58 protein-coding genes and 1 tRNA gene (1 of these 59 running past the window's edge) are annotated in these 55,090 nt (G+C 65.2%); 48 read left to right on the top strand and 11 right to left on the bottom strand.

Annotation, left to right across the window (positions count from 1 at the left end; genetic code table 11):
* The first annotated feature begins 4 nt into the window (after nt 1-4).
* Genes ABIA73_RS05440 through mmsB form a run of 5 tightly spaced genes read left to right on the top strand, consistent with a single transcriptional unit; the run spans nt 5 to nt 5,545 of the window.
* Nucleotides 5-1,510, top strand: a complete 1,506-nt coding sequence (locus tag ABIA73_RS05440) for a CoA-acylating methylmalonate-semialdehyde dehydrogenase (RefSeq protein WP_025875748.1) — start codon at nt 5-7, stop codon at nt 1,508-1,510.
* Nucleotides 1,511-1,525: 15 nt separating this feature from the next.
* Complete coding sequence (locus ABIA73_RS05435; protein ID WP_025875746.1) at nt 1,526-2,692, top strand: acyl-CoA dehydrogenase family protein; 1,167 nt, start codon at nt 1,526-1,528, stop codon at nt 2,690-2,692.
* Complete coding sequence (locus ABIA73_RS05430; protein WP_263929826.1) at nt 2,689-3,486, top strand: enoyl-CoA hydratase; 798 nt, start codon at nt 2,689-2,691, stop codon at nt 3,484-3,486. Before ABIA73_RS05435 ends, ABIA73_RS05430 begins: the two co-directional genes overlap by 4 nt.
* Nucleotides 3,483-4,658, top strand: a complete 1,176-nt coding sequence (locus ABIA73_RS05425) for an enoyl-CoA hydratase/isomerase family protein (protein WP_025875742.1) — start codon at nt 3,483-3,485, stop codon at nt 4,656-4,658. The genes ABIA73_RS05430 and ABIA73_RS05425 overlap by 4 nt, the downstream gene beginning before the upstream one ends.
* Nucleotides 4,655-5,545: a 3-hydroxyisobutyrate dehydrogenase gene (gene mmsB, locus ABIA73_RS05420; protein WP_279208007.1), complete on the top strand. Its 891-nt coding sequence runs from the start codon at nt 4,655-4,657 to the stop codon at nt 5,543-5,545. The genes ABIA73_RS05425 and mmsB overlap by 4 nt, the downstream gene beginning before the upstream one ends.
* Nucleotides 5,546-5,693: 148 nt before the next feature.
* On the opposite strand, the gene ABIA73_RS05415 is transcribed toward mmsB, so the two are convergent.
* Complete coding sequence (locus tag ABIA73_RS05415) at nt 5,694-6,119, bottom strand: organic hydroperoxide resistance protein (protein WP_004153735.1); 426 nt, start codon at nt 6,117-6,119, stop codon at nt 5,694-5,696.
* Between the two features lie 111 nt (nt 6,120-6,230).
* Nucleotides 6,231-7,187 carry a cation diffusion facilitator family transporter gene (locus ABIA73_RS05410; RefSeq protein ID WP_025875736.1) on the bottom strand — a complete coding sequence of 319 codons (957 nt, stop codon included), beginning with the start codon at nt 7,185-7,187 and terminating at the stop codon, nt 6,231-6,233.
* A gap of 382 nt (nt 7,188-7,569) precedes the next feature.
* Between ABIA73_RS05410 and ABIA73_RS05405 the strand changes: the two genes are divergently transcribed.
* The 23 genes from ABIA73_RS05405 (at nt 7,570) to ABIA73_RS05295 (ending at nt 29,741) form a co-directional block, all read left to right on the top strand.
* The gene (locus ABIA73_RS05405; RefSeq protein WP_354275523.1) at nt 7,570-8,082 is read left to right on the top strand and encodes a head-tail connector protein; all 513 of its coding nucleotides are present in this window, start codon (nt 7,570-7,572) and stop codon (nt 8,080-8,082) included.
* Nucleotides 8,079-8,429 carry a head-tail adaptor protein gene (locus tag ABIA73_RS05400; protein ID WP_080150362.1) on the top strand — a complete coding sequence of 117 codons (351 nt, stop codon included), beginning with the start codon at nt 8,079-8,081 and terminating at the stop codon, nt 8,427-8,429. The genes ABIA73_RS05405 and ABIA73_RS05400 overlap by 4 nt, the downstream gene beginning before the upstream one ends.
* A 14-nt stretch (nt 8,430-8,443) precedes the next feature.
* Nucleotides 8,444-8,800: a tail completion protein gp17 gene (gp17, locus tag ABIA73_RS05395; RefSeq protein WP_080150364.1), complete on the top strand. Its 357-nt coding sequence runs from the start codon at nt 8,444-8,446 to the stop codon at nt 8,798-8,800.
* A gap of 78 nt (nt 8,801-8,878) precedes the next feature.
* Nucleotides 8,879-9,538, top strand: coding sequence for a phage tail protein (locus ABIA73_RS05390; protein ID WP_025875728.1), 660 nt, complete (start codon nt 8,879-8,881; stop codon nt 9,536-9,538).
* Entirely contained in the window at nt 9,538-9,846 is a 309-nt protein-coding gene (locus tag ABIA73_RS05385; protein ID WP_025875726.1) for a phage tail assembly chaperone, read from the top strand. The genes ABIA73_RS05390 and ABIA73_RS05385 overlap by 1 nt, the downstream gene beginning before the upstream one ends.
* Nucleotides 9,847-9,893: 47 nt before the next feature.
* Nucleotides 9,894-10,151, top strand: coding sequence for a DUF1799 domain-containing protein (locus ABIA73_RS05380; RefSeq protein WP_309909331.1), 258 nt, complete (start codon nt 9,894-9,896; stop codon nt 10,149-10,151).
* A gap of 83 nt (nt 10,152-10,234) precedes the next feature.
* Complete coding sequence (locus ABIA73_RS05375; protein ID WP_354275522.1) at nt 10,235-11,383, top strand: phage tail tape measure protein; 1,149 nt, start codon at nt 10,235-10,237, stop codon at nt 11,381-11,383.
* Nucleotides 11,380-11,709, top strand: a complete 330-nt coding sequence (locus ABIA73_RS05370; RefSeq protein ID WP_025875719.1) for a phage tail protein — start codon at nt 11,380-11,382, stop codon at nt 11,707-11,709. Before ABIA73_RS05375 ends, ABIA73_RS05370 begins: the two co-directional genes overlap by 4 nt.
* Nucleotides 11,710-11,717: 8 nt before the next feature.
* Entirely contained in the window at nt 11,718-12,884 is a 1,167-nt protein-coding gene (locus tag ABIA73_RS05365; RefSeq protein ID WP_313283326.1) for a hypothetical protein, read from the top strand.
* 54 nt (nt 12,885-12,938) lie between these two features.
* Nucleotides 12,939-14,090: a hypothetical protein gene (locus ABIA73_RS05360; protein WP_313283328.1), complete on the top strand. Its 1,152-nt coding sequence runs from the start codon at nt 12,939-12,941 to the stop codon at nt 14,088-14,090.
* A 38-nt stretch (nt 14,091-14,128) separates the two neighbouring features.
* The gene (locus tag ABIA73_RS05355) at nt 14,129-15,283 is read left to right on the top strand and encodes a hypothetical protein (protein ID WP_313283329.1); all 1,155 of its coding nucleotides are present in this window, start codon (nt 14,129-14,131) and stop codon (nt 15,281-15,283) included.
* 98 nt (nt 15,284-15,381) lie between these two features.
* Nucleotides 15,382-16,518: a hypothetical protein gene (locus ABIA73_RS05350; RefSeq protein ID WP_354275521.1), complete on the top strand. Its 1,137-nt coding sequence runs from the start codon at nt 15,382-15,384 to the stop codon at nt 16,516-16,518.
* Between the two features lie 149 nt (nt 16,519-16,667).
* Nucleotides 16,668-17,363 (top strand): phage minor tail protein L, encoded by a 696-nt coding sequence (locus ABIA73_RS05345; protein WP_025875707.1) that lies wholly within the window; start codon nt 16,668-16,670, stop codon nt 17,361-17,363.
* Between the two features lie 61 nt (nt 17,364-17,424).
* Nucleotides 17,425-18,165 carry a C40 family peptidase gene (locus ABIA73_RS05340; RefSeq protein WP_354275520.1) on the top strand — a complete coding sequence of 247 codons (741 nt, stop codon included), beginning with the start codon at nt 17,425-17,427 and terminating at the stop codon, nt 18,163-18,165.
* The gene (locus ABIA73_RS05335; RefSeq protein ID WP_218788422.1) at nt 18,158-18,751 is read left to right on the top strand and encodes a tail assembly protein; all 594 of its coding nucleotides are present in this window, start codon (nt 18,158-18,160) and stop codon (nt 18,749-18,751) included. Before ABIA73_RS05340 ends, ABIA73_RS05335 begins: the two co-directional genes overlap by 8 nt.
* Complete coding sequence (locus ABIA73_RS05330) at nt 18,748-22,236, top strand: TipJ family phage tail tip protein (RefSeq protein ID WP_354275519.1); 3,489 nt, start codon at nt 18,748-18,750, stop codon at nt 22,234-22,236. The genes ABIA73_RS05335 and ABIA73_RS05330 overlap by 4 nt, the downstream gene beginning before the upstream one ends.
* Nucleotides 22,237-22,247: 11 nt before the next feature.
* Nucleotides 22,248-22,562, top strand: coding sequence for a hypothetical protein (locus tag ABIA73_RS05325; protein WP_354275518.1), 315 nt, complete (start codon nt 22,248-22,250; stop codon nt 22,560-22,562).
* Complete coding sequence (locus ABIA73_RS05320; RefSeq protein ID WP_139784987.1) at nt 22,562-23,272, top strand: hypothetical protein; 711 nt, start codon at nt 22,562-22,564, stop codon at nt 23,270-23,272. Before ABIA73_RS05325 ends, ABIA73_RS05320 begins: the two co-directional genes overlap by 1 nt.
* 208 nt (nt 23,273-23,480) lie before the next feature.
* Nucleotides 23,481-24,941 carry a SulP family inorganic anion transporter gene (locus ABIA73_RS05315; RefSeq protein WP_354275517.1) on the top strand — a complete coding sequence of 487 codons (1,461 nt, stop codon included), beginning with the start codon at nt 23,481-23,483 and terminating at the stop codon, nt 24,939-24,941.
* A 7-nt stretch (nt 24,942-24,948) separates the two neighbouring features.
* Nucleotides 24,949-25,500: a hypothetical protein gene (locus ABIA73_RS05310; RefSeq protein ID WP_354275516.1), complete on the top strand. Its 552-nt coding sequence runs from the start codon at nt 24,949-24,951 to the stop codon at nt 25,498-25,500.
* Nucleotides 25,501-25,710: 210 nt separating this feature from the next.
* Nucleotides 25,711-26,577: a lysozyme inhibitor LprI family protein gene (locus ABIA73_RS05305; protein WP_354275515.1), complete on the top strand. Its 867-nt coding sequence runs from the start codon at nt 25,711-25,713 to the stop codon at nt 26,575-26,577.
* Between the two features lie 129 nt (nt 26,578-26,706).
* The gene (locus tag ABIA73_RS05300; RefSeq protein ID WP_099844663.1) at nt 26,707-27,297 is read left to right on the top strand and encodes a lysozyme inhibitor LprI family protein; all 591 of its coding nucleotides are present in this window, start codon (nt 26,707-26,709) and stop codon (nt 27,295-27,297) included.
* Between the two features lie 41 nt (nt 27,298-27,338).
* Nucleotides 27,339-29,741: a VgrG-related protein gene (locus tag ABIA73_RS05295; RefSeq protein ID WP_354275514.1), complete on the top strand. Its 2,403-nt coding sequence runs from the start codon at nt 27,339-27,341 to the stop codon at nt 29,739-29,741.
* A 57-nt stretch (nt 29,742-29,798) separates the two neighbouring features.
* Here ABIA73_RS05295 and ABIA73_RS05290 read toward each other — a convergent pair whose 3' ends face one another.
* On the bottom strand, nt 29,799-30,377 hold the full coding sequence (locus ABIA73_RS05290) for a hypothetical protein (RefSeq protein WP_099786226.1): 579 nt from the start codon (nt 30,375-30,377) through the stop codon (nt 29,799-29,801).
* Between the two features lie 146 nt (nt 30,378-30,523).
* Here ABIA73_RS05290 and dusA point away from each other — a divergent pair, with 146 nt between their 5' ends.
* From dusA to ABIA73_RS05270, 4 genes are all read left to right on the top strand, one after another.
* On the top strand, nt 30,524-31,555 hold the full coding sequence (dusA, locus tag ABIA73_RS05285) for a tRNA dihydrouridine(20/20a) synthase DusA (RefSeq protein WP_218788430.1): 1,032 nt from the start codon (nt 30,524-30,526) through the stop codon (nt 31,553-31,555).
* A 212-nt stretch (nt 31,556-31,767) separates the two neighbouring features.
* Complete coding sequence (locus ABIA73_RS05280) at nt 31,768-32,136, top strand: hypothetical protein (protein WP_025878314.1); 369 nt, start codon at nt 31,768-31,770, stop codon at nt 32,134-32,136.
* A 72-nt stretch (nt 32,137-32,208) separates the two neighbouring features.
* Nucleotides 32,209-32,892, top strand: coding sequence for a response regulator transcription factor (locus ABIA73_RS05275; protein WP_004136763.1), 684 nt, complete (start codon nt 32,209-32,211; stop codon nt 32,890-32,892).
* 22 nt (nt 32,893-32,914) lie between these two features.
* Nucleotides 32,915-34,339: an ATP-binding protein gene (locus ABIA73_RS05270; RefSeq protein ID WP_032978238.1), complete on the top strand. Its 1,425-nt coding sequence runs from the start codon at nt 32,915-32,917 to the stop codon at nt 34,337-34,339.
* Between the two features lie 73 nt (nt 34,340-34,412).
* Here the strand turns inward: ABIA73_RS05270 and ABIA73_RS05265 are convergent, their stop codons facing one another.
* A complete protein-coding gene (locus ABIA73_RS05265; protein WP_312400873.1) occupies nt 34,413-35,201 on the bottom strand; it encodes a M90 family metallopeptidase in 789 nt (262 codons plus the stop codon).
* Nucleotides 35,168-35,443 carry a hypothetical protein gene (locus ABIA73_RS05260; RefSeq protein ID WP_093820751.1) on the bottom strand — a complete coding sequence of 92 codons (276 nt, stop codon included), beginning with the start codon at nt 35,441-35,443 and terminating at the stop codon, nt 35,168-35,170. The genes ABIA73_RS05265 and ABIA73_RS05260 overlap by 34 nt, the downstream gene beginning before the upstream one ends.
* Before the next feature lie 143 nt (nt 35,444-35,586).
* Between ABIA73_RS05260 and birA the strand changes: the two genes are divergently transcribed.
* The 6 genes from birA to ABIA73_RS05230 all read left to right on the top strand — a co-directional run bounded on the left by birA (nt 35,587) and on the right by ABIA73_RS05230 (nt 39,040).
* Nucleotides 35,587-36,552 carry a bifunctional biotin--[acetyl-CoA-carboxylase] ligase/biotin operon repressor BirA gene (birA, locus tag ABIA73_RS05255; RefSeq protein WP_093820899.1) on the top strand — a complete coding sequence of 322 codons (966 nt, stop codon included), beginning with the start codon at nt 35,587-35,589 and terminating at the stop codon, nt 36,550-36,552.
* Nucleotides 36,549-37,280, top strand: coding sequence for a type III pantothenate kinase (locus ABIA73_RS05250; RefSeq protein WP_025878323.1), 732 nt, complete (start codon nt 36,549-36,551; stop codon nt 37,278-37,280). The genes birA and ABIA73_RS05250 overlap by 4 nt, the downstream gene beginning before the upstream one ends.
* Nucleotides 37,281-37,289: 9 nt before the next feature.
* Nucleotides 37,290-38,123, top strand: coding sequence for an SPOR domain-containing protein (locus ABIA73_RS05245; RefSeq protein WP_140227891.1), 834 nt, complete (start codon nt 37,290-37,292; stop codon nt 38,121-38,123).
* A 41-nt stretch (nt 38,124-38,164) separates the two neighbouring features.
* A tRNA-Thr gene (locus ABIA73_RS05240) sits at nt 38,165-38,240 on the top strand.
* 55 nt (nt 38,241-38,295) lie between these two features.
* Nucleotides 38,296-38,616, top strand: a complete 321-nt coding sequence (locus ABIA73_RS05235; protein ID WP_059064042.1) for a type II toxin-antitoxin system RelE/ParE family toxin — start codon at nt 38,296-38,298, stop codon at nt 38,614-38,616.
* A 46-nt stretch (nt 38,617-38,662) separates the two neighbouring features.
* Complete coding sequence (locus ABIA73_RS05230; RefSeq protein ID WP_301864384.1) at nt 38,663-39,040, top strand: addiction module antidote protein; 378 nt, start codon at nt 38,663-38,665, stop codon at nt 39,038-39,040.
* A gap of 21 nt (nt 39,041-39,061) precedes the next feature.
* Here ABIA73_RS05230 and ABIA73_RS05225 read toward each other — a convergent pair whose 3' ends face one another.
* Nucleotides 39,062-39,997, bottom strand: coding sequence for a hypothetical protein (locus tag ABIA73_RS05225; RefSeq protein WP_312400879.1), 936 nt, complete (start codon nt 39,995-39,997; stop codon nt 39,062-39,064).
* A 161-nt stretch (nt 39,998-40,158) separates the two neighbouring features.
* Here ABIA73_RS05225 and ABIA73_RS05220 point away from each other — a divergent pair, with 161 nt between their 5' ends.
* On the top strand, nt 40,159-40,935 hold the full coding sequence (locus ABIA73_RS05220; RefSeq protein ID WP_354275513.1) for a DUF3011 domain-containing protein: 777 nt from the start codon (nt 40,159-40,161) through the stop codon (nt 40,933-40,935).
* A 59-nt stretch (nt 40,936-40,994) separates the two neighbouring features.
* Here ABIA73_RS05220 and ABIA73_RS05215 read toward each other — a convergent pair whose 3' ends face one another.
* Entirely contained in the window at nt 40,995-41,444 is a 450-nt protein-coding gene (locus tag ABIA73_RS05215; RefSeq protein ID WP_025878329.1) for a hypothetical protein, read from the bottom strand.
* A gap of 286 nt (nt 41,445-41,730) precedes the next feature.
* On the opposite strand from ABIA73_RS05215, the gene rocF reads away from it, so the two are divergent.
* The 3 genes from rocF to ABIA73_RS05200 all read left to right on the top strand — a co-directional run bounded on the left by rocF (nt 41,731) and on the right by ABIA73_RS05200 (nt 43,389).
* The gene (rocF, locus tag ABIA73_RS05210) at nt 41,731-42,651 is read left to right on the top strand and encodes an arginase (protein WP_354275512.1); all 921 of its coding nucleotides are present in this window, start codon (nt 41,731-41,733) and stop codon (nt 42,649-42,651) included.
* Nucleotides 42,652-42,818: 167 nt separating this feature from the next.
* Nucleotides 42,819-42,956, top strand: coding sequence for an entericidin A/B family lipoprotein (locus ABIA73_RS05205; protein WP_019661832.1), 138 nt, complete (start codon nt 42,819-42,821; stop codon nt 42,954-42,956).
* Between the two features lie 211 nt (nt 42,957-43,167).
* Complete coding sequence (locus ABIA73_RS05200; protein WP_025878332.1) at nt 43,168-43,389, top strand: CsbD family protein; 222 nt, start codon at nt 43,168-43,170, stop codon at nt 43,387-43,389.
* Between the two features lie 78 nt (nt 43,390-43,467).
* On the opposite strand, the gene ABIA73_RS05195 is transcribed toward ABIA73_RS05200, so the two are convergent.
* Complete coding sequence (locus ABIA73_RS05195) at nt 43,468-44,274, bottom strand: hypothetical protein (RefSeq protein WP_025878333.1); 807 nt, start codon at nt 44,272-44,274, stop codon at nt 43,468-43,470.
* Between the two features lie 108 nt (nt 44,275-44,382).
* Between ABIA73_RS05195 and ABIA73_RS05190 the strand changes: the two genes are divergently transcribed.
* From ABIA73_RS05190 to ABIA73_RS05175, 4 genes are all read left to right on the top strand, one after another.
* On the top strand, nt 44,383-45,675 hold the full coding sequence (locus ABIA73_RS05190; RefSeq protein WP_025878334.1) for a tryptophan--tRNA ligase: 1,293 nt from the start codon (nt 44,383-44,385) through the stop codon (nt 45,673-45,675).
* A gap of 126 nt (nt 45,676-45,801) precedes the next feature.
* Nucleotides 45,802-46,104, top strand: coding sequence for a hypothetical protein (locus ABIA73_RS05185; protein ID WP_313283859.1), 303 nt, complete (start codon nt 45,802-45,804; stop codon nt 46,102-46,104).
* Between the two features lie 156 nt (nt 46,105-46,260).
* The gene (locus tag ABIA73_RS05180; RefSeq protein WP_354275511.1) at nt 46,261-47,193 is read left to right on the top strand and encodes an MBL fold metallo-hydrolase; all 933 of its coding nucleotides are present in this window, start codon (nt 46,261-46,263) and stop codon (nt 47,191-47,193) included.
* Between the two features lie 149 nt (nt 47,194-47,342).
* Entirely contained in the window at nt 47,343-48,995 is a 1,653-nt protein-coding gene (locus tag ABIA73_RS05175; protein WP_140227955.1) for a M28 family metallopeptidase, read from the top strand.
* A 167-nt stretch (nt 48,996-49,162) separates the two neighbouring features.
* Here ABIA73_RS05175 and ABIA73_RS05170 read toward each other — a convergent pair whose 3' ends face one another.
* The gene (locus tag ABIA73_RS05170; RefSeq protein WP_080150462.1) at nt 49,163-49,498 is read right to left on the bottom strand and encodes a hypothetical protein; all 336 of its coding nucleotides are present in this window, start codon (nt 49,496-49,498) and stop codon (nt 49,163-49,165) included.
* Nucleotides 49,499-49,529: 31 nt separating this feature from the next.
* A complete protein-coding gene (locus ABIA73_RS05165) occupies nt 49,530-50,864 on the bottom strand; it encodes an MFS transporter (RefSeq protein WP_032978271.1) in 1,335 nt (444 codons plus the stop codon).
* Between the two features lie 221 nt (nt 50,865-51,085).
* Here ABIA73_RS05165 and yedA point away from each other — a divergent pair, with 221 nt between their 5' ends.
* Complete coding sequence (yedA, locus tag ABIA73_RS05160; protein ID WP_025878341.1) at nt 51,086-51,991, top strand: drug/metabolite exporter YedA; 906 nt, start codon at nt 51,086-51,088, stop codon at nt 51,989-51,991.
* On the top strand, nt 51,988-52,887 hold the full coding sequence (gene rarD, locus ABIA73_RS05155) for an EamA family transporter RarD (RefSeq protein WP_025878342.1): 900 nt from the start codon (nt 51,988-51,990) through the stop codon (nt 52,885-52,887). Before yedA ends, rarD begins: the two co-directional genes overlap by 4 nt.
* A gap of 135 nt (nt 52,888-53,022) precedes the next feature.
* Here rarD and ABIA73_RS05150 read toward each other — a convergent pair whose 3' ends face one another.
* Nucleotides 53,023-55,090, bottom strand: partial view of a TonB-dependent receptor plug domain-containing protein gene (locus ABIA73_RS05150; RefSeq protein WP_354275510.1) — the 3' portion only. Its footprint extends 791 nt past the window's final position; only the last 2,068 of its 2,859 coding nucleotides appear in the window; its start codon lies beyond the right edge, outside the window; the stop codon is at nt 53,023-53,025.

The following is a 55,090-nucleotide window of genomic DNA, read 5'->3' as shown; positions in this document are numbered from 1 at the left end:
CGTCATGACTGTTGCAGCGCCCCGTATCCGCATGCTGATCGATGGCCAGTTCGTTGAATCGGCCACCTCCCACTGGCAGGACGTGATCAACCCGGCCACCCAGGACGTGCTGGCCCAGGTGCCGTTCGCCACCACGGGTGAAGTCGATGCCGCCGTGGCTGCCGCCAAGGAAGCCTTCAAGACCTGGCGCAAGACCCCGATCGGTACCCGCGCGCGCATCTTCCTGAAGTACCAGCAGCTGATCCGCGAAAACATGAGCGAGCTGGCGCACATCCTCACCGCCGAACAGGGCAAGACCCTGCCGGATGCCGAAGGCGATGTGTTCCGCGGCCTGGAAGTGGTCGAGCACGCGGCCGCCATCGGCAACCTGCAGCTGGGCGAACTGGCCAACAACGTGGCCAACGGCGTGGACACCTACTCGATCATGCAGCCGCTGGGCGTGTGCGCAGGCATCACCCCGTTCAACTTCCCGGCGATGATTCCGCTGTGGATGTTCCCGATGGCCATTGCCACCGGCAACACCTTCATCCTCAAGCCGTCCGAGCAGGACCCGATGGTCACCATGCGCCTGGTCGAACTGGCGCTGGAAGCGGGCATTCCCAAGGGCGTGCTGAACGTGGTCCACGGTGGCGAGGAAGTGGTCAACGCCATCTGCGACCACCCGGACATCAAGGCGGTATCGTTCGTCGGTTCCACCCGCGTCGGTACCCACGTGTACAACCGCGCCTCGCTGGCCGGCAAGCGCGTGCAGTGCATGATGGGCGCAAAGAACCACGCCGTGGTGCTGCCGGACGCCAACAAGGAGCAGACCCTCAATGCGATGGTCGGCGCGGCCTTCGGTGCGGCGGGCCAGCGCTGCATGGCCGCCTCCACCCTGGTGCTGGTCGGTGAAGCGCGCGGTTGGGTGCAGGACCTGGTCGAAAAGGCCAAGACCCTGAAGGTCAGCGGTGGCACGGTCGCCGGCACCGACGTCGGCCCGGTCATTTCCTGCAGCGCCCGTGATCGCGTCGAAGGCCTGATCGCTTCGGGCGTGGAGCAGGGTGCCAAGCTGGTGCTGGATGGCCGCAAGCCGCAGGTCGATGGTTTCGAGAAGGGCAATTTCGTTGGCCCGACCATCTTTGCCGGTGTTACCACCGACATGCGCATCTACCAGGAAGAAATCTTCGGGCCGGTGCTGGTCATCCTCGAAGCGGAAACGCTGGATGAGGCCATCGCCATGGTCAACAGCAACCCGAACGGCAACGGCACCGCGCTGTTCACCCAGTCCGGCGCCGCAGCACGCCGGTTCCAGGAAGACATCGACGTCGGCCAGGTCGGCATCAACGTGCCGATCCCGGTGCCGGTGCCGCTGTTCTCGTTCACCGGTTCGCGTGCTTCCAAGCTGGGCGACCTGGGTCCGTACGGCAAGCAGGTGGTGCTGTTCTACACGCAGACCAAGACCGTCACCGCGCGCTGGTTCGACGACGAGACGCTGAGCCATGGCGTCAACACCACGATCAGCCTGAAGTAACCGCAGGGAGCAGCCATGAGCCACTCGATGACGACGGAACAGGAAGAAGCGCAGCAGGCGTACCGCGAAGCGGCGCGTGACTTCGCACAGGCCGAACTGGCGCCGCACGCCGCGCGATGGGATGCGGAGGGCATCTTTCCGCGCGAGGCGATCGCCAAGGCCGGTGAACTGGGCTTCTGCGGTCTGTACATGGACCCGGAAGTGGGCGGCAGCGGCCTGAGCCGACTGGACGCCGCCGTCGTCATCGAGGAGCTCGCCAACGTCGACCCGTCGACCGCGGCCTATATCAGCATCCACAACATGGCCTCGTGGATGGTCTCCAAGTGGGGCCAGCCGGCGCTGCGCGACGCGTGGGGCAATGACCTGTCTTCTGGCAGCAAACTGGCCTCGTACTGCTTGACCGAGCCGGGCGCCGGTTCGGACGCGGCCTCGCTGAAGACCACCGCCGTGCGCGATGGCGATTTCTACGTGTTGAATGGCTCCAAGGCCTTCATCTCCGGCGCCGGTGCCACCGAGCTGCTGGTGGTGATGGCACGTACCGGCGGTGCCGGTGCAGGCGGGGTCAGCGCGATCGCGGTGCCGGCCGACCTGCCGGGCATCAGCTATGGCCGCAAGGAAGAGAAGATGGGCTGGAACAGCCAGCCCACCCGCGGCATCACCTTCGAAAACGTCCGCGTACCGGTCAGCCACCTTCTGGGAGAGGAAGGCGGCGGCTTCAAGCTGGCGATGAAGGGGCTCGATGGTGGCCGCATCAATATCGCCGCGTGCTCGCTGGGTGCTGCGCAGGGCGCGCTGGATGCCGCACGCCGCTACATGGGCGAGCGCCGCCAGTTCGGCAAGGCGTTGTCCGAATTCCAGGCGCTGCAGTTCAAGCTGGCCGACATGGCCATCGAGCTGGTTGCCGCGCGGCAGATGGTGCATACCGCTGCGCGCAAGCTCGATGCCGGTGCCAGCGATGCCAACGTGTGGTGCGCGATGGCCAAGCGTTTCGCCACCGATGCCGGCTTCACCATCTGCAACGAAGCCCTGCAGATCCACGGGGGCTACGGCTACATCCGCGAATATCCGATCGAACGCCTGCTGCGCGACAGCCGCGTGCACCAGATCCTGGAAGGCACCAACGAGATCATGCGGGTGATCGTTGCCCGTCACCTGCTCAACACCGAAGAGGAACTGCGATGAAGGATTGGCGTACCCAGGAGCACGTGGGCCTGAAGGTCGAGGCCGATGGCCACACCGCCGTGGTCACCCTGAACAACCCGCCGGCGCATACCTGGACCGTGCACAGCCTGTCGGCGCTGCGCGACCTGGTGGGCGCACTCAATGCAGACCGCGACATCTACGCGCTGGTGATCACCGGTGATGGCGAGAAGTTCTTCTCCGCGGGGGCCGACCTCAACCAGTTCGCTTCCGGCGACAAGGCTGCCGCACGCGAAGCGGCACGCCGTTTCGGCGAAGCCTTCGAGGCGCTGTCCGCATTCCGTGGTGTATCGATCGCTGCGATCAACGGCTACGCCATGGGCGGCGGCCTGGAGTGCGCGCTGGCCTGCGACCTGCGCATCATCGAAGACCACGCCCAGGTTGCGCTGCCGGAGGCCACCGTCGGCCTGCTGCCGTGCGCCGGTGGCACCCAGAACCTGCCGCGCCTGGTCGGCGAGGGTTGGGCCAAGCGCATGATCCTGCTCGGCGATCGCATCAACGCCGAAACCGCCGTGCGGATTGGTCTTGCCGAAGAAAAGGTCGGCAAGGGCGAAGCCAAGGCGCTGGCACTGGAATGGGCGAAGAAGGCCGGCAAGCAGAGCCCGACCAGCATTGCCGCCTGCAAGACGTTGGTGCAGTCCACCCGCACCGGCACCCATGCGTCGGCGCTGGTGGCCGAGCGCGAGGCCTTCGTCGATCTGTTCGACACCGCCGACCAGGTCGAGGGCGTGAGTGCCTTCCTTGAAAAGCGCGCCGCGCAGTGGAAGAACGCATGACCACCGACACCGTTGCCGAGCAAGCACCGGTGCTGTTCGAAGAGCGCGTGGCCGGCAACGGCACGCGCATCGGCATCGCCACGCTCAACGCACCGCGCACGCTCAATGGCTTCTCGCTGCCGATGGCGCACCTGCTGCTGAAGCAGTTGAATGCCTGGGCCGACGACGACGGCATCGCCATGGTGGTGCTGCAGGGCGCCGGTGAGAAGGCGTTCTGCGCCGGCGGTGACCTGCACAGCCTGTACCAGAGCATGCGTGCCTACCGCGACGCCGGCCAAAACGATATCCGCAGGAATGACTACGCCGCCGAGTTCTTCGACGTCGAGTACCGCGTCGACTACCTGATCCATACCTACGCCAAGCCGATCCTGTGCTGGGGCCACGGCATCGTGATGGGCGGCGGCATCGGCCTGATGTCCGGCGCCAGCCACCGCGTGGTCAGCGAGCGTTCCAAGCTGGCCTTCCCGGAAATCACCGTGGGCCTGTTCCCTGACGTGGGTGGCAGCTGGCTGCTGCCGCGCGTGCCGGGCAACGGTGGCCTGTTCCTTGCCCTGACCGGTGCGCTGCTCAACCCGGGCGATGCGATCTATGCCGGCCTGGCCGACGTGCATGTGGCCGAGGAACGCCGCAGTGCGGTGTTCGACGCGCTGCTGCAGGTCGCGTGGTCGACCGATGCCGCACGCAACCACGAGCGCCTGTCACAGCTGCTGCTGTCGTTTGCCAGCGATGCGGCTACCGGCCCGCTGCTGGCCAATGCTACGCGGGTCGATGCGCTGTGTGCAGGCGATGACCTGGCCGCCATCGTCGAACGCATCAGTACCCTGCAGACCGATGATGCGTGGCTGCAGGCCGCACAGAAGACCCTTGCCGCCGGTGCACCGGGTTCGGCACGGCTGGCCTTCGAACTGCAGCGCCGCAGCGCCGGCCAGGATCTGGCCAGCGTGTACCGGCTGGAATACATCACCGCCCTGCATTGCGCTGCGCATGGTGATTTTGCTGAAGGCATCCGCGCGCTGCTGATCGACAAGGACCGCAATCCCTCGTGGAACCCGGCCACGCTGGCCGATGCCGACCGCGCATGGGCCGATACGTTCTTCGCTTCTCCCTGGGCCGATGCCGCGCATCCGCTGGCCGACCTGGGTACCCCTGTCGCTGAAAGGAGCCTTGCATGAGCCGCGTTGCATTCATTGGGTTGGGCAACATGGGTGGCCCGATGGCCGCCAATCTGGTCAAGAACGGCCACACCGTACGTGTGTTCGATCTGGTGCCTGCCGCGGTGCAGGCGGCGGTCGACGCGGGTGCCAGCGCAGCGGCATCGGCACGCGAGACCCTGGCCGAGGCCGAGGTGGTGATCTCGATGCTGCCGGCCAGCCGCCATGTTGAAGGCGTGTACCTGGGTGATGACGGCATCCTTGCCGCGATTCCCGCCGGTGCGCTGGTCATCGACTGCAGCACGATTGCCCCGGCCAGCGCGCGCAAGGTTTCCGAAGCGGCCGCCGCACGTGGCCTGCAGATGATCGACGCACCGGTGTCCGGTGGCACTGCCGGCGCACAGGCCGGCACGCTGACCTTCATCGTCGGTGGCGAAGAGGACGCGCTTGAACGCGCCCGCCCGGTGCTGCAGGCGATGGGCAAGAACATCTTCCATGTGGGCGCCAGTGGCGCCGGCCAGGTGGCCAAGCTGTGCAACAACATGGCGCTGGGCGTGATCATGGCTGTCACCGGCGAAGCCATCGCCCTGGGCGTGGCGCACGGGCTGGACCCGAAGGTGCTGTCGCAGATGATGGCGGTCAGCACCGGCCGCAGCTGGGCCACCGAAGTGTGCAACCCGTGGCCGGGCGTGCTGGAAAACGCGCCGGCGTCGCGCGGTTACAGCGGCGGCTTCGGCAGCGATCTGATGCTGAAGGACATGGGCTTGGCGGTGGAGGCGGCGATGAGCGTCGGCGCCTCGATCCCGCTGGGCGAAGTGGCCCGCAACCTGTACTCGATGAACCACCAGGCCGGCCGCGGCAAGCTGGATTTCTCCAGCGTCGTGCAGCTCATCACGAACGAAAAGTGACCTGGTAATGCCGGCCGCTGGCCGGCAGCCTCATGCCCCCTTGCGGGACAACGAAGGTGGGATGGGCGGATGCCCGGTTTCGACCGGCATCCGCCCATTTTTTTGCCCAGCCGCTTGGTAGTGCCGGCCGCTGGCCGGCATCACCGCATCAGGCAACGATCAGCGTCACGTCGATGTTGCCGCGGGTCGCGTTGGAGTATGGGCAGACGATGTGTGCCTTCTGCACCAGTTCTTCCACCTGCTCGCGCGGCACGCCCGGCACGTTGATGGTCAGCTCGGCTTCGATGCCGAAACCGGTTGGGATCTGGCCGATGCCGACCTTGCCGGTCACGGTGGTGTCGGCCGGCAGCGCGACCTTGGCTTGGCCGGCGACGAACTTCAGTGCGCCCAGGAAGCAGGCCGAATAGCCGGCAGCAAACAGCTGTTCCGGGTTGGTGCCCGGGCCGCCAGCGCCGCCCAGCTCGCGCGGGGTCGACAGCTGGATGTCCAGCACGTTGTCGGACGAGACGGAACGGCCTTCACGGCCGCCGGTGGAGGTGGCCTGGGCGGTGTACAGAACCTTTTCGATGGACATCGGGATGCTCCTGGTCAGTGGGTGGGTAGTGCGTTGGAGCTTACTTTGCCCGGATTCTGCACACCGTTGGTTGCAATAAATCCGAAAAATTTGATTGAACGTCCTGCCGGCCTAGATCGTCCATTCCCGGTCGGTGGTGAACATGATGGTCAGCCAGCGGTCCGGCGACGATTCGCCCAGCGCATCGCCGATCTCGTCACGCAGGTGATCCCACTCCAGCAGGGGCCGCGGCGGATCGTCCTCACGCACCACGAAGAACAGCTCGATCTGCTCGCCACGGCCCACTTGCGCCACGTAACTGCGGTGCTCGACGAAACCGTGCTTTGCAACAATCGCCCGCGCCACCGCATCCACATGCGCCTGCAGTTCGGGCGGGGTAACCAGCAGGATGCCGGCCAACGCGCGCCGCACCGTGCCCAATGGCGCGATCATCACCAGCACGCAGACGAAGGCGAGGATGGCCGGATCGATGTACGGCCCGACCCACGCCAGCGACGTGCCACGCACCAGCACGCCACCGAGGAAGGCCAGCAGATAGCAGGCCGACATGCTCGCGGCGATCACCCAGTTCTTCGCATCCAGTGCGATGAACTCCGAACCGATGCGCTGGTTCGCACGCAGCACGAACCAGGCCAGCGCGCTTTCAGCCACGATCGACAGTGCCGCGAAGATGATTGCGGGGCCAAGCGCGATCTGTCGCCCACCCGACATCAGCGCATCGACCGCATTGACCAGTGCGTACAACGCCGCACCGATCATCAGCGTGCCACTGACTCCCAGCACGATCGGTTCCAGATGCCAGAAGCCCATGGTGAAGCGCTGGTTCAAACGCGACTGCACTGCGTCGGTCTGGGTGGACAGCGCGATCAGCCGCGCGACCAGCAGCGACAGCCACGTCATCACCACGTCGATCAGGCCGTAGATGCCATCGAAGATGATCAGCGACGAATTGGCCAGCAGGCCGAATACCACTGCGGCGGCGGCCAGCAGCAGCGAGGCGGCGATGGACAGCCGCAGCACACCCTGCTCGGTGCGTGGATCGAGGAAACGTTCGGAACGGGAAGACATGCAGAAATCCGGCTGGGAAAGCGCCGCGGAAGCGGTGCCGCACCATTCTATCCAGACCACCGCTCGCCTCTGTGACTGCACCGGCGCAGGGCCCGGAAAAGTCACCAGACTGGTGACGGTTTACGGATTGACGGGTGCACACCTCAGGCGTATCTTTTCAACCACGATGACATACAAGCCTCTGGCGACCGCCGGGGGCTTTTTGCGTTTACGCCGCCCGTCGGCACCTTGTCATCGTATTTGCGGCCCTGCCAGTCCTGGTGGGGCCGTTTCTGTTTCCGCCCCGACCCTGCCCTTCTCGCACCGTCCTTGATGACAGCGTGCGGCGTAGCCGCGTGCGCAGGGTCGGGGCATCCAACATCCATCAACGAAGGAGGATTCGATGCCCCTGCTGACACTTGAGCAGTGCCGCATGCACTGCCGTATCGACGGCGACTACGACGACGCCATTCTGGACGACCTGCTGGCCGCGGCGACCGACGCGGCGTCGGCCTACCTGCGGCGGGCGCTGTTTGCCGACCAGGCGGCACTGGATCTGGCGCTGGACCAGTTGCCGCAGGACATGGCGGCGGCGGTGACCGGGCATGAAGCCGCGGTCGCCGCCGCCAATGCCGAGACCAACGCGGTCAAGGCCAAGGCCATGCGTGACGTCGCTGATCGTCGCCTGGCCGTGGCCACCGAACGCAGCGCACAGCTGCTGCAGGGCCTGCCGGCCAACGACAGCATCCGCGCTGCGGTGCGCCTGCTATTGGGCCATCTGTATGCGCATCGGGAAGCGGTGGTGATTTCCACGCACGCCTTGGATGTACCGGTCGGTGCTGCCGCCATCGCGATGGAGCTGCCGTTTGGCGTCGCCGCACTGCTCGATCCCTACCGACTGGCGGCGACCCCATGAACGCCGGTCACTTCAACCGTCGCATCCGCATCGAGCGCCAGGATGGGCGCGTCGATGCCTGGGGCCAACCTCTGGATGCGTGGGTGAGCGTTGCCGATCTGTGGGCGGCAATTCCTCTTGAACGTGCCGACACGGTGCAGCGGGTGAAGCTGGACAGCGGGCTGTCCGCAGCGATTCGCCGCCAGCGCTTCCAGGTGCGCCTGGCGCCGGCGCAGCGAGCCGGCATTGGCATCGGAATGCGCATCGTGCACGACGGCCACACGTTCGATATTACCGGTGTGGTGCCCGACCTTGGCACGCGACACACCGCCGTGCTGTTCACCGAACAGCTGGCTGCAACCGCCTGAGCGAGGACACTGCGATGAGTTACGAACCGAAGTTGCAGCAACTGCTTGGCGGAATGCTGCAGGGGCGCCTGTACCCGGATGTTCCACCGGACCGAGTCACCTATCCCTGCGCGGTCTACCAGCAGGTGGGTGGGCAGGCGCTGTGGTTCAACGAAGGGTCCATCCCCGACCAGAAGCACGCTCGCGTGCAGCTGACCGTCTGGGCAGACACCCGTGCCCAGGCCAACACCCTGATCCGTGACATCGAAGATCAGGTCTGCGCGGGTCTGCCGAAGTCTGAATCCTTTGGCGCCGCCATTGCCGTGCATGAACCGGCACTCAGGAAGTACGGCGCACGGCTCGATTTCGGGCTGTGGTACGCCAACCCGTAGTTCCACTGCTCCACGTACCACCTGAAGCCCGGCACGCGCCGGGCTTCGTCTTTTTCAATCCACATGAGGAAATGCAACATGGCACTCAAGCTTCCCAAGGGCACCCAGTTCGGCTTCGCACCGGTCGTCTCCACCGCCATCGCCACGAGCGCGATCTCCAAGGCTGCGCCGGCACTGGCCAGCGTCGCCGCCAACAGCGTCGACACCGGCGATGTGGTGGTCATCGAGCTGCCGGGTTGGCCGGCCCTGAACAACCGCGCTACCCGCGCCGGTGCCGAAGCCACCGGCAGCGTTGAACTGCTGGGCATCGATACCACCGACAACGTGCTGTTCCCCGCCACCAGCGGTGCCGGCGTGCTGCGCAAGGCCGGTGCCTTCGTCGACCTGGACCAGCAGGGCGACCCGACCACCGCAGGTGGCGAGCAGCAGTACTGGAGCGGCACCCTGCTGGAGGACCCGACCGGTCGCCAGGTGCAGATGCCGACCTTCAAGAACGCCAAGACCATCACCCTGCCGCTGTTCTACGATCCGAAGAAGCCGTGGTACTCGGCCCTGAAGAACGTCGACGCCAAGGGCGAACCGGTGATCCTGCGCGCCAAGCTGGTCGGTGGTGACGTGCTGTACTGGTACGGTTACCTGAGCTACAACGGCGACCCGACGATGGCCGCCAACACCCCGATGGGCACCACCGCGACGTTCACCGCGCTGGCCGACTCCATCCTGGTCGAGGGCGCCTGATGTTCCAGGTAAAGGCGCCAGAGAGCTTCAAGAGCACCCTGACCATCGTCGGTCACGGTCGCGAGCAGAAGCTCAACCTGACCTACCGGCACCTGCCGGTGGCCGACTATGCGCAGCTGCTGGAGCGGTTGGCCGAGGAGGAACTGAGCGTGGCACAGGCGATCCTGGACATCGTCGTCGACTGGGATGCCGACGTGGCCCTGGATACGGCAGGCGTGGAACTCGCCCTGCAGCAGCAGGCCGGCCTGGATGGCGCCATCATCGGTGGCTACACCCAGGCTCTGCAGGTCGCACGCAAGGGAAACTGATCGAGGCGGTGGGGGCCCTGTACTGGCAGGCCCCCACCGAGTCCGAGTTGCTTCAGCTCGGACTGAAGGCAAGGCATTTTCCGCCACCGCAGGTAACGCTGTGGCCGGAGTGCGTGCTTCCCATCGAGATCTTTTCGCGGGTCTCCACCCAGTGGCGCGTTGGCGCGGGTGGCCCGATCGGGCTGGACTACAACGTGGTCTACCAGGAGCTGCAGCGCGAGGTACTCATACCTGAAAAGTACGATGAAGTGATGGCGGGAATCCGCATCATCGAGCGTGCGGCCTTGCAGCACATGCAGCACTAGTTACAGACAGCCACTGGTTCATGCCGGTGATCCCTTCGCGGCCCCGCCATCTGGTGGGGCCGCCCTCATGCCAGGAGAATTTCATGAGCGATACAACGCTCAACGCTTCGGCTGCCGCAGTCGAGGTCAGTGCCATTCTGGACTCTGCCGCACAGGCGGCAAAGCGGAGCATGGCCGAGTTCAATGCGCTGACTCAGCTCCAGCAGCAGTATGTACAGAAGAGCACTGTGCTGCAGTCCGCGCTCAACGGCGTACTTCAAAGCAGCATCTCCCTCGCCGACACCATGGTGAGGAAGCTGGCCGGAACTCTCGCGGTGGTGCAAGCCGCGTTGGACCAAGCGCAGATCGCCGCTGAAGGCGGCAAGCGGGAAACCAGGATGCCAAGTGAAGTCGCCTCCGACGCAACTGCGCGCAATCTGGATCGATTGTCCGCCGATGGCGAGCATCGCAGTGGCTTCCTCGTAGATACACGGCTTTCGGCCAGGAGCAGATACCTGGCTGGAACCGCAACCGGGAAGGCCGGTGCTGAGAAGGGCAAGAAGGAAGAGGACTCGCGGAAGGTAAAGACAGGTAAGCAAGGCATCGAGAACGGATTCCTGGATGCCTTCGAGGCCTACACCGCAAAAGCGCAGGACGCCGCAACGACGACACAGAGTGTCTTCACCAAGGCATTCGATGCAGCAGGAACGGCGCTCTACAACTTCGTCGCTACCGGAAAATCGAATCACCATGAACTTACCAAGGCGTTGATCGCAGATCTGAAGAAGATCGCGATACAGCAAGCCATCGTATGGGGCGTCAAGATGCTCTTCGGCGGCAGCGTGGGTCCGGTGCAGAAGGAGTCGATACCAATTGCCGGTTTTGCCAAGGGCGGGGCGATCAGGTCCCCCAGCCTCTCCGCCTACTCCGGCGGTATCTACAACACCCCGCAGCTGTTCGCATTCGCCAAGGGCGCCGGCGTGTTCGGTGAAGCGGGGCCTGAAGCGATCATGCCGCTGCAGCGCGGGCCCGATGGCCGCCTGGGAGTGGCGGCACACGGTGCCGGCGGCGGTGGCGGGGTGGGTGTGAACATCCGCATCGACAACAACGGTGGCAAGGAAGTCACCAGCAACGAAAGCATGCTGCAGCAGTTCGGCAACGAGATCGGCCAGTTCGTGGAGCGCAAGTACCGTGACCTGCAGATGCGTGACATGAAGGCTGGCGGTGTCCTCAGCAGGAGTGCAGCACGATGACCGACACCTTTACCTGGGCAGCAACCAGCCAGAGCACTGGCACCACCACTGCCACCGTCAAGCGCGCGCGCTTCGGCGATGGATACGCACAGGCCGCGCCGGATGGGCTCAATGCCCGCCTGCGCAGCTACCAGCTGCAGTTCGTCGGTAATCGCAGCACGATCAACGAGATCGTTGCGTTCCTGGATGGCCATGTGGGCCAGAGCTTCTTCTGGCGGGGCCCGCTGGGCACCGGTCTGTATGGCTGCGACACCTATACCGACAGCCATCTGGGTGGATCGGTGTTCAGCATCACTGCGACGTTTGAACAGACGTATCAGCCGTAGGAACGGACATGGATCTTCAGCAGATCGACCTGGACACCCTCCAGCCCAACGGCAAGCGGGGCGAAACGCAGCGCCCCGCCTTCACCAAGATCAATCAGAACTTCCAGGAGATGGGGCGCACGCTGGAAGAAATCCCAGCCGCTATAGCGCATGCGGTCTCAGGCAGGAATCGTCTGGCCAATGGCAACTTCGATGTTTGGCAGCGCGGAGATAGCTTCACCGCCGTAGCTGGGTACACGGCAGACCGATTCATTGGCCAACAGGGAGGCATGACCGGAGCAGCCATCTTCAGGTCTCCCGTTGCGGCGGGCGATTCCAATTTTCCGCGAAGCCGCAACACGCTGGCTGCCAACTCAAGCGGCAACTCCGACGTGGCTGGCCACTACTTCCTGTTCGAGCAGCGCGTGGAAGGCGTCCATACGTTTGCCGCATCCGAAAGCACCTTCTCCTTCCTCGTCTACAACGCCGGTGCAGGCGGGCGGAAGATCGCAGTGGAATTCCTGCAGCGCTTTGGTACGGGCGGTAGCGCGACCGTGTCGGGCATCCATTCCGAGGTCTTTACGCTCCTGCAGGGATTGAACAGGATCAGCAAGACCGTCAGTTTGCCCCCCGTCTATGGCAAGACCATCGCCGGGGGCGACGATTCGGTGATCTGCGCAATATGGCTGTCGGCAGGTAGCAACTTCACAGCCCGCTCTGGCGGGCTTGGCGCCCAGAGCGGGCAGCTGTACTTCGGTGAGCTGCAATGGGAAGCCGGCGCACGTGCGACCAACTTTGAGTGGAGGCCAATCGCCTTGGAACTAGCACTCTGCCAGCGCTACTTCCAGAAGAGCTTCCCCGTTGCAGAGGTGCCGAACAGTAACAGCAACAGCGCCATGCACCGCACCGCAACGGCATTCAACAGCGGTACGTGCCGCGTCGTCGCAGAGCTCAAGTCGGTCATGCGGGACACACCCCGTGTAGCCTTCTATGCCAGCGGCGAAGGCGGAAATCTGGGTTCCCCCAGTAATTGGCGCTACTACGATGCTATGGGCGGCGCTTGGCGCGCGGCCACGTTGACCAACGTTGTCATGGCGACCAGCCAGGCCTTCATGGCCGACATCGGTGGCATGTCCGTTCCGGCTAGTGGCGGCGTACTGCTTGCCGGTCATTACACCGCTGACGCCGAACTCTGAAAGGTTCGATATCGCGGCCGAACCGGCCGCGTCACAACGTTCAAGGAGCCTGAAATGGCCAGAAAGACAATCGACCTCGATTCCATTCAACCAAATGGAAAGCGAGGTGAAACACAGCGCCCGGCATTCACCAAGATCAACGAAAATTTCGCAGAAGTCTACGACGCCCTGGCGGATGTGGCGAAGATACCTGAGACGGTAGGAAACGCGATCACTCAGCGCGTCCCCGGAAGGAATCTTCTCATCAACGGCGGCCTGCAGTTCTGGCAGCGTCGCACCTCCGGTCGTGTCGGCAGCGGGTCAGGTACGTTGGGGGCAGAGATCTTCTTTGCCGATCGCTTCACCAACTCGGCCCTGATCTGCAATCAGGATGTCCAGCGAGTGGCGTACGAAGGACAGATCGGTTATCCGGAGGACACCCGATCAATCCTGGTATGCACGGTATCGGGTGCCACCGCTAGTAGTGGCGCTTGGATGGGGCAGAAGATCGAGGGGGTGCGCAGCGCGAGCGGTAACATCACCATTTCTGTGTGGGCAAACAGCGATGCACCAGATCGCAAGGTCGGAGTGCGCGTCATCCAGAACTTCGGCACGGGTGGCTCGCCCGCGCGGGAAGTGGTGATTGAAGCGGGCGTGCTCACGCTGGGTACCTCGGCCACGCGACAGAGCATCACCATCACCTTACCGAGCACCAGAGGCAAGGTGCTCGGCAGTAATGGCAACGATCATCTCTATGTGGTGTTCGACCTGTGCGGCACGGGCCAGAAGGGCGAGTTGGTCGCGCAGAACGGCTCGTTCGGCTTCACCCAGTTCCAGGTCGAATCCGGGAGTGCAGCGACGAGCTTTGATTGGCGACCGCCCGGCGTTGAACTGGCACTGTGCCAGCGCTACTACGAGAAAAGCTACAACCTCGACATAGTGCCCAATACCGCGCACAACGAAGGGCGCGAGGCATTCTCGATCAACTTACCGGGAATGGCGCACTATCAGAGTGTGCGCTTCCATGCGGCCAAGCGCGCCCAACCTTACGTGATGATCATCTCGGCCGACAATATTCAGCAGGATGGACATATCGCGGAAGACAACATCTCCCGCGTTCCCTGCCTGGTCAACCACGCCTCGCCCTCAGGTTACGAAGTCAGCTGGACCAACAATCCAGGTCGCTGGGGTGGGTGGTGGCACTGGTGGGCCGACGCTGAGTTCTGATCACCAGCAGCTTCCAGATCGAATTCCAGGAACCCACAATGACGAGAAAGATCATCGACCTCGATTCCGTTCAACCGAACGGGATGCGGGGTGAGACGCAACGCCCGGCTTTCACCAAGATCAACGAGAACTTCGCCGAAGTGTATGGCGCACTGGATGACGTGAACGCAATCGGACAGCGCGTAGAGTCGCTGGAGGCTGCGCTCAGAAGCGCAGTCCCGGGCAGAAATCGCCTGATCAACGGCAACTTTGATTTCTGGCAGCGCGCCACCACCGGCACAACCCAGGGCGGTGAGATCTATGTGGCGGACCGTTGGACGGTGGCGGCCCTGGGCTGCACGCACACCGCCAATCGCGGTGCCAATCTGCCTGCCGGCGGTGCCGCACCCGAATCGCGTCGCTTCCTCAACAGCATTGTCTCCAACACGCGCACAAGCAGCAGCGCCTATATCGCACAGAAGGTCGAAGGCGCGGCCACGCTGTCTGACGGCGAGGTGACCGTCTCCGGCTTCGCCTATGGCCCAGTAGGCAAGCGAATCGGTATCCGCCTCATCCAGAACTTCGGTACTGGCGGCGCGCCGTCAGCTGCGGTCAGTGTGGAGCTGGGTACCGTCGCAGTCACTGCCGCGTCCTGGACCTACTTCCAGCTCAGTGCACGATTGCCATCGGTCAAAGGCAAGTCGCTGGGAAGCAATGCCGGCAGCGACTTCCTCTGGCTGGTGGTGGACCTGTGCGCTGATGCCTATGGTGGCGTTATCTCTGGCCAGAGCGGGGAATTCGGCATCTCCATGATGCAGCTGGAGCGCGGAACTCGGGCGACAGCGTTCGACCTTCGCCCACTGGCCCAGGAGCTGCAGCTCTGCCAACGCTATTACGAGAAGTCCTACGACGATGACGTCATTCCAGGGACTGCGACCAACAGCGGCCGCTATAGCTGGGGCTGTTCGGCCGCGACGGGAGCAACCACCTACGTGTCGGTGCCGTTCAAGACGCGCAAGCGAGTGACACCGGTGATTGTTGTCAGGCCCAACAACAATGTGGTCGAACCCGGCTACGTCAACCAGGACGACAGTAGCCGCACCCCTGCATCGGTTCCCACCATTGCGACGAATGTCTTCGAAGTTGCCTGGGGAAATGCGCCGGGGCGCTGGGGTGGCTGGTTCCACTGGACAGCGGATGCAGAGATCTACTGACTATCCCGGGCGTACCACGGCCTTTTCGATCCACGCGGAATGAGTCCGCCGATATGCAACATGACCGCAGGCTTTCACCACTGTGCCAAGGAAAGTAAATGGCTAGAAAGACAATCGACCTCGATACCATTCAAGCGAATGGTAAGCGAGGGGAAACGCAGCGCCCGGCGTTTACCAAGATCAACGACAACTTCGCCGACGTCTACGCAGGCCTGGAGGGCGTACAGACCGCCGTGGACGGCTTGGAAAGCCGAATGGCAGGCCGCAACCGCCTTATCAACGGTGACTTCCGGGTCTGGCAGAGGGGTACGGCGTTTTCCGCATCCACCGGTGCCCGTCCTACCGCCGATCGCTGGCTGGTGAACTCGCACGCGACCACTCTCTCTGCATCGCGCGACGACATTGCGGCAGGCGGTGGTGCGGCGGGAAGGCTGATCGCAGGTTCCCGTCACCTGCTGAAGCTCGTCGTCGAAAGTGTCGCCGGCGCCGACAGCATGGCACTCGTCCAGCAGCGCATCGAAGACGTGCGTACGTTCGCGGGAAAGCGGGTCACCGTCAGCTTCAAGGCGAGGGCCACGGTCGACAACTTCAAGGTGGGCCTGGAATTCCAGCAGTCGTTCGGCGCCGGCGGCTCAACGGCAAGCGACAGCATCGGCGGCGGCGTCACGCTCGATACGATGTGGCGCTGGCACCAGTTGACCGTGGATGTGCCTGGCATCGCAGGGCAGACCCTGGGCGCCGACAGCTATCTACAGCTCAGCCTGTGGCTGGACGCGGGCGCGAACTTCGCAGGTCGCGCGTTCGGGGCGGGACAGAAGAGTGGCGTGGTCTATCTGGCTGAAATGCAGGTCGAGGAGGGTGACACCGCGACCGATTTCGATCGCCGGCCCGAAGCGCTTGAACTGTTGCTGTGCCAGCGCTACTACGAAGCAGTTGATGTGAACCGGATCCTGGGAATCACCTACACCGCCAACGGCGATTCGCGCGCCTGCATCCCGTTCAAGGTACGCAAGCGCGTGGCGCCCAGGATCACCTCGCCCTCCACCGCGCTCAACCTGGTGGGCTTCGGCTCCGAAGGCAGTCTCATCAACTTCAACGGCGGCGATCCGGGCTGGCAGTCCACCGTGGACGCGGCCGTGTTGTCCTCGATGTCCAACAACATGCAGCAGTACGGAGCGGTCGTGGTGTGGTCGACCACCTCCCAGGTTCTGGTGCACGCAGACGCGGAGCTCTGAGCCATGAGCGCAATCACGACCGAAACCGGCCGCGTCAGCGGCTTCACCACCAATGCGTCACTGCGCCCCGGACACCGTGTGATCGTGCCCTGCGGTCAGCCGTCCCATCCCGTACCGCCTCATCCCGCCACCGCCCAGGAGCGCACCTCATGATCACCGCCGATGCCCAGCAACTCGAGCCGGGTGGCCGCATTACCGTCTTCGAACTGGACGCCAGCAGTTTCGGTGCCGACCAGCTGTTCTTCCACGCGCACCTGCAGAGCGGTGTGATCATCTGGCAGGGGCAGGAGTACGGCCCCTGGCCGATCGAAGCCAGCGGCTTTGAACGAACCAGCGACCAGCCGCCGAACCCGAAACTCCGGGTCAGCAACATCGATGGCCGCATCACCGCGATGTGCCTGCTGTTCGATGATCTGGTCGGCGCCCGTGTCATCCGTCGGCAGACGCTCGCCAAGTACCTGGATGCAGCCAACTTCGAAGAGGGAAATTCCAGCGCCGATCCGGCAGAGCACTTCCCCGACGAGGTCTGGTTCATCGAGCGCAAGGTCGGTGAGGACAAGCAGACGGTGGAGTTCGAACTGACCACGGCCATCGATCTCAACGGCGAACAGCTGCCCGGCCGGCAGATCATCGCCGGCATGTGTGGTTGGCTGGTACGCGGTGGCTACCGCGGCCCCTACTGCGGCTACAACGGTCCGGCGGTTGCCGATGGCGACGACGTGGCCACCGATGACCCCGCCCGCGACCAGTGCGGGGGCCGTGTGCGCAGCTGCAAGATGCGTTTCGGCCAGGACAAACCCTTGCCCTACGGCGGCTTCCCGGCCGCTGGCCTGCTTCGTTCCTGATCCCGCTCTCCGACTTTCCACTTCAAGGCCCGCTCGCGCGGGCTTTTTTCATGGGTGAAACATGCAACCAACAACCCTGCAGGCCATCCAGGCACATGCCGTGGCCGAGTACCCGCGCGAGTGCTGCGGGCTGATCGTGGCCATCGAAGGCCACGAGCACTATCTGCCGTGCCGCAACCTCGCGGGTACGCCCAGTGAACACTTCCGCCTGCCGGCCGAGGACTATGCCGTGGCCGAGGACAAGGGCGAGGTGCTGGCCCTGGTGCACAGCCATCCGGACGCAGCTGCCACACCGTCCGACGCGGATCGGGTGATGTGCGAGCACAGTGGCCTGACCTGGCACATTGTCAGCGTCGGTCAGGTGGATGGCGAGGCACCCGAATGCGGTGACCTGCAGACCATCCAGCCGAACGGCTATGTTGCGCCGCTGGTCGGCCGCCAGTTCACCCACGGCGTGCTGGACTGCTACAGCCTGGTGCGCGACTTCCACGCGCGCGAACTGGGCATTTCCTTGTCCGACTACACCCGCGACGACGACTGGTGGGACAAGGGCCAGGACCTGTACAGCCTTGAACGACTGCATGCGGAAGGCTTCGACCTGATCGAAGGCGAACCGCGGCGTGGCGACATGATCCTGATGCAGATCCGCTCGCCGGTGACCAATCACGCTGGCGTCTACCTGGGCGACGGGCAGATGCTGCATCACCTGCACGGTCGTCTTTCCGAGGCCGTGCCCTACGGCGGCATGTGGGCCGAGCGCACCCGTTGCATCGTCCGCCATCGCGAGGTGCGCCATGACTGACCGTCTTCGTACCATCCGCCTGTACGGCAAGCTGGGCGCGCGCTTCGGGCGCAAGTTCCGGCTGGCGGTGAACAGCCCGGCCGAGGCCGTGCATGCCCTATGCGTGATGCTGCCTGGCTTCCAGCAGTACCTGATGGGTGCAAAGGCCAAGGGCATGGAGTTTGCCGTGTTCAACGGCCGGCAGAACCTGTCGCGGGATCAGCTGCACGACCCGCCAGGGCAGGATGACATCCGCATCGCGCCGGTGATGGTGGGCAGCAAACGGGGAGGCGTACTGCAAACCATCATTGGCATCGTGCTGATCGTTGTGGGGAGCTACACATCTTGGGCTGGCGGAGCTGCACTGGTATCAACCGGCGTCAGCATGGTGGTTGGCGGGATCACCCAGATGCTCTCCCCCCAGCCAAAAGGCCTGGGGGCCAAAGACACACCCGAAAACGCCCCCAGCTACAGCATGAACGGCACCGTCAACACGCAGGCGCAAGGCAATCCTGTTCCGGTGGCCTACGGCGGCCATGACAAGAAAGGCATGTTCATCGGCTCGGCCGTGATCAGCGGCGGCATCCTGGCGGAGGACCAGTTTTGAACCAGATCATTCATTCCGCACAGCGTGAGCGCAGTGCACCCCTACCCACACTGGTGGGTGCAAAGAAGGGCGCCAGCAATGCACGCACGCCGGTGGAAACACCGGACAGCCTGCACTCGATGGCAGTGGCCCGCATCATCGACCTCGCCAGCGAAGGCGAGATCCGCGGCCTGGTCGCCGGCAAGCAGTCGATCTACCTGGACCAGGTACCGATCGAGAACCCGGACGGCACGCTGAACTTCTCCGGCGTGGACGTGCAGACGCGCTCAGGCACCCAGGACCAGGAGCACATCAGCGGCTTCCCCTCGATCGAGAATGAAGTCGGTGTCAACGTCGAACTGCGCAGCGATGCGCCCGTGGTACGCACCGTGTCCGGTGCCGATCTGTCGGCGGTGCGCATCCGCTTTGCGGTGCCCGCGCTGCAGAAGACCAACACCGAAAACGGTGATACCGAGGGCTATCGCATCATGTATGCGGTGGACCTGTCCACCGACGGCGGCCCGTTCAGCACCGTGCTGAACGACGCTTTCAGTGGCAAGACCACCAGCCAGTACGAACGCAGCCGCCGCATCGATCTTCCGGCAGGCAGCCAGTGGCAGGTGCGCATCCGACGGCTGACCCCGAACGCCAACAGCAGCACCATCGCCGATACCGTCAACGTGCTGTCGATGACCGAAATCATCGATGCCAAGCTGCGCTATCCCAACTGCGCGCTGGCGGCGGTGCAGGTCGATGCCAGCCAGTTCCAGAACATTCCCACGCGCTCGTATCAGCTGTGGGGGCGCATCGTACGCATTCCGTCCAACTATGACCCGCTCACCCGCGTCTACAGCGGTGTGTGGGATGGCACCTTCAAGAGCGGCTGGACCAACAATCCGGCGTGGGTCTTCTTCGACATCGTCACCAACGATCGCTTCGGCCTGGGTCATCGCATCCCGCTGGACTGGGTGGACAAGTGGCGCCTCTACCAGATCGCCCGCTACTGCGACGAACTGGTCAGCGATGGCCAGGGCGGCAGGGAGCCGCGATTCACCTGCAGCCTGTACCTGCAGACCCGCGCTGAGGCATACAGGGTGCTGCAGGACATCGCCACCATGTTCCGTGGCATCAGCTTCTATGCAGCCGGCCAGGTCATGGCTTCGGCCGACATGCCCAAGGACCCGCTGCTGACCTACAGCCAGGCCAATGTCATCGAGGGCCGCTTCCACTATGCGGGCAGCAGCCGCACGGCGCGGCACACCGTCGCTCTGGTGTCCTGGATCGATCCGGATGATTTCGGCCGGCAGAAGGTCGAAGTGGTGCAGCACCTGCCGGGGGTCGCCCGCTATGGCATCAACCAGACCGAAGTGACGGCGGTGGGTTGCCATTCGCGTTCGCAGGCGCAGCGCGTGGGCAACCACATCCTGCACACCGAGATGCTGGAAACCGAGACGATCAGCTTCTCGGTGGGGCTGGATGCCCTGGGTTGCATGCCCGGCGACATCATCCAGGTGGCCGACCCGAACCGCGCCGGTCGCCGCAACGCAGGGCGCATCCGCAGCGCGGGTGCGCGCACCTTGGTGCTGGACCAGCCGCCGGAGAAGATTGAAGCCGGTGATACCCTGCGTGCGACGCTGCCCAATGGGCATTCCGAAGCACGTACCGTGCAGTCGGTTGATGGCGAGACGGTCACCGTCACCGCGCCGTGGTCGGCAGTACCGGTCGCGCAGTCGGTCTGGGCACTGGAGTCGCCGGAGCTGGCGCTGCAGCAGTACCGCGTGCTGTCGATCAGTGAAGGCGAAGAACTGACCTACCAGATCACCGCGCTCAAGCATGTGCCGGGCAAGTACGCCGCCATCGACGATGGCACGCGCCTGGAGCAGCCGCCGATCAGCATCGTGCCACCCAGCGTGCAGCCGCCACCCGCGAACGTGCGGATGGCCTCGCATGTGGTCGTCGACCAGGGTATCGCCACTTCCGTACTCACCATCGAGTGGGACGCGGCGGACAAGGCGATTGCCTATGACGTGGAATGGCGTCGTGGTGATCTCAACTGGGTCCGTGCCGGCCGCGTGGGTGCGCAGAGCCTGGAAGTGCGCGGCATCTACGCCGGCCAGTACCTGGCCCGGGTTCGTGCGGTCAATGCGCTGGGTGCGGTGTCGCAGCCGATGGTCAGCGCGCTGACGACGATTGAGGGCAAGACCACGCCACCGCCAGCGCTGTCTTCGCTCACGGTCCGCAGTCGCGTTTTCGGCATCGAGCTGGACTGGCAGTTCCCTGTTGGTGCTACCGATACCGAGCGTACCGAGCTCTGGTACAGCACCAGTCCTGACCGTGCAGCGGCCATCAAACTCGGTGACTTTGCCTATCCGCAGTCACGGCACCAGATGAATGGCCTGGCAGCCGGCGCGCGCTTCTGGTTCTGGGGTCGCCTGGTTGATCGCAGCGGCAACATAGGTCCATGGCACCCGGTGGGCGCTGGCGTACTGGGAGAGTCCAGCAGCAACCAGGCGGACTATGACGCCTACTTCGCCGGTCGCATCAACGAAAGTGCACTTGGCCAGCAACTGCAGCAGAAGATCGAGCGCGTCAGCGAGGTGCTGCCGCTGGTCTGGGATGCGGATGCGACCTATACCGCGGGCCAGACCGTCATCCATGACGGCCGGATCTGGAGCTGGCAGGACACTGCAGCGGGCAACGAAACGCCGCCGGGCACGCATTGGAAGGATGTGGGCGATGCGATCGCCGATGCCGGTGCCATTGTCGGTCGGGTCGATCAGCTTGAGATGGATGTCACCGACGTCGACGGCAAGGTGGCTGCGCAGGGGCAGAAAGTCGATGGCCTGTTCGCCCAGGTCAGCGACCACAGCGCGGGCGAGGAGGACTACAACGTCGGTGAGAACGACGTTACCGCCGGCGCCATCACCGTCTACAGCGTGATGGCCGAAAAGGACGCGGCGCTGGCCAAGCGCGTGGACACGGTTGAAGCCTCCATCGATGGCGTACCTGGCAAGATCGAAGGCGTCAGCGCGGCCGTGCAGCAGGTCTCGCAGGCCGTGGTGAATCTGGATGGCAAGGTCAGCGCGACCTACACGGTCAAGGCGCAGATCAGCAGTGCAGGTCAGATCTACATGGCCGGCATGGGGCTGGGCGTGGAGCAGCAGCCCGATGGCAGTTACCAGAGCCAGATCCTGATGCAGGCCGATCGCTTCGCATTGTTCAACACCAACAGTGGCCAGGTCAGTGCGCCGTTCGTGGTACAGGGCGGGCAGACCTTCATCAATCAGGCATTGATCGGCACTGGCTGGATCCAGAACGCCATGATCGGCGATGTGATCCAGTCCAACGCTATGGGAGCTAATGGCCAGCCCCGATGGAGACTCGACAAGAACGGCACGTTGACGATGAATGGCCCCGAGAACGGCGGCCGCCTGACCATCAATGACAGTGTCATCCACGTTTACGACAGCAGCGGTCGCGTGCGCGTCCGCATGGGGATCTGGTAATGGCAACAGGAATGCAGATTTTCGGCCCGGATGGGCAGATGTGGTTCGACACCAACGATCGTGCCGGAAAGGTGATGGGCGATCTCCATGTAAGCAGTAGTGCCAGCACCTACGTCGGCATGGCCGGAATGGGGGAGCCGTTCGCCATTCTGCCAACGACCTTCTGGGACAACTGGCAAGATCAGAACGGCAACCAGTTCTCGGCGCCGAACATGGCCAGCATGAGCTTTAGGAGCCAGGGGGCCTACGGAGACTACCTGACCCTCAGTTTTACCTTCATGACCACAACCAGTCCCAATGCCTATCTTTTCTACGGGAGTTTCTGATGACCGTCGGTCTTGAGGTAACAAATGACAGCGGTGTTCCCGTTCTTGTCAATTCACACGCGATGGCTTTCTTTGCCGCTGGCAAAGGTGTTGAATCAATCGGTAGCAACACATCGCCGCTGGGCCAGAGTGGCTCTGTCACCCTGCCTAGGCAGAGCGTGCCGTACCTGGTATTCATCCGCTGCAATAACGGCTCCACGCGTATCGGTACCGGCACCGACGGATTCGGCTGGAACATGGCACAGGGGACGACCAGCTTCGAGTGGTGGGCTTGGGGGCGCGCAGCGCCCAGCACCAACGTCGGCATGCAGGTCTACAACGCCGATGGCTCTGTGCAGTGGGACATGAGCAGCCGTCCGCTGCGAATGGCAGGTCTGGTGGATATGACTGGGGCAAGACCTCCGGTGCCCAGCGAGATGTCCAACGAGAATATTCTGACAGGTGATCTGGTAAACGGGCCCGGCGATAATCTTGCCTACCTGCTGTCCGATATCGGCATGTGCCACGATGTCTACGCCATGCCGAGTGGCAATCCCACCATTCGCACCAACATGCGCTACATGGCCGCTATAAGCACGCCGACCGCATCGCAACTGCGCATCAACTTCTGCAGGCGGGCCGCCAATCGTCAGCGGTCCCTGAGCGGAGCGTCCTATCAGACCTTCGCCTCGCGTCTGCCGAGCTTTGTACTGGCAGCCTATACCTACTGATGTGCCTCAATCGACCCGGGCGGCCATTTGAGCCGCCCGGCCCCTTCCCGTAGACTGCGCCCCTTCCACGCTCCCCGACGACGCACTGCAGTGATCACGCCACCCTGACCCTTGCCACCCCTCGGCAGCCGGCCCAACCGGCTCAGGAACCCGCGTCTTTCCACTGCAGCGCCACGTGGCCTCGCCCGCGTGTGCGCGGAGTTTTCCCATGCAAACGTCTTATCCCCTGCGCCAGCAATGGCTCGGCAACCTCCGTGGTGATCTGCTGTCCGGTGCCGTCGTCGCGCTGGCGCTGATTCCCGAAGCCATCGCGTTCTCGTTGATCGCCGGCGTCGACCCCAAGGTCGGCCTGTATGCTGCTTTCTCCATTGCCGTCATCACCGCGATTGCAGGCGGCCGCCCCGGCATGATTTCTGCCGCCACCGGCGCGATGGCGCTGGTGATGGTCGACCTGGTCAAGGACCACGGCCTGCAGTACCTGTTTGCCGCCAGCATCCTGGCCGGCCTGCTGCAGGTGCTGGCCGGCGTGTTCAAGCTGGGCTCGCTGATGCGCTTCGTCTCGCGCTCGGTCATCACCGGCTTCGTCAACGCGTTGGCCATCCTGATCTTCCTGGCCCAGATGCCCGAGCTGATCGGCCGCGGCCCCACCGTGTATGTGCTGTGCGCCGCCGCGTTGGCGATCATCTACCTGCTGCCGCGCATCACCCGCGCAGTGCCTTCGCCGCTGGTGGCGATCATCGTGCTCACCGCCGTGGTCATCGGCTTCGGCATCGATGTACGCAGCGTGGGCGACATGGGCCAGCTGCCCGACAGCCTGCCGCACTTCCTCATCCCCGATGTGCCCTTCACCTGGGAAACGCTGCGCATCCTGCTGCCGGTGTCAGCCACGCTGGCGGTGGTCGGCCTGCTCGAATCGATGATGACCCTGCAGATTGTCGAGGACATCACCGAGACGCCCAGTGAGCGCAACCGCGAGTGCGTCGGCCAGGGCCTGGCCAACACGGTCACCGGTTTCCTCGGTGGCATGGCCGGCTGCGCGATGATCGGTCAGTCGGTGATCAACGTGACCTCCGGCGGTCGAGGCCGCCTGTCCTGCCTGGTGGCCGGCGTGCTGCTGCTGGTGCTGGTGGTATACGGCAGCGACCTGGTGCGGCAGATCCCGATGGCCGCACTGGTGGCGGTGATGATCATGGTCAGCATCGGCACCTTCAGCTGGCGCTCGCTGCGCGACCTGCGCACGCATCCGCGCAGCTCGTCGGCAGTGATGCTGCTGACCGTGGTGGTCACCGTGGCCACCCACGACCTGGCCAAGGGTGTGCTCAGCGGCGTGCTGTTGTCTGCCCTGTTCTTCGCCCGCAAGGTGGGCCGCATGCTCGACGTGCAACGCGAAGACGTTGCAGACATGGACATGCAGGTCTACCGCGTGCGCGGCCAACTATTCTTCGCCTCCGCCGGACAGCTGGGTGCGGCGTTCGACTACCAGCACGTGGCGCCGAAGGTACAGATCGACCTGCGGGAGGCCCACCTGTGGGACCTGACTGCCGTCGCCGCGCTGCAACGCGCGCAGGAAAAGCTGACCGCGCATGGCGCCGAAGTCAGTGTTGTCGGCCTCAACGCGGCCAGCCAGACGCTGATCGAACAGGTGGGGGGCAGAGGCAGCGCGCACTGATGGCCGCTTGCTGTTTTCGTCTGCAAGTTTTCTGATTGAGGCCTGCCTTCACCGGATGCACTGTGATTTCGTGTATTCGGCACAGATCGGAAAAGGACGAGAGATGATCGCAATACGCGTGTTTCCGGTACTTCTGTACTCCGCACTGGGTCTTGGCTTGACGGCGCTATCGCCCAGTGCGGTTGCGACCTCGCCCCGCATCGTTATCGAACATGTTTCCCACCACCGCGCAGGAACCGCTGAGGCGGCGGCGATCGCACGGTGGCTGGACAGCATCCCGGATGCGGATCGGCGGACGATGGAGCTGGGCACGATTACGGTGCAGCAGCGCCGGCCCCCCTCCGATGCCTGGGCCTCTGCCGCAGTGGCACCTCCCGTTCCGCTTCCGGCCTCGGGTGCTGCCGGTGAGAAGATCACCATCACCAATGAGCTTCCCGGTGGCTTCGTGGAAACCTGGACGTTCCAGTGGGTTGCGGGAGAGGGTGGGGGCGGTTGGAAGCAGACCGATTACGAAACGCACGCGCCGATCGTGCAGCCTGATCGGCCCAACGAGCTGTGACGGAGCGGTGGTGGCCGGTCGCAGCAGGCCACCACCGCTCCAAAGTTGGTCGCGTCAGGTTTCTGCGGTGCCGTCCGCGCAAGCTGAATTCAGTCAGCCATCTGAAACCGCCGCTGTCGTAGGATCTGCACCGTGATCGGGGCCGATGGACGGACCCTCCCGGCCGGCACCCGCTGGCCACAAGCAAGGGAGATGCAAGCAATGCAGGTAATGGATGCCCATGGGGGCAATGAACAGATCGCCTCCGGCCGTCGGTACTGGAAGGTGCTGGCCCTGTGCCTGGTGCTCACCGCGTGCCAGGCGCCTTCTACCCCGGCATCGGCCGAAGCGGCGGCCGCTCCGGTTCCGCTCGCCGCGGCAGCGCCGGCAGCGCCCCCCCATGCAGTGACCGGTGATTCCTCTCGGTACCCGGATGCGTCCTACACGGACGGTCGCCTGCGCCCGGCTTATGGCTGGTGCGTGGATGGCGTGGAGGATGCGGGCAAGCTGCAGGCCTGCGGCAAGGATGAACTGGCCTATCAGGAAGGGCGCCTGCAGGAGGGTGCCAGCAAGACTGTGACCGGGCTCGACGCTGCTGCGAAGCAGGCGTTCCTTGCCACCCAGGCGACCTGGCGCAGCGCTACCGACCGTCATTGCTCCGCTCCGACCAATGCCGGTGTGGATGACCTGCAGAAGGCACAGGAGTGCCGCCTGTTCCGCGTGGCCAACCGTGCCGACGCATTGATGGCGCAGAGCGGCCCGCCCGATACCTCCTACACCCAGGCAACGCTTCGCCCGGAATTCATCCGCTGTGTGCAGCAGGCCCGTGGCATGAACGACCATATCCAGGCCTGCGGCGATACCGAGCTGGCCTACCACCAGACGCAGCTGCAGGCCGAAGTGGCGCGCCTGATGAACGGCCCCGACAGTCCGGCCAAGGACCGCTGGATGGACGAACAGGCCACTTGGGCCGAGGACACCGACAAGCGCTGCAGCCCGGCTACAGAGAGCGTGGGCCAGGCGCTGGACGCGCAGTCGTGCCTCATCAACCGCTACGCCAACCGCGCGGTGGAACTGCAGGCGCGCGAGCGCCGTTGATGTCGGCTGAACCCTGAATTCAGTCAGGCACCGGCATTCTGCGCTGGCGTAGCATCCTCACCGTGATGGGGCCGATGGACGGCTCCTCTTTGCCGACCCACCCGGCGACTCACCAGGGAGAAGCAAGCAATGCAAGCCTTGAGCGCGCCTGCGCGCATTGATCGATCCGCCTTTGAAATCCGACGCGGAATTGCGCTGGTGCTGTGCCTGTTGCTGGGCGCCTGCCAGGCCCCTTCGGCCGACAGCGCCACGGTTGCCGCTGCCGCCAGCGCAGATGAGCCCACACCGGCAGCCACATCGACACCGGCCAGCGCGACGCCTGCAACTACAGCCGCCGATGCCGACGCGGATGCCGATGACTTTCCCGCGCCGCTGCCCGATGCCTCCTACACCCAGGCCAACCTGCGTCCTGCGTACACCCGTTGCGTGGACGCCAGCGAAGCGGTGACAGCACGCCTGCAGGCATGTGGCGACGAGGAGTTGAGTTACCAGGAAGACCGCCTGGCCGAGATCGTCGCCGGTGTCGTGGCAAGTCCCGACAGCAAGGCCAAGGATGACTGGATGGATGCGCAGGCTGCCTGGTGGTCGGACACCAATCGTCATTGCCGCTGGGATCCCAAAACCGATGGCCAGGGCCAGAGGCTGGACGCGCAGTCGTGCCGCATCAACCGCGTGGCCAACCGCGTTGACCAGCTGCAGGCCGCTGCACGCAGCAAGTGACCTCAATCCACCGCATTGCCAACTGAGAGGAGTCCTTCGACATGGATGTAGTGACCGATGCAAGGAAGGCGATGGAACACTGGCATCGCGGCCAGACCTCCGCCCGTTTTGAAACCGACAACCGTGGTCCAGGCTGGATTTCCTCGGGCAAGGGTGACCATGGCGGCGTGTCCTATGGCAGCTACCAGTTCGCCAGCGCCGTTGGCGGGGTGGACGAGTACCTGAAGTCGTCCCGCTATGCGGACCAGTTCCACGGCCTGAAGCCTGCGACGGAAGCCTTCAGCGAGCGCTGGAAAGCGGTGGCCGCACGCGACGAAAAGGGCTTCGCCCAGGAACAGCACGATTTCATCCAGCACCAGTATTACGACGTGCAGATGGATCGCCTGAAGAAGGTCGGCGTGGACCTGCAAGGTCGCGGCCCTGCCGTGCAGGACGCGCTGTGGAGCACGTCGGTGCAGTATCGCAACATGACCCGTGGTGTATTCCAGAATGGCCTGAAACAAGCCTATGGTGATGATTACAAGCTGTCCGAGCTGAGTGACGAGCAGATTGTCAGGGCCGTGCAGGATTACAAGCACGCCAACGTCCAGCGCCATTTCGAGAGCTCGCCCAAGCAGTGGGATTCGCTGCGCGAGCGCACGCTCAATGAAAAGTCCGAGCTGGTTGCGCTGGCGCGCTACGACAGGATCAACCACGACCCGCAGCCGTACCGGGGCAAGACCTACGAACAGGCGTTCGGCGAGCCGGCGCATCGTCAGTCCGCCGCGCGCCCGGCGCGTGCACCGATGGCCGACGGTGTGCTGGTGCAGGGCGAACGCGGCAATGAAGTGCTCGCGCTGCAGCAGAAGCTGGCGCAGGCCGGCTACACCGGTGTGGATGGCAAGGTGCTGAAGCCCGACGGCGATTTCGGCAGCGATACCTACCACGCGGTGCGTCAGTTCCAGAAGGCGCATGGGCTGGAAGAAGATGGCAAGGCGGGGCGTGACACGCTGTCTGCACTGAACGCCGGGGTTCGCCCACCCGCACAGACACCGGCACCGCCATCGGTACCCTCGCCGGAACGCCACGAGCCGAAGGCGCCCTCTACGGATGGTGCGCCGGTGGCGGCCGCCCCCGGTGGCGGCCGCATCACGGTGATCGAGCCCTACGGCAATGTCACCAGCAACCGCACGCTGGCCCACGGCATCAGTGGCGAAACGGCCTATCGCGAACTGAAGATCCATCATCCCAACACCAATGCCGAAGCCGTGCGCACCGGCGATGCTCGCAAGGCCGACCGCCAATCGGGCATGGTCGAAGGCGAGATGGAGAACATCCGCACACGTGAGGACAAGAATGACATTCCGCTGGTGCGCAAGGACCTGATCCTCACCGATCGCCTGGGTAGCCGCGATGTGATGATTCCGAACCCGGTGGCCGGCTACGCGCAGTTCAACAAGGACGCGACCAATTCGATCAGCCTCTACAGCCACCCGGCCGGCGATCCGCGCCGTGAGCTGGTAGGCCAGGTGCTGCACGGCGCCGCCGGCACGTCGCCCTACAAGAACGGTGACTTCGTCGAGTACGGCGCTCCGCTGATCCAGCAGTCGAACGCCGGCAGCAAACCGGTGCATGCGCATATCGAAGTGGAGCCGGCGCAGTTCCGCCGCTACCTCGGCGACATGCTCAACGACCGCATCACCCTCGGCGGCAAGGTACACGCGCAGGGGCCGGAAGCAGCGCAGGCCGCACGCGCCACGCAGCAGGCGCCGATGGCCGACGGCATGCTGGTGAAGGGCGAACGCGGCGATGAGGTCAAGGCGCTGCAGGGCAAGCTGGCCGCGTTGGGTTACACCGCCGCCGACGGCAAGGCGCTGGGCACCGATGGCATCTTCGGCAAGGACACGCTTGCAGCGGTCAAGCAGTTCCAGGCCAACAACGGCCTGGAGCAGGATGGCAAGGCCGGCCGCCAGACCCTGGCGCGCCTGGACGACCCGGCCGCAGTGAAGGCCGGCGCGCAGACCGCCGCCGCCCCGGCACGCACCGAACCGACCGTACCGGCAGCGCCCAGCATGCGCGATCCTTCGCATGCCGAGAATCCGCGCTTCAACCAGGCCCTGGAGAAACTACAGGAGCTGCAGCAGCAGCGCGTGCAGGCTGGCCTGTGCCCGCTGTTCGCCAATGCGCAGGAAACCGAACGCGCCGCCGGCCAGCTGGCCTACGAGAGCAAGGTCGCCGGCATGCGCCAGATCGACCATGTGGTCGCACGCCCGGATGGCAGCGGCTTGTTCGCCGTGCAGGGCAATGTCGGCGACCCGGCTGCGCAGCGCACCTTCGTCGACAGCCGACAGGCCGTGTCGCAGTCGGTCGAGGCCAGCACCCGCCAGACCGAGGAACTGGATGTCCAGTTCAACCAACGCGTGCAGGAACAGCAGCAGGAGCAGGTGCGCAACCGCGGCCTGTAAGCCTGCTGCACTGTGGCCGAAGGCTCCGGGCCCAACGACCCGGGGCCTTCTGTCGATTCATTCTGCAGGGTCGACCCGCCGGTACACCCCGAACTGGGTCCTGCGCTGGCCCATCGGGATGATCAGGGCCAGCAGGACCGCGCCTCCGTCCACCTGCTTCACCACCAGATCGTTTTCCACCGTGCAGGACAGTTCCACGCGCGACCAGACGCAGCCGGCGCCGGCCTCGCCCGGTTTGCACGATGACCACCGGTTGATGACCAGCTGTTCTCCTTCGGCGCTGTAGCTCTTGCTGGAAGCGCTGCCTGCAGCCTCGATGCCGGTGCCGTCGGCGGCATGGAAGCGGGCCACCAGCCGGCTCGCCTCCTGGCGGATCGTGACCTGGTGGATGTCCTTGTTGTAGACGCCAAAGAGCCTGGAAAGCGCGCCGATGGGCGCATTTTCCTGTCCGGCCGACAGGTAGGACGGCCGGTTGTCGAAGGTGGCGCCTTCGGTGAAGTCGCATCGTGGGCCGGGCTTGATCTCCGCAAGGCGCGTGTCGCGGACGCTGCTGCAACCACTGCCCAAGGCCAGTCCCGCCAGCAGGGTGAGGCAGGCGAGGCCAGAGCCCGCCAGCGAGGATGCAGTCGGTTTCATTGTGGCTTCCCTTCCAACAGATGCGGTGCAACAGGAACCCGCGTACCGAGTATCCCCACGCAAGGGCGGCAGCGGCAACCCGGCCTGCATCCCCGGCTGCCCGCCGCCATTCATCCGCCCGGTGTAAACTATTGATCTCACTGGCAATGCCAGTCTCCACGATCAACCGCCCGATGACGTCCGCCACCGCCCGTTACGCTGATTCCCTGCGCCTGTCCGTCGCTCCCATGATGGACTGGACCGACCGCCATTGCCGGGTGTTCCACCGCCTGCTGGCGCCGGGTGCGCGGCTGTACACCGAAATGGTGCACGCCAATGCGGTCATCCATGGCGATCGCCAGCGCCTGCTCGGTTTCGATGCCAGCGAACAGCCGCTGGCACTGCAGCTCGGTGGCAGCGATCCGGCGCTGCTGGCGCAGGCCGCGCGCATCGCCGCCGACTGGGGCTACGACGAGGTCAACCTCAACTGCGGCTGCCCGTCCGACCGCGTGCAGGCCGGGCGCTTTGGTGCCTGCCTGATGCGCGAGCCGGTGCTGGTGGCCGAATGCGTGTCGGCCATGGTCGAGGCAGTGGACATCCCGGTGACGGTGAAATGCCGCTTGGGCGTGGACGAAGACGACAACTACGAGGTATTCGCCAGTTTCGTCGATCGCCAGGTCGAGGCCGGCGCCGCGATGGTGGTGGTGCACGCCCGCAATGCCTGGCTGAAGGGTCTGTCGCCGAAGGAGAACCGCGAGGTTCCGCCGTTGAAGTACGACTGGGCCTACCGGCTGAAGCAGGAGCGCCCGGCATTGCCGGTGGTGCTCAATGGTGGCCTGGCCAGCATCGAGGCGGTGCAGGCGCAGGCCGCGCACGTCGATGGCGTCATGCTCGGTCGCGCGGCCTACCACGACCCCTACCTGCTGCATCAGCTGGAAGCGCTGCAGACCGGCGCGCCGCTGCGTCCGCGCGGTGAGCTCCTGCGCGCCCTGCGCCCGTACATCGAAGCCCGCCTGGGCGAGGGCCTGGCCCTCAAGCACATCACCCGCCACATCCTCGGCCTGTTCCACGGCCAGCCCGGCGGCCGCGCATTCCGCCAGGTGCTGAGCGAGGGTGCCCATCGCCCCGGTGCCGACTGGGCGCTGGTCGAGCAGGCGCTGGCAGTCACCGAACGCGAAGCCGACCGCGCCGCTGCGTGACGTCAGTCACATTCCTGACTTGACAAGGGCGGCCATTTCGTCCCGAATGTTCACTTAGCTGAACAACGGTCTGGAGCATCTGGAAAAGTTCAGACCGGATTCACTGCCCGAAACCAAGAATTTGCAAAAGATTTGTAAAACGCCGGGTTCCATTCCGGTGCCCGGATTTACGACTTTTGAACGAATCGCCGTGCTCGGCTAGGATCGCATCGATGTCTTCCGCTCCCTTCCACCGCTGTATTGCCCTGGCCACCTGCGTGGTCCTGGCGGCTGCCCCGCTGTCTTCGGCGCTGGCGCAGGACCCGCAGCGGGAACAGGGGCGCGCAGAAATGATGGAGCGTGGAGGCCGTGGCGCCAGCAACGAGCGCTCGCTGTCCGATGCCGTGCGCCGCGTGCAGCGCACCACCGGTGGCCACATCCTGGGCGCCGAGCGTGTGCCGTTCGATGGTCGTGACATCAACCGGGTCAAATACATGGACGACCGCGGTCGGGTCCGCTACATGGACGACCCCGCCCCGGCACGTTCACAGCCGCGCACGCCGCGGTCGGATATGTCATCACTACGCGGCGATAACCCCTGAACAGGGATAGTTGTCGCTATCAACCCGTACCCACAGGCCTCCGGGCCGCACCCAGCACACTAGGGAGAGTTCATGCGTATCCTTCTGGTCGAAGACGAAGCCCCGCTGCGTGAGACCCTGGCAGCCCGGCTCAAGCGCGAAGGTTTTGCCGTCGATGCAGCGCAGGACGGCGAAGAAGGCCTGTACATGGGCCGCGAAGTGCCGTTCGACGTCGGCATCATCGACCTTGGCCTGCCCAAGATGTCGGGCATGGAGCTGATCAAGGCCCTGCGCGACGAAGGCAAGAAGTTCCCGGTGCTGATCCTGACCGCGCGTTCGAGCTGGCAGGACAAGGTTGAGGGCCTGAAGCAGGGCGCCGACGATTACCTGGTCAAGCCGTTCCATGTGGAAGAGCTGTTGGCCCGCGTCAACGCGCTGCTGCGCCGCGCCGCCGGCTGGAGCAAGCCGACCCTGGAATGCGGTCCGGTTGCCTTGGATCTGGCAGCGCAGACCGTCAGCGTGGCCGGCAGCAATGTCGACCTCACCAGCTACGAGTACAAGGTGCTGGAGTACCTGATGATGCATGCCGGTGAACTGGTCTCCAAGGCCGACCTCACCGAGCACATCTACCAGCAGGACTTCGATCGTGACTCGAACGTGCTGGAAGTGTTCATCGGCCGCCTGCGCAAGAAGCTGGACCCGGATGGCGAACTGAAGCCGATCGAGACCGTACGCGGTCGTGGCTACCGCTTCGCGATTCCGCGTAACGAGGGCTGAGGCCTTCAACAGGCGATAAACGATGTCCGGCCGTCTGTGGTTCTTCCGACGCTGGCGGCCGCGCTCTCTGCAGGCGCGCCAGATGTTCGCCGCGTCAGTGGGTCTGGTCGCGTTCTTGGCCCTGGCCGGTTACGCGCTTGATGCCGCCTTCGCCGATACGGCGAAGGCGAACCTGCGCGAGCGCCTGAAGAACTATGCCACCGCCTATGCGGCCGGCATCGACTTCACCCGCGACCGCTCGCTGTACATCCGCGAGCAGCCGCCGGATCCGCGTTTCGACGTGCCCGGCAGCGGCCTGTACCTGCAGGTCGTCATGCCCGACGGCAAGGGCAATTCGATGTCCGCCGAAGGCCCGATGCTGCCCACCGTCGGCGGCGGCCTGCTGGCTCCGCGCCAGGAAGTGTTCGAAGGCCCGCTGCCGATGATCCAGATCGACGGCAGCCAGGGCTCGGTGTATCGCTATGGCCTGGGCCTGGTGTGGGATGCCGACGCCGACCCGGCCACCGAATTCCCGTACACCATCTACGTGATGGAAGACTCGCGCGCGCTGGGCGCGCAGCTGCGCGTGTTCCGCAGCCGGGTCTGGTTCTACCTGGGCGGCATCGGCCTGATCCTGCTGCTGCTGCAGACGGTCATCCTGCAGTGGAGCCTGCGCCCGTTGCGGCGGGTGATCACCGAACTGACCAAGGTCCAGCGCGGCGAGACCGAGCGCATGAGCGAACGCCACCCGCGCGAGCTGGAGCCGTTGACCGACAGCATCAATGCCTTCATCGAGGGCGAGCGTGAGAACCTGGAACGCCAGCGCAATACCCTGGCCGACCTGGCGCACAGCCTGAAGACGCCGATTGCGGTGCTGCGTACGCAGATGGACAGCGGCGCCGGCGATGGCGCCCTGCGCGAAGAGCTGGACGTGCAGCTGCAGCGCATGAACAACCTGGTGTCCTACCAGCTGGCACGCGCGGCCTCGTCGGGCCACAAGCTGTTCTCGGCACCGCTGCCGATCGAATCCAACGCCGAGGAGATCGTGCGCGGCCTGGAGAAGGTCTATGCGTCCAAGGGCGTGCTGTGCGAATTCGATATCGACCCGGCCGCGCGCTTCCACGGCGAACCGGGTGACCTGCAGGAGCTGCTGGGCAACCTGCTGGAGAACGCGTTCAAGTGGGCCAAGCGCCGCGTGCTGCTGACCGCGCAGCCGTTGCCGGCGCCGAATGCGCGTCGCGCCGGCCTGCTGCTGGCAGTGGATGACGATGGCCCGGGTATTGCTCCGGAGGACATCGGCAAGGTGCTGCAGCGTGGCGTGCGCGGCGATGAGCGCGTACAGGGCCACGGCATCGGCCTGTCGATCGTGCAGGACCTGATCAAGGACTACCGCGGCGAGCTGCAGGTGTCCCGTTCCAGCGAACTGGGCGGCGCCCGTTTCGAAGTGCGGCTGCCGCCGGGGCCGTAACGATCCGTTGCAACCCGATCCGGTCGACGTAGACCCTCGGGTAGCGCCGGGCCATGCCCGGCGGACGGATGAATCACCCGACCATTGCCGGCGGCTCACCATAGAACCGCCGCAGATGCGCAGCCACCTCCGGCAACGCTTCTGCCAGCAGGTCCGGCGCAGAGAAGTGGTACTCGCTGGCCACCGCGAAGAACTCTTCCGGCGCCTCGGCCGCATACGGATCGATCAGTGTTTCCACGCCGGCATCCACCTGCGCACAGAACGCGTCGTACGATCTCTGGAAGTCAGCTGCCCACTCGCGTTGCCACGCACGCGGCAACGGCGGCGTGCCGTCCATCGCACCGTCGAGCGCATCCAGCTTGTGCACCATTTCATGCACGGCCACGCAGTAACCCTCATGCGGTGCCGCCAGATCGGCCTGCACATCGGCCCACGAAAGAATCAGCGGACCGCTGTCCCACGATTCGCCGATCAGCTCGTCATCCCACTCGTGCAGTACGCCGGCGGCGTCCATATGGCTGCGATGCACGCGGAAGGCATCGGGGTAGACGATCAGCTGCGACCAGCCTTCCAGCCCCACCTCGCCGAACTCCAGCAGCGGCAGGCAGCACAGTGCGGCCAGCAGCACGCCATCGGCCGGCTGCAGCTGCAGTTCGCCGATCGGGGAGATGGTCTTCTCATGCAGGAAGCGCGTGGTCAGCGCGCGCAGGCGTGCATGCCGTTCGTCGTCCAGGCCGCGCAACCACGCTGCGCGGTGGCAGGCATCGTTCCAGTGTGCGTCTTCGATCGGTCGCGGCGCGGGCCGCAACCACTGCAGCAATGCCTTGATCAGCGGAACATACCCGGCAGGTAGCTGTGCCATTTCGGCGCACGGATGCGCTGCAGTACATCGTCGTCACCGCCACCGCCGCTGCTGGTCGCGGCGGCCGGACGTACCGGTGCCGGCTTGGCGGCCGTCGCTGTCGGCGCGTTGGTCGGTGTGCGCTGCGAGGCTGCATCGCTGGCCGAGTAGACGCAGGCGCCACGGTTGTCATCAAGCGCTGCTGTGGCAGATGCCGCGAAGGGCATCGTCAGCAGGATCAGGCAATGGGCATAACGGCGCATTGACGACATCCACGTTAAGGGAAGGTGAGTTCCCGATTCTAGCCCGAACCCGGCGCCAGATTGGAAGCCCGCCGGAACCGGGGCCGGCGGGCGCCGCTGGCGGGTTTCCCGCATAATTCCGTCCTGACCTTGTGGAAGCTGCCGTGGACGATCGCCAATTGCTGGCCAAACTCGCTGCCGGTCGCCTGTCCGGCGACGCCCTGGCCCGTGAGCTGGGCCAGACCCGGGCCGCCATTTGGAAGCGAATTCAAGGGCTTAGGGCCGCTGGCGTCGAGGTTGAAGGTCGCGCAGGCGAGGGCTACGGGCTGACCCGGCCGGTCGACCTGCTGGACGCCGGGGCCATCCGCGCCGGCCTGCCCAAGGAGGCCGCAGCACTGCTGCACGACCTGCAGGTGGCCTGGACGGTGGACTCCACCAACGCCGAATTGCTGCGCTGCAGCGCGCCCCAGCGCGGTGTCAGCGTCCTGTTGGCCGAGCGCCAGACTGGCGGCCGTGGCCGTCGAGGGCGCACCTGGGCGTCGCCGCTGGCCGCGCATGTGTATCTGTCGGTGCTGCGCCTGTTCGAGGGTGGCCTGGGCCGTTTGGCCGGGCTGAGTCTGGTCGCCGGCGTCGCCGTGGCCGAAGCCCTGCACGATCTGGGCTACACGCAGGCGCAGCTGAAGTGGCCGAACGACGTGCTGGTCGATGGCCGCAAGCTGGTGGGCCTGCTGGCCGAGGGTGGTGGCGAATACGCCGGCCCGGCGCGTGCAGTGATCGGCATCGGCATCAACGTGCACATGCCGCCGGCCTTCGCCGAACAGATCACCCAGCCGTGGGTGGACCTGGACACACTGGCCGGCGCATCGGTGGATCGCAACACGGTGGTGGCCGCGGTGCTGGCACGCCTGCTGCCGGCGCTGGAGGAATTCGACCGCGAAGGGCTGGCGCCGTTCCTGCCGCGTTACGCAGCGTTCGACATGCTGGCCGGGCGTGAAGTGCGCGTGCAGCTGGATGGCGAATGGCAGCACGGTACCGCGCTCGGCCTGGCTGACGATGGCGCGCTGCGCGTGCGCATCGATGGCCGCGAGCGCCTGCTGCATGCCGGCGAAGTCAGTGTGAGAAAAGCATGAGCGACTGGTTGTTCGATCTGGGCAATTCGCGCTTCAAGTTCGCGCCGTTGCAGGGTGACCGTGCCGGTGACGTGCAGGCCTGGGCGCATGGCGCCGAAGGCATGGCCGGGCAACCGCCGCACAGCCTGCCCAGTGGCGGCACCGCGTTTGTGGCCAGCGTCGCCGCGCCATCGCTGACCAGCGCGATGCTGGATCAGCTGCAGCGCCGCTTCGAGCACGTGCATGTGGTGCGCACCAGCGCCCAATGTGCGGGTGTACGCATTGCCTACGCCAAGCCGGAAAAATTCGGTGTCGACCGCTTCCTGGCGCTGCTGGCTGCCGCCAAGGCACAGCGGCCGGTGCTGGTGGTCGGTGTCGGCACCGCGTTGACCATCGACCTGCTTGATGCCAACGGCCAGCATCACGGTGGACGCATTTCCGCCTCGCCGACCACCATGCGCGAGGCGCTGCACGCGCGCGCGGTGCAGCTGCCGGCCAGCGGCGGTGACTACAGCGAATTCGCCAACGACACCGCCGATGCGCTGGCCTCCGGTTGCGATGGTGCCGCCGTGGCGCTGGTTGAACGCAGCGCCCGCCAGGCACAGGCGCTGTTGGGCGTCATGCCGTCGCTGCTGGTGCACGGCGGTGGCGCACCCGCGCTGATGCCGCTGCTGGACGGCGCCGACTACCACCCCTCGCTGGTGCTGGATGGCCTCGCCCGCTGGGCGGTGCACCAGCCCGCAGGCTAGTATCGGCGCATGCTGACCCGTGCCCTGATCGTCGTGCTGGCGATCCTCAATCTTGGTGTTGCCACCTGGTGGCTGTTGCGCGATGAACCCGCGCGCGCGCCGTTGCCACCGCCCCCGACCGGCGTGGCCGAGCTGCGCTGGTTGCCCGGTGGCACCGATGCGGCCGTGGCCGCGCAGGCCTCGGCAGCGGCACCCACTGAAGCACTGGTGGAGCGTGAGGCGGCGCCGGCTACCGCAGTGGCCGCTGTACCCACACCGGCAGCGGCGACACCTGCAGCACCCAGCAAGCCCGCCGAACCAGTGAAGGCGCCTGAGCCGATGGCCGCCGTCGCCAAGCCAGCGCCGGAACCGGTGGCTGAGAAACCCGCAGCCCCGGCCGTACCGCCGCGCTGCCTGGCGCTGGGCCCGTTCGCCGACCGCGCCGCTGCCAGCGCTGCGCAAAGCCGTGCGGGCAACCTGCTGGGCCAGGTGCGCCTGCGCGAGCAGCCCGCCGCCAGCGGCAGCGCCCGTTACCGCGTGCTGCTGCCCGCCGCCGCCAGCCGCGATGACGCGCAGGCCACGGTCAAGCGCATCGTCGCTGCCGGGCTGAGCGACTACTACATCATCAGCCAGGGCGACGAGACCAACGCCATTGCGCTGGGCCAGTACCGCAACCGCGAGGGCGCCGAACGGCGCATGGCCGCGGTGCAGGCCGCCGGCTTCCAGCCGCGCCTGGTGGCCAGTGGCGATGCCGGCCAATGGTGGCTGGAAGGGCAGCTGGCCACCGGCAGCGAACCGGCCCAGGCGCAGCAGCGCAGTGGCGCCGCGCAGCAACGGTCGCTGGAATGCACGCGACTGCGCTAGAATTCCCAAACCACGGCGCTGCCGTCGGCGTTTCACCCCGTGCCGCTTTAGCTCAGTTGGTAGAGCAACTGTCTTGTAAACAGTAGGTCATCCGTTCGATTCGGATAAGCGGCACCATCCACTGACTGCGATCAGTGCAAGCAATCCAGTGGCGTTCCCCACTTGATTTGCCATGGCCGCATGTGTCCATTATAGTGGACATGTGGCGAGAATTCAGACAACCACTGAGTTCAACAGTTGGCTCAACGGTCTGCGTGACAAGCAGGGCCGTCAGCGCATCGCTGTACGCATCACACGGCTGGCGCTGGGTAATCCCGGCAAGCACCGGGTGCTCGCCGGCGGTATCGCCGAACTGAAAATCGACTTCGGCCCGGGATACCGCATCTATTACACGCAGCGCGCGGGGATTACCTACATCCTGTTGTGCGGCGGCGACAAAGACAGCCAGTCACGCGACATCGAGCAGGCCCGCAAGCTCGCCAGTCTGCTTTGACCACGTGGCTGCAGCGTATACGCGACAGAAGATGAGGCAGACCGTCATGAACAACAAAGTACAGCTGCACGATTGGGACGCTGCTGAACACCTGCGCGATGAAGAAGACATCGCTTTTTTCATCGAAGCCGCGCTGGAAGAGGCTCCCGATGACTCGGCCTTCATCGCATCCGTACTGGGTATCGTGGCGAGAGCACGGAACATCTCAGATCTTGCACGCTCTACGGGAATCGCCCGCGAAACGCTCTACAAGATGCTGCGTGGAGAAGGAAACCCAACCATGGGCAACCTCAGCAAGCTGGCCAGATCGCTCGGGTTCCGTCTGAGCCTGGTACCGGTCGACAGCAACGGCAAGCCGATCAAGGCGAAGTCCAAAACCAAGCCAGGCAAGACCACTTCGAAGAAGGTGAAGAAGTTGGCGTGAGTTGGCAATGTTCGTGTGCGATCAACGCGTTCCCGGATCACCCGTCACCAGGTGTCGCCACGGAAACACATCCTTGGCGAAATGGCTGACATAGCCTCCCGTCGCGGCCTGGATGACCATGAACGACAACCGTGGGCGCATGGCCTGCAGCGTCTGCAGCTGCGCCACATCCAACGCGCTGTTGCGCAACCGGAAGGTATGCAGCGCATCGAAGGCATCGCTGGCGAACAAGCGCTCATAGGCCTCGAAAGGCGTGACCGCTTCAGCCACGCGCGCATCAGCCCAGACGAATTGCAGCTCCGTCGATTCGCAAAAATCCAGCAGGCCCAAGGCAGGCAGGTTGCGTGATCCGGCAAGGTTGTCGATGAAGCGCTGCGTATCTGAGCCACCGCCGATGCGCAGGCTGTGCAGGTGCGGCAGCGGCACCTCGAAGAACGCGGCGTCCGGTGCATTTGGCACCACCAGTTCGCTCAGATACGGTGCCTTGGAAACGAAGCGGGCGATCTCGCCGTCTTCTTCCATGATGGTGCCCGCGCGCTGCACCAGCGACATGTTGTGGTCGGCCGGCTCTGTGGGGGAGATCGACAACGCGCGCAGGCGCGGGAAACGCACATCGCTGTCCAGCAGCGCGGTGAACTCCCACTCACGCGTGCCATTGGCCCCCTCGTCCGGGCCGGTGAACGACAGCGACATGACTGCATCGCCCACGCGCTGGTCGGACAGGCAGGCCAACGTCCACGCGAATGGCTCTTCCCATGGGTTGCCGAAGAACTCCACGTGCAGGCCGCCGTACAACGGCGCCACGGTCACCCGTTCCTGCAGCGCTGCCCACAGCGGGCCGGCCGGGTCCTGGATATCCAGTTCATGCTCGGCGGCACTGTCCAGATTGAAGGCATGGATGCGTTGCTGCAGCGCCAGCAGCTGCTGCTGTGCGTGGCTGAAGGGTGGCGCTGTCATGTGTGCATACCGGACGTCCGTGTGATGCGCCCGATGATAGCGCTGGCCCGATGGCGGTGGTCTGCGGCCCGTGATCGGTTGCTTGATATTCCTCACGGTCGAGCAACTCCGGCAGCCCCCATACTGGTGCCCTCCGCTCACTCCTCACAAGGAAGCCGACCATGCGCCGCCACCGCTTGCCGTTGACCGTCGCGCTGCTCGCCAGCGCCTTCACAGCACCGGCGATGGCCGCCGTGCCGTTCTTCAATGCCAGCTGCCCCGGTGGGCTGGATGTCCATGCAGACGAGGGCGGGCCGGTCTACGTGCAGGGCCGCGAGACCACCCTCAAGCGCTTCAACGATCGCTATTTCGAAGCGCGCGATGCCAGCAGCGGCACCACGCTTTCAATCAGCACCGGTGACGACGGTACGCCGCAGGTCAGCTACACCGGACGCGGCGGTGCCAACGGCATCTGCCAGGTCAGCAACAACGGCACGCCGGCGGCTGCCGTGGAAGGTGGCAGGCACCACCGTGATCAGGATCGCGATGACGATGCAGCACTGCCACGCGAGGTGACCTGCGAATCCACCGACCAGCGCCAGGTGTCCTGTGACATGGACACGCGTGGCAATGTGGAGATCGTGCGCCAGCTCAGCCGTACCCGTTGCGAGCAGGGCAGCAACTGGGGCCTGTCGCGGCATTCGGTCTGGGTCAACGGCGGCTGCCGCGCGACGTTCCGCAACATGTCCAAGGCTGCAGCCAACGCGCCAGCGGGCGATACCGCGCTCGGTTCATGCAATGCAAGCAAAGGTGCACAGGGCACGCTGGTGACCCAGGTGCCGGTCGGCACCGATTACCAGGAACTGATCATCGATTATCCCGATGGCCGTTTCCTGTGCATGATGCGCAACGACGGCCGGGTGCAGAGCGTGACGCCACTGCGACGTCGCGGCGGGTGAGTCACAGGTGACAGCGCAGGACCTGCCATGCGATGGCAGGTCCTGTCCCTGCAGCGGCGCTACTGGATTTCGACGGGGTCATTGCCCCGTTTGAACTGGTAGCCGGTCATCTCCCAGCCGCCGCCATGGCCGCTGGAGGGTTCCACCCAGCGGAATTCCCACGACTGGTACGTGCCATCCGGCAAGGTGTTCTCGACCTTGTACTGTTCGCCTGGGTAGCCGCTGTCAGGCAGCTTTCCAGGAGGAGAAGGATCGGACATTCGGGCGACTGCCCCTGAAGAAAAGGCACTACGCTCGACATGGACCGTGCCAGCACCCAGAGGTGCGAATGACGGGCGGACGTGCCTGCCCACCCACGTCAAAACATCGCGGGCTTCAGGTTGGTGCAGTGCAAGTACATCGTTGGTTACCGCGTATGTCACGCGCTGAGGTGCGGCCCAAGCACTGGTGGATGCCAAGCATGCAACGCCAACGGACAACAACAGAGTGCGGTGGATCAGCTGTTTCATGGAAAGTTCCTTCGAAGACCGAGGGTGATGGGACTGGCACTTCGCCGTTGGCGCGTGCGGGACCACTGTTCTGTCCTCACCAGACCATGGATAGAGCCGATACCGACCTGCGTGTGAAGCCTGTCCCGGGAAAGGGGATTCCTGACGCTACGCTTGGCTGAAAGCCGACCTCCGTCATCGGGGCCGCCTGGATGGGTGATCGACGGGCCGCCCTGCTGCACCGCCGCGAGTGGTGTCACATGCGTCTGGCTAGACTGTGCTTCTTTTTCGTTCGCAGGAGGCACCCATGGCCCATCATTCCGCCGTTACCCTGATCGGCGTCCCCACCGACATCGGGGCGGGCCATCGCGGCGCCCGGCTGGGGCCGGAAGCCCTGCGCGTGGCGGGCCTGCCTGAAGCACTGGAAGCGCGTGGCGTGGACGTGCGCGACCTCGGCAACCTGGACGGCCCGCGCAACCCGTGGACCGCGCCGGTGCAGGGCTATCGCCACCTGGACGAGGTGGTGGCGTGGAACCACGCGCTGATGGAAGCCAGCTACGCCGAACTGCAGGCGGGCCGCATGCCGATCATGCTCGGCGGCGACCACTGCCTGGGCATCGGTTCGATCACTGCCGTCGCGCGCTGGTGCCGCGAGCAGGGCAAGGACCTGCGCGTGCTGTGGCTGGATGCGCATTCGGATTTCAACACCAGTGAGGTGACCCCGTCGGGCAACATCCACGGTATGCCGGTGGCCTGCCTGTGCGGCCTCGGCCCGGATGCGCTGACCAGGCTGGGCGGCACTTCGCCGGCGATCCAGCCTTCACAGGTGCACCAGATCGGCATCCGTTCGGTGGACCCGGAAGAAAAGCGCCTGATCAAGACCCACAAGGTCGATGTCTACGACATGCGTTACATCGACGAGAACGGCATGAAGCGTACCGTGGAAGCGGCGCTGGCCGGCATCGACGAGAACACCCACCTGCACGTCAGCTTCGACGTCGATTTCCTCGACCCGAGTATTGCCCCGGGCGTGGGCACCACCGTCCCGGGCGGGGTGAACTACCGCGAAGCGCAGCTGGTGATGGAGATGATCGCCGACAGTGGCCGCATGGGCTCGCTGGATATCGTCGAACTCAATCCGCTGCTGGACAACCACAACAGCACCGCCGAACTGGCCGTGGACCTGGTCGAAAGCCTGTTCGGGAAATCGACCCTGATGCGCGACTGAGAGGATCCAGCCTGAACGGTTGGACGAACCGTTCACGCGCGCTCCACGCCCCTGCCGCCAGATTGCACCTCACGCGGCAGTGTTGGCTTCGAGCCAGCCTGCCGCCCCGATCAATACAACCGAACCCCGTGATTGAGCGGTGTAGCGGCAAACCCAAGGAGAAGCCCATGAAGCGCGTAGTTGCCCTGATGCTGTTGTCGATGTTCTCGGTGGCCCTGCTGGCCGGTTGCAACACCGTTGCCGGTGCCGGCAAGGACGTGCAGAAGGCTGGTGAGAAGGTTGAGGATGCCGCCAAGGGCAACTGAGCCTGAGGTGGTGCGCACTACGGAAAAGGCCGGGATCTTCCCGGCCTTTTTCATGCGCGCTTGCTGCGTGTGGACGCCGCGTGTCGACCGGTAGTGAACCATTCAAGCAGGTGAGCAGCGCTTTCATGGCCGGTTGACCGTGCTTCAACGTGCACTGCGCGATGCTGCAGCCACGGTAACAACGCCGTTGCATTCCAAGGAAGCCTCAGCAATGAACAAAGACATCATTTCCGGCAAGTGGTCCCAGCTCAAGGGCAAGGCCCAGGCGAAGTGGGGCGATCTGACCAATGACGATTTCGATGTGGCCGAGGGCAATGCCGAATATCTGGCGGGCCGCCTGCAGGAGCGCTATGGCTGGGCCAAGGACCGCGCAGAAACCGAAGTGCGCGATTTCGAGAAAGCGATGCACAAGGATTACCCGGACTACAAGTAACCGGGCGTCGAACGCCCGCGTTATGCCCCCACCGACAACGCCCGCGCCGGAAGGTGCGGGCGTTGTGCTGTGTGCAGATCAACGCGCCGGCGGGTCGGGCACGTAGCGGTTGGGGAAGGCCTGTGGCTGGCGGTCCAGGCGCGAGGGCGAATCGAGCAGGATGCCGCGTGCACGCAGGTTGCGGGCGCTGTCGTAGCGCAGCTGCAGCACCTGTGCCGGGCTGCGGGTGGCGCGTTCGAAATCGGTATCGCGCACCGAAGAACTTTCGCGCGCACCATGCCCGGTGCCCAGCGCGGGTGCCTGCGACTTGGCCGAATAGCCTTCAATGCGGCTGGCGCTGGCGTCGGCCGCCGCCGAGGCTTCGGCCGACGCCGGTGCCGGCCCGGCGCGACCGCGCAGGATCGGCTGCGGACGCGGGTACCAGCGACGCGCTTCCTCGAACACCGCCACGCCGACCACGCCGACGTTGTCCGGGCGGCCGGTGCGGCTGGCATAGCTGCCGCTGGGGCTGCTGAAGACGAACTGGGCCACTTCGTCCTGGGTCTTGCGCCAACCGGTGATGTCGGCGCGCTGGCCAGGGTTGAGCACGTAACCGGTCTGCGAGGGATCGGCGTCTTCACCGGAGATGGCGTTGACCCCGTCCACCGACAGCACCACCAGCACCCGTCGCGGGCTGTCGTTGTACAGGCGCACGGCATAGCGGTGGCCGCGCTCACCGGCCACCCAGCGCTGGCCGTCGGCCGGGTAGCTGCGCAGCTCGGTGCCGCGGTCGCGGTCGACCAGGGCCACGCGCACCGGGCCGTCCTGCGGCATCGGCGGGGGCAGCGGGGCCGGGCGGAAGCCGGCCAGGGGCAGGATCAGCAGCAGGGGCAGCAGGCGTTTCATCGGGCATCTCCAGCGGGGTTGGGTGAATGAACGCGCCGGAGGCCCTGACGGGGTTGACCGTGTGCACGGTAAACTGGCCGCGTTCATAGAAGGTTTCCGCACGCAGTCATGACGACCCGAGTCCTTACCGGCATCACCCCCTCCGGCACGCCCCACCTGGGCAACTACGTTGGCGCCATCCGCCCGGCCATTGCGGCCAGCCGCGCGCCGGACATCGAGAGCTTCTTCTTCCTGGCCGATCTGCACAGCCTGATCAAGTCGCAGGACCCGCAGCGCACCCAGCGCGCGACCCTGGAGATCGCTGCCAGCTGGCTGGCCTGTGGCCTGGACCCGGAACACGTGTGGTTCTATCGCCAGAGTGACATCCGCGAGACCACCGAGCTGATGTGGTTCCTGACCGCCATCGCCAGCAAGGGCATCCTCAACCGCGCCCATGCCTACAAGGCGGCGGTGGACAAGAACCGGGAGGAAGGCCAGGACGAGGACGCAGGTGTCAGCGCCGGCCTGTTCATGTACCCGGTGCTGATGGCGGCCGACATCCTGATCTTCAAGGCCAACCAGGTACCGGTGGGCCGTGACCAGATCCAGCACATCGAGATGGCGCGCGACTTCGCCCAGCGCTTCAACCATGTGTACGGCAAGGAGTATTTCCCGCTGCCGGACGTGGTGATCGACGAGCAGGTGGCAACCCTGGCGGGCCTGGATGGCCGCAAGATGAGCAAGAGCTACCACAACACCATTCCGCTGTTCGTGCCGCGCGAGGAGCTGAAGAAGCTGGTGTTCTCGATCCTGACCGACTCGCGTGCCCCGGGCGAGCCGAAGGACACCGAAGGTTCGGCGCTGTTCCAGATGTACCAGGCGTTCGCCACCCCGGAGCAGACCGCTGCCTTCGCCAAGGCCTTCGCCGATGGCATCAGCTGGGGCGATGCCAAGCAGCAGCTGTTCGAGCGCATCGACAGCGAACTGTCGCCGCTGCGCGAGCGCTACAACGCGCTGATGGCCGAGCCGGAGAAGATCGAAGCACTGCTCAAGCGCCGTGGCCAGCAGTTGCGCGAGCAGCTGGCAGCACCGCTGCTGGAAGAACTGCGCCATGCGGTGGGCCTGCGTGATCTGTCCGATGCCGGCGACATCGCCAGCGAAGATGCCGGTGAAGCCCGCGCCGCTCCGCCGCTGTTCAAGCAGTACCGCGAGAAGGACGGCCGTTTCTACTTCAAGCTCACCGCCGGTGACGGCACGCTGCTGATCCAGAGCGAAGGCTTCGACTCGCCGCGCGATGCCGGCCAGCTGATCGCCGTGCTGAAGCAGGCCGAGCAGGGTGACCAGCTGCAGAGCGACCTGTTCAAGCTGGAAGCCGAGGTGGATGCGGTGCTGGCGGCGCTGGCTGTGCTGCGCGCCGACTGATCGGTAGATGCCGACCTTGGTCGGCGCTGTTGAAGGCGAAATGCCGGCCAGCGGCCGGCACTACCACGGCAGTGCACCCATGGCATGATGTCCGCGCGCCTCAGGCGCGATGACATGGAGTCTGCAATGGCCTGGTTGTCGCTGCTGCTGTTCCTGCCCTGGTTCATTCTGCTGGGCAGCCTGTACTGGCTGTTTCCGCGCCAGCCGCGTACCGCGCGGCGACGCCTGTTCGATGGCACTACGCTGGCATTGGCGCTGGCCCTGAGCATTGTGGCGATGCTGTGGGGCCACCACATCGGTCTGGTACAGCCGGGCGCAGGGCCGATCTGGCCGCAGGTGCTGGCGGTGCTGTATGCCTATGGCGCGTTCCTGGCGGTGCTGGTACTGGCGCTGCTGCTGCGGCCGCGGTTCGCTTTGCGCTGCAGCTGATCGGTAGTGCCGGCCGCTGGCCGGCAACTGCATTCAACTGGCTAACCCGGGATTGCCGGCCAGCGGCCGGCACCATCCGACCAAAGCCGCATCGATCACGCCATGCCGGCGCGCCTACCATGGGTGTCTGTTCCCGATCCTGCCAGGTGAGCGTCGATGACCGCCGATCCCAGCATCCACACCATCGATACCGGTTTCCAACGGCCTGACTTTGATGCCGCCTACCTGATCATCGAAAACGGTCGCGCCGCGTTCGTCGACTGCGGTACCGGCCTGTCGGTACCGGCGATGCTGCAGGCCCTGGCCGACAACGGGCTGGGCGTGGAGGCGGTGGACTGGCTGCTGCTGACCCATGTGCACCTGGATCATGCCGGTGGCGCTGGCCTGCTGATGCAGCAGTTGCCCAATGCGCGCGCGGTGCTGCATCCGCGCGGCGCGCCGCACATGATCGATCCGACCCGGTTGATCGCCGGTGCCACCGCCGTCTATGGCGCTGAGGAAATCGCCCGCAGCTATGGCCGTATCGAAGCGATTCCCGAGCAGCGCGTGGTAGTGGCTGACGACGGCCAGCGCATCGACCTGTCCGGCCGCGAGCTGGTGCTGCTGCATACCCCGGGCCACGCGCTGCACCACTACTGCGTGTGGGATGCACGCAGCCGCAGCTGGTTCACCGGCGATACCTTCGGTATCTCCTACCGCGAACTGGACAGTGCACAGGGCGCTTTCATCTTCCCCACCTCATCGCCGGTGCAGTTCGACCCGGAAGCGATGAAGGCGTCGATCCAGCGCATGCTCGGTTACGCACCGCAGGCGATGTACCTGACCCATTACGGTCGTGTCGAACAGGTCGAAAAGCTGGCCGAGGATCTGTTCGAACAGATTGATGCGATGGCGGCAATCGGCCGCCAGTGCGACGGCCGCCCCGATCGTCATCGCTGCCTGCTGGCCGCGTTGCAGGCACTGTACCTGGAGCGTGCACAGCAGCATGGCTGCGCGCTGGACCAGGCTGCAGTGAGCGAAGTACTGGCGATGGATATCGAACTCAACGCGCAGGGCCTGGCCTGCTGGCTGGACCGTGTATCGCGCTGACCTGCGCACGCCCTGGCGGCGGAGATCCGCTGCGCCCCTGGTAGATCCACGCCATGCGTGGATGACACGGTCCCGGGCCGCGCCGCGATGTCATGACCACGTTACACTCTGGTGACTTTCAAGCTAGCCGTGGTGTTGCCGTGAACCCGATGCGCGTGTTGCTGCTGTCGTCCTGCCTGTTCGTCGGTGGCCTGGCCCATGCGGCCAATGACCTGCCCGGCGGCGGCATCGATCCGCAGGCGCTGTCGCGTCATGTGCGCGTGCTGGCATCGGACGAATTCGAAGGCCGTGCACCGGCCACCGAAGGCGAAGAACGCACCGTGCAGTACCTGATCGAGCAGTTCCGCAGCTACGGCCTGCAGCCGGGTGGCGTGGACGGCAGCTGGGTACAGCCGGTACCGCTGGTGCGCGCGCAGCTGGATGGCCCGGCCAAGGCCAGTCTCGCCCTGAAGGGCGGCAAGCGTGCGCTGGCCAATGGTGTGGACGTGACCCTGCAGAGCCTGCAGCCGCGCAAGCGCGTGCAGATCAAGGAGGCGCCGCTGGTGTTCGTCGGCTACGGCATCGATGCGCCCGAGCGCCACTGGAACGACTACAAGGACGTGGACCTGCACGGCAAGATCGCCGTGATGTTGATCAACGATGCCGATTTTGAAGCCGACGCGCCAGGTGCGTTCGATGGCAAGGCGGTGACCTACTACGGCCGCTGGACCTACAAGTTCGAGGAAGCCGCGCGCCGGGGTGCCGAAGGCGTGCTGATCGTGCACGAGACCGCACCGGCCGCCTATGGCTGGGCCACGGTGAAGAGTTCGGGCACCTCGCCGCTGTTCGACATCGAGCGCGGCCAGGCCGAGGCGATGGCCCAGCACACGCCGCTGCGTGGCTGGATGCAGCGTGAGCTGGCCGAACAGATCTTTGCCGACGCCGGCCTGGATTTCGATGCAGAGAAGCGCAAGGCGATGAGTGCGGACTTCCGCCCGGTTGCGCTGGACAACGCGAAGCTGAGCGTCGATTTCGCGCTCAAGCGCGAGCAGGTGGTGACCCGCAACGTGGTGGCCAAGCTGCCCGGCGGCGAGCATGCCGATGAGGCGGTGATCTTCTCGGCGCACTGGGATGCCTTCGGCATCGGCCAGGCCGACGCCAAGGGTGATCGTATCCGCCGTGGTGCGATCGACAACGCCACCGGCGTGGCCACCGTGCTCGAACTGGGCCGGGTGTTCGCCGCCGGCCCGCAGCCGCAGCGCACCCTGTACTTCGTCGCCCTGACCGCCGAAGAGAAGGGCCTGCTGGGCGCCAGCTACTACGCCGCGCACCCGCTGGCGCCGCTGGACAAGACCGCTGCGGTGCTGAACATCGAGATGTTCAGCCCGGATGGTGCCACCCGTGACATCGCCTCGTGGGGCAAGGGCCGGGTGTCGCTGGAAGGCGACCTGGAACGCGTGGCCAAGGCCCGTGGCCGCAGCTACAGCCCGGATCCGAACCTGGAAGCCGGCTTCTTCTACCGTGCCGACCACTTTGCCTTTGCCCGCCTGGGCGTGCCGGCGATCACCATCGGCCCGGGCCTGGACAAGCTTGAGGGCGGCGTCGAGGCCGGTCGCGCGCTGCGCGAGAAGTACTTCGCCGACTGCTACCACCAGGCCTGCGATGCATGGACGCCGAGCTGGGATCCGGCGGGCCACGCGGCCGACACCCTGCTGGTCTACGACCTGGGCGCCGAACTGGCCAACAGCCGTCGCTGGCCGCAGTGGGAGAAGGAATCGGAATTCCACGGCGCCCGCGAGAAGAGCGAAGCCGCCCGCCGGTAAACGCACGGCAATGCCGGCCGCTGGCCGGCAACCTCCAAACGCATGGTAGTGCCGGCCGCTGGCCGGCAACCTTCAAACGCACGGTAGTGCCGGCCGCTGGCCGGCAACCTCATGGACCTTCCGAAAGGATGTGCAGATGCCGGCCAGCGGCCGGCACTACCGCATCTTCAGCCACGTGGCCGCAGCAGCTTCCACGCGCCCCAACCGGCGAAGGCAAGCGCGCCCAGGTAACAGGCCACCATCGTACGCAGGCTGGCCACCGGTGCGGGGTTGATGCCCCGGCTCAGACGCAGATGCAGGGTGCTGGCACCGCTGCCCAGATCCACTGCCAGCTGCAACACCAGGGCAACGCAGAACGCCAGCAGGGCAGTACCGAAGCCGATACGTGGCCAACTCGCCTGGGCGTCGGGCCGGCGGATCAGCCATGCCAGCAGGGTCGCCGCGCCCAGGCCCAGTGCGAGCCATACCAGCGGCGTGGCAGGAGACGCGGCGGCCACCGGCATTGCACCGGTGGCCGCCATCACTACGGCGCGCTTACTTGCGCGTGCCGTCGAGCCAGTTGGGGCCCTTGTTGGTGAGGAAGAACACATAGACCACCAACGATACCGCGATCGTCGCGGTGACGTAGATGGCGAACCAGTCCACGTGGCCGGTCTTCAATGCGCCCTGGTACAGCAGCGGCGCGGTGCCGCCGAACAGCGAGTTGGCCAATGCATAGCCGAAGCCCACGCCCAGTGCACGAATGTGGGTGGGGAACAGCTCTGCCTTCACCACGGCGTTGATGGAGGTGTAGCCGGTGAGGATGACAAAGCCCAGTGCCAGGGTAAGGAAGGCGAGGGTGGCATCGTGCTGGTGCGGCAGCTGCGTGATCAGGTACCAGCTGTACAGCACGCCGCCCACACCGAAGAACACCAGCAGGCTCTTGCGGCCGATGATGTCCGACAGCCAGCCGCCGACCGGCTGCAACACCATCAGGAAGGCCAGCACGCCCAGGTTGATCAGGGTGCCGGTCATCGGGTCGTTGCCGGCGAAGGCGCTCTGGATCATCTTCGGGCCGTTCACCGAGTAGGTGTAGAAGGCGATGGTGCCACCGGCGGTGATCAGGAAGCACAGCAGCAGCGGACGCCACTGGTGCACGAACAGTTCGTACATCGAGCCGGACTTCTTGTCCTTGCCCTCGCGCGCGGCTTCGATGGAGGATTCCGACAGCGACTCGTCCATGCCACGGCGCAGCCAGAACACGACCACGGCGGCGATGCCACCGATGCCGAAGGCGATGCGCCAGCCCCACTCGGAGATTTCCGGCTTGGCCCAGAACGTCAGCATCACGAACAGGGTCAGCTGGGCCAGCACATGGCCGCCCACCAGGGTGACGTAGTGGAACGAGGACAGGAAGCCGCGGCGGCCCGGAATGGCGGCCTCGGACATGTAGGTGGCGCTGGCACCGTACTCGCCACCGGTGGCGAAGCCCTGCAGCAGGCGCGCGAACAACAGGATGATCGCCGCCCAGATGCCGATGCTGGCAGCGGTGGGGGTGATGGCGATGATGAACGAGCAGAAGGCCATCAGCGTGACCGATACGGTCAATGCAAGGCGACGGCCATGACGGTCGGCGAAGCGACCGAAGAACCATGCGCCGATCGGGCGCATCAGGAAGGTCGCGGCGAAGATCGCCCACACGTACAGGGTGGAGTTCTTGTCTTCAGGCGAGAAGAACTGCGATTCGAAGTACACGGCGAACACCGAGTACACGTAGACGTCGTACCACTCCACCAGGTTGCCGGCGGAGCCTTTGAGGGTGTTGGAGATGGAACGCCGCAGGGCGGCGCCGTCGGTGCTGGGGACAGCGGATTGGGACGTAGTGCTCATCCGGGTGGGGATCCTCGATGCGGTGCGTCCATGCGGGAAATTGCGCTGCCAGGCGCGCGGTGCGCTGCCGGCCAGCCTCCTTGGTACTGCAACCCACGTCAACGCCGGGTGCCGGAAGGGGCGGGCGGGGCATGGATGGATGACAGCGTGCCACTACATGGGCTGCCGGACCATAACCAAAACGTCCTAAAATCCGTGTTCCCCCAGCTCCCTGGTGCGTCATGTCGGCTCCCCCCGTTCCGTCTGCGGCTGCCCCACGGGGCGGCCTTGTCGTGCTGGCACTGCTGCTGGTCTACGTGGTCTGGGGCTCGACCTACCTGGGTATCGCCAAGGCCCTGCATGGCGGCGCGCTGCCACTGACGATGGTCTCCGGCAGCCGGTTCATCATTGCCGGCGGCCTGATGTACCTGGCGCTGCGCCTGTTCTGGAAGATGCCCAGACCCACCCTGCGGCAGTGGCGCAACCTGGTCATCATGGGCGTGACCATGCTGGTGCTGGGCAACGGCATGGTGGTGCTGGCCGAACGCGAGGTGTCATCCGGCCTGGCCGCTACCGCGGTGGCCTCGGTGCCGTTGTGGATGGCGCTGTTCTCGGCCCTGCGCGGGCAGCATGCCAGCAAGGGCGAATGGCTGGGGATCGCCGTTGGCTTCGTCGGCGTGGTCTGGCTCAACGCCGGCAGCAGCCTGACCGCATCGCCCACCGGGCTGGTGCTGCTGCTGATCGCGCCGGTCGGCTGGGCGTTCGGCTCGGTGTGGGCACGCGGGCAGGACCTGCCGGGGCCGTTCATGACGGCGGCCGGGCAGATGATCTGCGGTGGCGTGCTGCTGGTGCTGATCGGCCTGGTCGTCGGCGAGCGCCCCACCACCCTGCCCGACAGCGGTGGCCTGCTGGCGATGGCCTACCTGTGCGTGTTCGGTTCGATCGTGGCGTTCACCGCTTACGTCTGGCTGCTGCAGAACGTGCGCCCGGCGCTGGCCGGCAGCTATGCCTACGTCAATCCGGTGATTGCTGTCCTGTTGGGGGCTGCATTGAATGGTGAACGCTTTGGTTGGCGCGACTTCCTGGCCATGGCGGTGATACTTCTGGGTGTGGTGGTACTGACGATGGCAAGGACACGCAAGCGATGAGCATGGACGAGAAAGAACAGCGACGGGGCCTGTTGATCACTGCCTCCACCTTCGTGCTGTGGGGGCTGGTGCCGGTGTACTGGCATCTGCTCAACGAAGTGCCTTCGTTCCAGATCATCGCCCACCGCATCATCTGGAGCACCGTGCTGGTGGTGGCCTGGCTGCTGATCGCATCACGGCTGGGCTGGTGGAAGAAGATCGCCGCGCAACCGCGCGCGCTGCCGATCCTGGCGGTATCGAGCCTGACCATCGCCTTCAACTGGGGCCTGTACATCTGGGCGATCAACGCAGGACATGTGATCGAAACCAGCCTGGGCTACTTCATCAACCCGCTGGTGAACGTTCTGCTGGGCGTGCTGGTGCTGAAGGAGCGCCTGCGCCGCGTGCAGTGGCTGGCGGTAGCCATCGCCGCGGTGGGCGTGGCCTGGCTGACCATCGATGCGGGCACGCCGCCGTGGATCGCGCTGGGCCTGGCGTGCTCGTTCGGCCTGTACGGCCTGCTGCGCAAGCTGGTGTCGGTCGATCCGGTGGCCGGGCTGGGCGTGGAAAGCCTGTACCTGTTCCTGCCCGCGCTGGGCTTCGCGCTGTGGTCGGAAAACGGCCATGGCGGTGGCTTCTTCGGTGGCTGGGGCTGGGCCAACGACCTGATGCTGATCTTCGGCGGGGTGATCACGGCGGTGCCGCTGATCGGCTTCGCCTACGGGGTCAAGCGCATCCCGCTGTCGCTGGTCGGCATCCTGCAGTACATCGCACCGAGCCTGCAGCTGCTGCTGGGCGTGTTCTTCTTCCACGAAGCGTTCGACACCGGCAAGGCGATTGGTTTTGCGGCGATCTGGGCCGGGTTGGTCCTGTACGTCGGTGACAACGTACGGGCGATGCGCGGCGCGAAACGATAGCGCCTCCGGGGTCAGATCCCTTCGCGACGCAAAGGGATCCGACCCCGCAAAAAAGAACGGCGCCCCGAGGGGCGCCGTTCTGCTTCCATCCACGGCCAGGAGAGAGTTGGCCGGGGCGGGAACGCGGTTGCAGGCTTAGAAGCGCTGCTGGTACTTCATGTACATGAAACGACCGATGTCGAAGCCACCGTAGTAGGTGAAGCTGCTGTTGGGCTGGCTGTACATGATCGGACCCTGGTGGTCGAACACGTTGTTCAGGCCCAGCGACACGGTGCCATCCCACGGCAGGCTGTAACGCACCTGCAGGTCGTGGAAGGTGTTGGAACCCACCTTGCGGCTCGGCTGTGCATCGGTATACGGCGAAACAAAGTCGGCCATGTTGCAGTCCGGGCCACCGCCCAGATCGTACGAGCAGGCTTCCTTCATGCCCGAGTAGTAACGGGCGGTCCAGCCGATGCCGAGGTTGCCGTACTGCCAATCCAGGTTGAAGGTCGAACGTACGCGGAAGTCACCGGCCCAGCCCACGCGCTGCTCCACCGGGGTGGTGGCGGCGCTGTCGTTGCGCTGCTCCAGGTAGTCGGTGTAGGTGGTGTTCCAGTTGATGGCGAGCTTGCCGTATGCGGTTTCCGGCAGGCGGTAACGCACACCGATGTCATAGCCGGCGGTTTCGCGGTAGCCGGCGTTGACCAGCGAACGATCCAGCGCCGAAACCTGGCCGCGGGTGGCCGCAGCGGTGGAACGGGTGAAGCGACCGCATGCCGAATCCACGCCCTGCACGTAGCACTGGTTGAGGATGTCGGTAGCCGACTCGCCCACGATGGCGTTGTCGATGCGGATCTTCCACCAGTCCAGGCTGACGTCCAGGCCCTGCACGAATTCCGGGCTGTAGACCAGGCCGACGGTCCAGGTCTTGGCGGTTTCCGGCTTCAGTTCCGGGTTGGAACCGGAGTTGAAATCGGAGGTGGCCTGCTGGCCCGGGCGGTTGGCAAGGTTGCCGTCCGAACCGGTCTGCTGACGGAAGTTGGCGGGCACGTTCAGCGCCTGGCAGCGTGCTGCCACGGTCGGGCTGCTGGCGGCGATGCCGAACTTCGTATCGCACGGATCGGTGAACGAATCGCGGCTGGAAACCGCGCCGCCGTAGAGATCGTCCACGGTCGGTGCACGGAAGCCGGTGCCGTAGGTGGCGCGTACCAGCAGGCTGTCGATCGGCTTCCACTTCAGGCCGAACTTGCTGTTGGTGGTCGAACCGAAGGTGTTGTAATCGGTGTAGCGACCGGCCAGGTCCAGCGACAGCTCGCGGGCGAAGGCCATGTCGGCCAGCAGCGGCACCTGCATTTCCAGGTAGACCTCGTTGAGCGAGTAGTCGCCACGGGTCGGCTGGCCGGTGGTGCCGGCGATCTGGCCCTTCTGCACCATCAGGTCCGGGGTGTAGCTGGCTTCTTCGCTGCGGTGCTCAAAGCCCATCGCGCCCATGATGTCGCCGGCCGGCAGGGTGAACAGCGAGCCGGAGATGTTGGCACTGGCGACCTTGGTGGTGCTGCGCATCTTGTCGACGAAGCGGGTGAACAGGTAGTCCTGCACGTCCTGGTTGCCCAGCGAGCCCGGGCCGGTGTAGCCCATCGGCGCAGCCGGATTCCACGGCACGCAGCCGGCGATCACCGCACCCGGCGTACCGCAGCGGGCCACGTCGCCGTCCATGAAGGACGGGCCGACGGCCAGGTTGACGTTCGGCTGGTACATGCTGCCCGTGCCAACGCGCTCGCCTTCATTGCGGTTGTACATGTAGCTGACGTTCCAGTCCCAGTAGCGCGAACCGGTTTCGAAGCTGCCTTCCAGGCCGAGGCTGGCACGCTTGGTTTCCAGCGTGTTCTCGGTACCGCGCGGCAGCTCTTCGGTGCGGTGCGAGAACAGCACGTCCTGGCCCCACTTGTTGAAGGTGCTGTCCTTGGACAGCGCAGCGCGCGTGCCGTTGCGCGACTGCGCAGCCGAGACCGAGTACGGGTAGCCGGCCAGGTGCTTGGTCGACTCGCGCTTGCTGTACAGCGCGTCGGCGACGATGCGCAGGTTGTCGGTGATCGAGAAGCCGCCGTTGGCGAACACCGAGGTGCGCTCCAGGCCGCTCAGCAGGCTCATGTTGGTCTTGGCGTTGGCGCCGTCGGCCGGATCCGGCGTGTGGAAGTTGCCGGCGTTGCTCGGGTCGCCG

Origin of the sequence: Stenotrophomonas sp. 2694, from assembly GCF_040548715.1 — a bacterium.
Classification (GTDB): domain Bacteria; phylum Pseudomonadota; class Gammaproteobacteria; order Xanthomonadales; family Xanthomonadaceae; genus Stenotrophomonas; species Stenotrophomonas indicatrix.
The sequence above is the reverse complement of the archived record's forward strand: the minus strand, read 5'-3'. Positions and strand labels throughout refer to the sequence as shown.

Excerpts from the sequence above, each read along its gene's own strand:
- ABIA73_RS05440 (WP_025875748.1), top strand. The coding sequence starts at position 5 with ATGACTGTTGCAGCGCCCCGTATCCGCATGCTGATCGATGGCCAGTTC.
- ABIA73_RS05435 (WP_025875746.1), top strand. The coding sequence starts at position 1,526 with ATGAGCCACTCGATGACGACGGAACAGGAAGAAGCGCAGCAGGCGTAC.
- ABIA73_RS05430 (WP_263929826.1), top strand. The coding sequence starts at position 2,689 with ATGAAGGATTGGCGTACCCAGGAGCACGTGGGCCTGAAGGTCGAGGCC.
- ABIA73_RS05425 (WP_025875742.1), top strand. The coding sequence starts at position 3,483 with ATGACCACCGACACCGTTGCCGAGCAAGCACCGGTGCTGTTCGAAGAG.
- mmsB (WP_279208007.1), top strand. The coding sequence starts at position 4,655 with ATGAGCCGCGTTGCATTCATTGGGTTGGGCAACATGGGTGGCCCGATG.
- ABIA73_RS05415 (WP_004153735.1), bottom strand. The coding sequence starts at position 6,119 with ATGTCCATCGAAAAGGTTCTGTACACCGCCCAGGCCACCTCCACCGGC.
- ABIA73_RS05410 (WP_025875736.1), bottom strand. The coding sequence starts at position 7,187 with ATGTCTTCCCGTTCCGAACGTTTCCTCGATCCACGCACCGAGCAGGGT.
- ABIA73_RS05405 (WP_354275523.1), top strand. The coding sequence starts at position 7,570 with ATGCCCCTGCTGACACTTGAGCAGTGCCGCATGCACTGCCGTATCGAC.
- ABIA73_RS05400 (WP_080150362.1), top strand. The coding sequence starts at position 8,079 with ATGAACGCCGGTCACTTCAACCGTCGCATCCGCATCGAGCGCCAGGAT.
- gp17 (WP_080150364.1), top strand. The coding sequence starts at position 8,444 with ATGAGTTACGAACCGAAGTTGCAGCAACTGCTTGGCGGAATGCTGCAG.
- ABIA73_RS05390 (WP_025875728.1), top strand. The coding sequence starts at position 8,879 with ATGGCACTCAAGCTTCCCAAGGGCACCCAGTTCGGCTTCGCACCGGTC.
- ABIA73_RS05385 (WP_025875726.1), top strand. The coding sequence starts at position 9,538 with ATGTTCCAGGTAAAGGCGCCAGAGAGCTTCAAGAGCACCCTGACCATC.
- ABIA73_RS05375 (WP_354275522.1), top strand. The coding sequence starts at position 10,235 with ATGAGCGATACAACGCTCAACGCTTCGGCTGCCGCAGTCGAGGTCAGT.
- ABIA73_RS05370 (WP_025875719.1), top strand. The coding sequence starts at position 11,380 with ATGACCGACACCTTTACCTGGGCAGCAACCAGCCAGAGCACTGGCACC.
- ABIA73_RS05365 (WP_313283326.1), top strand. The coding sequence starts at position 11,718 with ATGGATCTTCAGCAGATCGACCTGGACACCCTCCAGCCCAACGGCAAG.
- ABIA73_RS05360 (WP_313283328.1), top strand. The coding sequence starts at position 12,939 with ATGGCCAGAAAGACAATCGACCTCGATTCCATTCAACCAAATGGAAAG.
- ABIA73_RS05355 (WP_313283329.1), top strand. The coding sequence starts at position 14,129 with ATGACGAGAAAGATCATCGACCTCGATTCCGTTCAACCGAACGGGATG.
- ABIA73_RS05350 (WP_354275521.1), top strand. The coding sequence starts at position 15,382 with ATGGCTAGAAAGACAATCGACCTCGATACCATTCAAGCGAATGGTAAG.
- ABIA73_RS05345 (WP_025875707.1), top strand. The coding sequence starts at position 16,668 with ATGATCACCGCCGATGCCCAGCAACTCGAGCCGGGTGGCCGCATTACC.
- ABIA73_RS05340 (WP_354275520.1), top strand. The coding sequence starts at position 17,425 with ATGCAACCAACAACCCTGCAGGCCATCCAGGCACATGCCGTGGCCGAG.
- ABIA73_RS05335 (WP_218788422.1), top strand. The coding sequence starts at position 18,158 with ATGACTGACCGTCTTCGTACCATCCGCCTGTACGGCAAGCTGGGCGCG.
- ABIA73_RS05325 (WP_354275518.1), top strand. The coding sequence starts at position 22,248 with ATGCAGATTTTCGGCCCGGATGGGCAGATGTGGTTCGACACCAACGAT.
- ABIA73_RS05320 (WP_139784987.1), top strand. The coding sequence starts at position 22,562 with ATGACCGTCGGTCTTGAGGTAACAAATGACAGCGGTGTTCCCGTTCTT.
- ABIA73_RS05315 (WP_354275517.1), top strand. The coding sequence starts at position 23,481 with ATGCAAACGTCTTATCCCCTGCGCCAGCAATGGCTCGGCAACCTCCGT.
- ABIA73_RS05305 (WP_354275515.1), top strand. The coding sequence starts at position 25,711 with ATGGATGCCCATGGGGGCAATGAACAGATCGCCTCCGGCCGTCGGTAC.
- ABIA73_RS05300 (WP_099844663.1), top strand. The coding sequence starts at position 26,707 with ATGCAAGCCTTGAGCGCGCCTGCGCGCATTGATCGATCCGCCTTTGAA.
- ABIA73_RS05295 (WP_354275514.1), top strand. The coding sequence starts at position 27,339 with ATGGATGTAGTGACCGATGCAAGGAAGGCGATGGAACACTGGCATCGC.
- ABIA73_RS05290 (WP_099786226.1), bottom strand. The coding sequence starts at position 30,377 with ATGAAACCGACTGCATCCTCGCTGGCGGGCTCTGGCCTCGCCTGCCTC.
- dusA (WP_218788430.1), top strand. The coding sequence starts at position 30,524 with ATGCCAGTCTCCACGATCAACCGCCCGATGACGTCCGCCACCGCCCGT.
- ABIA73_RS05280 (WP_025878314.1), top strand. The coding sequence starts at position 31,768 with ATGTCTTCCGCTCCCTTCCACCGCTGTATTGCCCTGGCCACCTGCGTG.
- ABIA73_RS05275 (WP_004136763.1), top strand. The coding sequence starts at position 32,209 with ATGCGTATCCTTCTGGTCGAAGACGAAGCCCCGCTGCGTGAGACCCTG.
- ABIA73_RS05270 (WP_032978238.1), top strand. The coding sequence starts at position 32,915 with ATGTCCGGCCGTCTGTGGTTCTTCCGACGCTGGCGGCCGCGCTCTCTG.
- ABIA73_RS05265 (WP_312400873.1), bottom strand. The coding sequence starts at position 35,201 with ATGGCACAGCTACCTGCCGGGTATGTTCCGCTGATCAAGGCATTGCTG.
- ABIA73_RS05260 (WP_093820751.1), bottom strand. The coding sequence starts at position 35,443 with ATGCGCCGTTATGCCCATTGCCTGATCCTGCTGACGATGCCCTTCGCG.
- ABIA73_RS05250 (WP_025878323.1), top strand. The coding sequence starts at position 36,549 with ATGAGCGACTGGTTGTTCGATCTGGGCAATTCGCGCTTCAAGTTCGCG.
- ABIA73_RS05245 (WP_140227891.1), top strand. The coding sequence starts at position 37,290 with ATGCTGACCCGTGCCCTGATCGTCGTGCTGGCGATCCTCAATCTTGGT.
- ABIA73_RS05235 (WP_059064042.1), top strand. The coding sequence starts at position 38,296 with ATGGCCGCATGTGTCCATTATAGTGGACATGTGGCGAGAATTCAGACA.
- ABIA73_RS05230 (WP_301864384.1), top strand. The coding sequence starts at position 38,663 with ATGAACAACAAAGTACAGCTGCACGATTGGGACGCTGCTGAACACCTG.
- ABIA73_RS05225 (WP_312400879.1), bottom strand. The coding sequence starts at position 39,997 with ATGACAGCGCCACCCTTCAGCCACGCACAGCAGCAGCTGCTGGCGCTG.
- ABIA73_RS05220 (WP_354275513.1), top strand. The coding sequence starts at position 40,159 with ATGCGCCGCCACCGCTTGCCGTTGACCGTCGCGCTGCTCGCCAGCGCC.
- ABIA73_RS05215 (WP_025878329.1), bottom strand. The coding sequence starts at position 41,444 with ATGAAACAGCTGATCCACCGCACTCTGTTGTTGTCCGTTGGCGTTGCA.
- rocF (WP_354275512.1), top strand. The coding sequence starts at position 41,731 with ATGGCCCATCATTCCGCCGTTACCCTGATCGGCGTCCCCACCGACATC.
- ABIA73_RS05205 (WP_019661832.1), top strand. The coding sequence starts at position 42,819 with ATGAAGCGCGTAGTTGCCCTGATGCTGTTGTCGATGTTCTCGGTGGCC.
- ABIA73_RS05200 (WP_025878332.1), top strand. The coding sequence starts at position 43,168 with ATGAACAAAGACATCATTTCCGGCAAGTGGTCCCAGCTCAAGGGCAAG.
- ABIA73_RS05195 (WP_025878333.1), bottom strand. The coding sequence starts at position 44,274 with ATGAAACGCCTGCTGCCCCTGCTGCTGATCCTGCCCCTGGCCGGCTTC.
- ABIA73_RS05190 (WP_025878334.1), top strand. The coding sequence starts at position 44,383 with ATGACGACCCGAGTCCTTACCGGCATCACCCCCTCCGGCACGCCCCAC.
- ABIA73_RS05185 (WP_313283859.1), top strand. The coding sequence starts at position 45,802 with ATGGCCTGGTTGTCGCTGCTGCTGTTCCTGCCCTGGTTCATTCTGCTG.
- ABIA73_RS05180 (WP_354275511.1), top strand. The coding sequence starts at position 46,261 with ATGACCGCCGATCCCAGCATCCACACCATCGATACCGGTTTCCAACGG.
- ABIA73_RS05175 (WP_140227955.1), top strand. The coding sequence starts at position 47,343 with ATGCGCGTGTTGCTGCTGTCGTCCTGCCTGTTCGTCGGTGGCCTGGCC.
- ABIA73_RS05170 (WP_080150462.1), bottom strand. The coding sequence starts at position 49,498 with ATGCCGGTGGCCGCCGCGTCTCCTGCCACGCCGCTGGTATGGCTCGCA.
- ABIA73_RS05165 (WP_032978271.1), bottom strand. The coding sequence starts at position 50,864 with ATGAGCACTACGTCCCAATCCGCTGTCCCCAGCACCGACGGCGCCGCC.
- yedA (WP_025878341.1), top strand. The coding sequence starts at position 51,086 with ATGTCGGCTCCCCCCGTTCCGTCTGCGGCTGCCCCACGGGGCGGCCTT.
- rarD (WP_025878342.1), top strand. The coding sequence starts at position 51,988 with ATGAGCATGGACGAGAAAGAACAGCGACGGGGCCTGTTGATCACTGCC.